This window comes from Paenibacillus methanolicus (assembly GCF_008124765.1).
GTDB lineage: Bacteria > Bacillota > Bacilli > Paenibacillales > Paenibacillaceae > Paenibacillus_Z > Paenibacillus_Z methanolicus.
Genome location: NZ_VNHS01000008.1, coordinates 230,687 through 288,357 on the forward strand (window position 1 = coordinate 230,687; position 57,671 = coordinate 288,357).

The window sequence follows — 57,671 nt, forward strand, 5'->3', positions numbered from 1 at the left end:
CGCTTCCTAAAGCGCGCAAAAAACCGCCATTCCGACGTCGCCGGAAAGGCGGTCTTTCCTGAAGACTTACACGTGAGGCGGCTCCCACGTTTTTTTGTCCCAGCCGATCCGCTCGCGAAGCACGTTCAGCTGCCGGTCTAGCGTCACGGCCGTGCCGAACGGCATCTTGTTGTTGGTCCAGAAGCGAACGTCGCTCCATACGACCTCGTATCCTTCGGCGACGGGAGAGACGTTTACATGAATCCGGTCGGAGAATCCGAGGAATGTCCGCACGACGTCGGTTCCCAATGTCGCTCGCGCTTGCGGCGGCAAGCTGTCCTCCGGCGTCTTCGGCATGGCGGCCTCTTCGATGATCATGCCGTCCTTTACCTTCCCCAGACGAAACATATTCCCCGTCTCCGCCGTGAACTGCCAGACGCGTCCGGAGAGACTGGGCAGCAGCGAAATCGTTCCGGCGGACGGGTAGGCGCCGCGCACGATGCGCATCGTCCGGCCGTGCGCCGTTAGCCTCCATATAATATAAATCGCGGTCAGCCCATATGTGACGGCAAATAACGGCGCTGGCGCCATGTTCAGAAACAACCAAGCGATCGCGGATACCGAATGCAGCGCGAATAAATACGGATCAAATAAGCAAAGCGCATCTAGATGCCACCATTTCCGCGAGAACGGACGCAAGCACTGTACCCCGTAGCCATTTAATAAATCTAATGTAATATGAAAACAAACGGCGGCAAACGTCCAGAGCACGAGCGTGAACAGAAAAGGCCACTGATTGAAAATCGCGGCCGACCCGCAGCCGATTAACCACGCCCATACGATTGGTGCCGGCAGCGAATGCGTCAATCCGCGATGGGTTCGAATGTAGGCCGCCTTTCCTTTCAAGCGCATGAACGAATCGAAATCCGGCGCGTGGCTGCCGATCATCGTGGCCGTCACCAGAGCAGGCAGCAGCTCCGGATTCGCGGCGACGTTCGGATCCACCGCGGCTAACCCAGCCAGCGTCAAACCGAATAATAAATGGCTCCCGGTATCCATTCTCTCGTCCTCCCGTTCAAAATGAGGTCTTCAGCATCACCAGTGTATCGCCCGATCATCAGCCAAACGTTTCCGTCATATGAGGAAATTGTAACGGCGCATATTCCCTTGTCCGTCCGCGCAAGCTAGTTCGGGTTGAGCTCTTCAAAGGCACGACTACTCGAATTGATGCAGGGGGCATACACGATGGCCAAACCGGATAACCGCGCCGACAATGTCGCGCATCTGCAGCAGCATGTTCAGAATACAGAGCAAAATTTGCACGAGGCCGAGCAATACTTGGACGAGCATGCGGACGAAATTTCCGCTACCGAGCTGAACGACATCCAAGTCAAAAACGAACATCGCAAAGAGAGCCTTCAAAAGTTCCAGTCCGAAATTCAAGACGAAGCGAACCAATAAACCGAATCGTTCCGCAAAAGAAAGACAACCCCCCAGGCGCACGTGCTTGGGGGGTTGTCTTTATAGACGATAGTTCGCATAGACTGCCCATAAGGATGGTCAGTCGCCTACTACTGTCGCGCGATATGAATGTCCATATAGTCCTCGGCCGCCACGGAATCGGGAATGAGGCCTTTGGCGGCTTCGACCAGCTCGCGCAGCGCCTCCGTATCCAGGCGAGAGCTGAAGTGCGTGAGGGCGAGCTTCTTCGCTCCCGCGCGAGAAGCGATCGTCGCCGCCTGAAGCACCGTGGAATGTCCGTAAGCCGCCGCCTTCTCTTCCATGCCCGCCGCGAACGTTGCCTCATGAACGAGCAAGTCGGCATCTCTCGCGAGACTGACCGCCTCCTCGCACGGCCGGGTATCGCCAAGGATCGTGACGATGCGACCTTTCTGCGGAGGACCTACGACATCCGCCGACCGAATCCACGCGCCGTCTTCCAGCTGAACGTCCAATCCCCGCTTCAGTTTGCCGTAATCCGGCCCAGGCTTCAGACCGAGTTCGGCTAACGCCGCAAGATCAAGCGCGCCCGGCGTTTCCTTCTCTTCGATCCGGTACCCGAAGCATGGGATCCGGTGCTCGAGCGGACCCGCCGTCACCTTGAAACGCTCGTTGTCCACGACGACGCCCGGCTCGATCTCGTTCACGGACAACTCGTATTCGAGATGCGTGCCGCTAATTTGGAACACCGCGTTCAAATAAGCCTGCAATCCTGGAGGCCCATAGATCTGAAGCGGCACCGCGCCTTCAAAATACGAACGGCTGCTCAGCAGACCCGGCAACCCGTATAGATGGTCGCCGTGCAAATGGGTGATGAATATTTTCTCCAGCCGATTCAGCTTATACTTCGTGCCAAGCATCCGGTGCTGCGTCCCCTCGCCGGCGTCGAACAGCCAGAACGCATGCAGCGGCTCCGGCAGCATAAGCGCGGCCGACGTCACGTTGCGCGCCTTGGTGGGCCGGCCGGCGCTTGTTCCGAAAAATGTCAGTTGCAAGGCGAAACCTCCTCTCTTTGCTAAAATGTTGATTTCTCTTATGTATAGCAATACCCTCCAAGTGGCGGAATGTATTCCGTCGCTTGAAGGGTATGATAGCGCGGTCGATTGCCGGTTTCTGCGCTAACGCAGCCGTCTGCCTCGGCAATCGGGCCGCCCGCGATCAAGTTTTGTCGATGTTGAAATATTTCGCTTCGGGATGCGCGAACACCATCGCCGATACGGACGCTTCCGGCTCCATCATGAAGCCTTCCGTCAGCTCCACGCCGATATCCTGCGGCTTCATCAGATCGAACAGCAGCTCCTGATCCTCGAGATTCGGGCACGCCGGGTAGCCGAACGACACCCGGATGCCTTGATAACGGGCGCCGTGACGCTGCTTCATCGTCATTTCCGGCGGATCCGGGAAGCCCCACGTATCGCGCATCATATGATGAACCTGCTCGGCCAACCCTTCGGCCACTTCAAGCGCGACCGACTGCAGCGCATGGGAACGAAGATAATCGCCCTTGTCCTTCCATTCGTTCGCCAGGTCGCGCACGCCTTGACCCGCCGTTACGACGAGGAAACCGACGTAATCCATGACTCCGCTCTCGACCGGCTTCAGGAAGTCCGCCAGACACAGATACGGATCCACCTGCTGACGCGGGAACGTGAAGCGTTTGATTTCGCTGGCCGGGTTCTCCGGGTCGTAAATAATGATATCGTTGCCCGACGACTGCGCAGGGAAGAACCGATACATCCCATGCGCTTGAATAATGCCGTTCGCCACGCCTTCTTGCAAGATCCCATCCACCGTTTCCTTCAGGTTGACGGCTTTCTCGTTGCCTTCCTTCAGGAGCTGGTCCACGCTACCCTTCAAGCCCAAATGGTGGCCGAGCAGCATCTGCATATTCACGTACGGCACGATTCGCGTAAGCGGCACATTGCGCAATACGTGACGATTCAAATCCGGCGGAATATATACCGGCGCATCCTGCGAAATGTTGGAGCGAACGGCGCGGCTCAACTCCGGAAGCGGTTTGCGTTCTTCTTCGAAGGCATGTCCGGATGCTTTGAGCTCCGCTAATTCGGCTTCGTATGTTTTGCGATGCTCAGGATCAACGAGCTTGTTCGCGATATCGAGCCCGTCCATCGCGTCTTTGGCGTATAGCACGAGACCGTCGTATTCCGGGCTGATGCGGGTCTTCGTAAACTTGCGAGTCAGCGCGGCGCCTCCGACAAGGATCGGCGCGTCAATGCCGGCGTTGCGCATATCCTGCGCCGTGACGACCATCTGCTGCGCGGATTTGACGAGCAGACCCGACAGACCGATCGCATCCGCTTTTTCTCTGCGATAAGCTTCGATAATTTGTTCCGGCGGCACTTTAATGCCCAAGTTAATGATTTGATAGCCGTTGTTCGACAATATAATTTCGACGAGATTTTTGCCGATATCATGGACGTCGCCTTTGACCGTCGCCAAAATAATCTTGCCTTTGACCGACGATTCGTCCTTTTCCATGAACTGCTCCAGATGCGCGACCGAAGCTTTCATGACCTCCGCGCTCTGCAGTACCTCCGCTACGATCAGCTCGTTGTTGTTGAACAACCGGCCGACCTCTTCCATGCCTTTCATCAAAGGGCCGTTAATCACTTCGAGCGCGGTATACTTCTTGAGCGCTTCATCCAAATCCGGGATCAAACCTTCCTTCGTGCCTTCCACGACGTATGATCCAAGCCGCTCTTCCAGCGTCAAATTCGACACTTTCTCTTTCTTCTCGACCTTCTTGTCGCGGAATGCGGCCACGAACGCGGCAAGCGTATCGTCGTTCGTGTTATAGATCAGTTCCTCCGCCAGCTTACGTTCATGTTCCGGAATAGAAGCATACCGCTCCAGCTTCTCCGTATTGACGATGGCGTAATCAAGCCCCGCCTTCGTACAGTGGTACAAATAGACGGAGTTCAGCACTTCGCGGCCCGCATCCGGCAGGCCGAACGAGATGTTGCTGAGGCCGAGGATCGTCTTCGCCTTCGGATACTTCTCTTTGATCATCCGTATGCCTTCGATCGTCTCGACGGCGGAGCCGATATACTGCGGATCGCCCGAGCCGACCGGGAACATGTTAGGGTCGAAAATGATGTCTTCCGGCGCCATGCCGTACTTGCCGGTAAGCAGCTCATAAGAGCGCGTGGCGACTTCCATCTTCGCTTCGCGCGAAACCGCTTGGCCGCGCTCGTCGATCAAGATGCACACGACGGCTGCGCCGTACTGATGAATAAGCGGCAGAATCTTCTCGAACTTCGATTCGCCGTCTTCCAAGTTGATGGAATTGATGACGGCTTTGCCTTGCGAATATTTAAGCCCCAGCTCGATGATATGATCGTACGTGGAATCGAGCATGAGCGGCACTTTGATTTTCTTGACGACCTGCGGCAGGAACTCATGGACGGCATAGGCTTCGTCGATATCCGTATCCTGCAAGTTGATGTCGATAATATGGGCGCCGCCCTTCACCTGCGCTCTCGCGATCTCGGAAGCCTCGTCGAACTTGCCTTCCTTAATTAGACGCTTGAATTTGCGGGATCCGGATATGTTCGTGCGCTCGCCGATCATGATCGGCCGGTTCTCGTCTTCGATGAACACCGTTTCGATGCCCGATACCGCCGGCGGGTGATCCCCCAGCTTGGTACGAGGAGGATATTTCGCGAGCGTCTCCGCCATCGCCCGGATGTGATCCGGCGTCGTGCCGCAGCAGCCGCCCGCGATATTCAGCCAGCCCTGTTCGGCAAAATCCGCGATTTTGCGCGCGAGCGATGCCGGCGATTCATGATACTGTCCGTTCTCGTCCGGCAAGCCCGCGTTCGGATAACAGCTGATCGCCGTACGCGCGATTTCCGACAAGGAACGTATATGGTCGCGCATGAATTCCGGTCCGGTCGCGCAGTTGAGTCCCATCGAGATCGGGTTCAAATGCTCAAGCGAAATATAGAACGAGTCGATCGTCTGTCCGGCTAACGTCGTGCCCATCGGCTCGATCGTCCCTGAGATCATAATCGGCAGCGTGATGCCTGTCGTCTCGAACGCTCTGCGGATGCCGATGCTGCCTGCCTTGACGTTGAGCGTATCCTGCGACGTCTCCAGCAGCAACGCGTCCACGCCGCCGTCGATAAGCGCCACGGCTTGTTCCCAATAGCTTTCGACCAGCTCGTCGAACGTTACGCCGCCCGTCACGGACAACGTCTTCGTCGTCGGTCCCATGGCGCCCGCGACGTACCGCGGATGGTCGCTCGTCGAGAATTTGTCCGCCGCTTTGCGCGCGATCGAAGCCGCGGCCAGGTTGATTTCCCTGGCCTTCTCGGGAATATCGTATTCGGCCAGCACGACGCTGGCCGCTCCGAACGTATTCGTCTCGAGAATGTCCGCGCCGGCTTCCAAGTACGCCTCGTGGATGTCCTGAATGACATCCGGACGCGTAAGCACGAGCATCTCGTTACAGCCTTCCAGCTCTTCGCCGCCAAAATCCGCGTCGCTCAGATCGCGCTGTTGAATCATCGTGCCCATTGCACCGTCGAGGATCAAGATGCGACGGCCCATCATCTCTTGAATGGTCGGTTTCGTCATCGGTGAACTTCTTCCTTCCCGCCTTCAACTATGGAACCCCAAAATCATTAACCCTTAGTCTACCAGAATCGACATCGAGTGAAAAGGTTCTAATGTCGACAGGGGGGGCGTTTTATACTATAATTATTCTTATCGGAAATAAAGTCCAACGAAACGAGGGATTGGGAATGGCTGAAATTCGTATCCGCAACACAAACGAACGCATTCAAGGCGAGGAGAACGTCCGCGCATTTCTTGAGAATCAAGAGGTTCTGTACGAACATTGGAACACCGACAAATTGCCGGAAGAGCTTCGCGAGAAGTTCATCCTGAGCGACGAAGAGAAAGCTCAAATCCTCTCCGTATACGACGAAGACATCCGCGATCTGGCCGGCCGCCGCGGCTACCGCACGTGGGACATCATCGCTCTCTCGGATGCGACGCCTAACCTGGACGAACTGCTGAAGAAGTTCGAATCGGTCCACACCCATACGGAAGACGAAGTTCGCGCGATTACGGCGGGCAAAGGCATTTTCATCATTAAAGGAACCGACGATGTCGGCTACTTCGACGTCGAGCTCGAAGCCGGCGACGTGATCTCGGTACCGGAGCATAAAGCGCATTTCTTCACGCTGATGGAGAATCGTCAAATCGTCGCCGTTCGCCTCTTCATCGAGACGGAAGGCTGGATTGCGCACCCGTACGCCGATCCTTCGTTCCAGAAATAATCCCTATATAATAACAACCCCCGCTCTCCTAGGAGAACGGGGGTTGTTTTGCGCTTGCGCATGCATCGCTTGGAACGTGTGCCGTTTAAGCCAGAAGCGGCAGCAGCTCTTCGAGATGCTTGATTTCGTGGGTAGGAATGATTTCGTCCGTCCGGACCGCCCCATGACGGTTGATCCATACGGAAGTCATGCCGATCGTGTTCGCGCCAAGAATATCGGTCGTCAGCTTGTCCCCGACCATGATGCCTTCTTCGGGCCCGACGCCCAGACGCTCCAGCGCATGCTTGAAGATGGAAGCGGCCGGTTTGCCTTCGCCGAACGCACCCGAAATCACGATATGGTCGAAGTACGGCGCCAGCTCCGGCACGCCGTCGAGCTTCTCTTGCTGCAAATCGGGCGATCCGTTCGTCAGCAGCAGCAGCTTGTATTTGCCCTTCAGCTGCTCGAGCAACGAGAATGTTTCTTCATAGACATACGGCCGCTTGCGGCGCTCCGCCGGGAATTGCTCCGCCAGCTCCGCGCCTAATTCTGAATTGTCGACGCCGAGCGCCTTCAGGCCGCGAGTCCACGATTCCCGACGGTAGAGGGGCGCGAGTTGCTGCAGCTTGCGGAACTCCTCCTGTTCGCCGGCCAAGAAATTCGCCCACAGACCTTCAAACGGGTTGATGCCGATCATTTTCGTGAACGGGAACGTTTCGTACGAAGCATACAACTCTCGCGCCGCTTCCCGCACGGCAGCTTCCAACTCCTTGGCATTCAGACCTGTCCGGGCCGCGCCCGCTTCACAGGTGGCGTCGAACGCTTCCTGCACGCTGCGCTCGTCCCATAACAGGGTATCGTCCAAATCAAACAGTACGGCTTTCTTCGACATGCTTCACTGCACTCCAGTCTAATTTTTCTCGTTGAACGGTATATTATGAACGGCCGCGAACGCGCGAAGCCGTTCTGCCATCTCATCCGTCGGATATCGGTTGATCATGCGGCTAAATACCCAATTCGCGCCTTTTTGCTGCTCGATGACGACCGAACCTTTCTGGACGCTGATCGCCTTGATGGCAACCGTGTACAGATTGCGGTCTCCGCCGAATCGGCGCGTGCGGACGTAGTCTTTGCCAACCGACAAGTAAGGGCGGCGAAGAATGAAGATGACGGCCATCAGCACGTAGAGGCCGATCGTCACCCAGTACATGGCTCCCGCGTCTTTGTAATAATCCGACGTGAACGTCGTAATGACGTACATGCCGATGAAAAGCACGAGGAATGCCGGCATGACAAAACTGCGGCCTTTGAACGTATCCACTTTTTCTTCCGACTTTTGCACATGAAGCGGCGTTTGGCCGTTTTTCTTGCGCTGCTTGTTCAGCTGGGTCTGGTTTTTGCGAACTTTGCGTTCCCAGGATCTAGATGACAAATGGGGAGCCTCCTAATATACATGTAGATAGAAATCGGGGATCGCGCTCGGCGTGAACCCCCAAGCCTTGTACGGTCTATCCCTGATTCGGTTTCATGCGGTTAACCGCTCAGGTCCTAACTTTCCGTTAAAACGGCCTTGCGAATTTCTCGATGAATCGATTCGGATATTCCGAAGGCAGCTTGCTCGCTTCGTCTAAGCGGTCGTACAGCTCCCGCGGAAGCGTCCAGCCGACTGCGCCCATATTGTCCTCGAACTGCCCCAGCGTGCTCGCCCCGAAGATCGGAGAGGTGATCCCTTGTCGATTCAGCAGCCAAGCAAGGGAAATTTGAGCAGGCGATTTTTCCAGCTCTCCGGCGATGCGCAGAACTTCATCCAGGATCGCGAAGTTTCGGCCCGAATTTCGGAGCGCCCACGAGCTCTCTCCGACCTTGGACGTCAGCCTGCCGGCGGTCGGCTCCTCCCGGTTATATCGGCCTGTTAGGAAACCGCCTCCAAGTGGAGCCCATGGGATGATGCCGATGTTCTCCTCGCGGCAGAGCGACATCATCTCGCGATCCATCTCCCGGCTCACCAAGCTATACTGCGGCTGAATGGAAATGAAGCGAACGTACCGGTTCATATCGCTAATGGCCAGCGACTTCATCAGCTGCCAAGCGAAAAAATTCGAACATCCGATATAACGGACTTTGCCGGCGGTCACGAGATCGTCCAACGCGCGCAGCGTCTCTTCGATCGGCGTCGCGTGATCCCATACATGAACTTGATAGAGATCAATGTAGTCCGTCTTCAGTCGCTTCAGGCTGGCTTCGACGCCGTCCATGATATGTTTGCGGGAGATTCCGGCGCCGTTCGGATGGTCCGCGGTCTGCATACGGACTTTGGTGGCCAGCACGACTTCGGAGCGGCATCCTTGGATCGCTTTGCCTACGATCTCCTCGGAACGGCCGGAGACGTATACGTCCGCCGTATCGAGGAAATTGCCGCCCTTCTCCAAAAAACGATGGATCATTTCCACGGAGTCCTGTTCGCTCGTCGTATTACCGAAGGTCATCGTGCCCAGGCACAGCTTCGACACCGCAAGGCCGCTTCTTCCTAGCAAACGGTATTCCATATCGACATTCCTCCTCGTAATCGATCCGTCAGCCGAGGGTACGTTGTCTTAATGTTTGATGTCGTCTTCCTCGTCCTCGACAAACTTGATATTATCCAGTTGCCCTCGAAAGTTCCGTTTGAAGTTGTCCAAATATTGTTTGCGCAGTTCGGCGCGTTCCGCTGTCTCTTCTTCCGTCAAGCCTACGGTCTTATGCTTGCGCGACAGCTCGTTTATGCGTGCGATGATTTTCTCCAACGTGGTACGCCTCTCTTTCCGTAACGCTCATGCTAGTCAACATTCCACTCTTTACTTTGACACTTTTGTTCCTCGATTGTCAAGGCAACAACAAAAAACGGCGAACCTAGTGGTCCGCCGGAATTATTAAACTCTGACCCGCGTGCAGGCCGCTCTCTCGAAGCCCATTGCGCTGTTTGATCGAATAGATGACTTCTCGAATATCTTCGCCGCTGTCCTTGGCTTCGCTTGCGATCGCCCACAGCGTATCGCCGCTGCCTACCACGATGACTTGTTCGGATGCCGTCGGCGCTTCGGGAACGACCGTAGTCGCATTGCCCTTCATGATCATGAAGCCGATGAAAAGGATGAAAAAGAACGCAACGACTGTCGTGAATTTCGCGATATGGCCGGCTCTCATCTTATAGCCGCGTTTGTTCGTTGCCTTGCGTCTTGCCATTCCTTGTTTCCGTTCCGTGTATGTATAAGTAGAGACCGTGTTAACCATATTCGATTCCCCCAAACGTTTGTTCTGTTCTCGATGAACACAGAATAACACGAACACTCGTTTGGAGTCAACGACTTTCGGAACATTTGTTCGCACTAAAATGCGAACTTGTGTTTCTCGAACTTATGTTTGTACGAACTCCGGTTCTGTGTTATAATTTGACACAAATGAACTTATGGAGTGATCTCGTTTGTCGAAACTTTCCAACCGCCAGCAGGCGATACTCGAATTCATCAAGACCGAGGTTCGGGAGAAGGGCTACCCGCCTTCCGTCCGTGAAATCGGCGAAGCGGTCGGACTAGCCTCCAGTTCGACGGTTCACGGCCATTTGGACCGGCTAGAGAAGAAGGGCTTGATCCGCCGCGACCCGACGAAACCCCGCGCCATTGAAATATTGGACACCGACATGGAGAGCATCCCGTTCCCGCTCGCGATCGCCAAAGTACCGGTGGTCGGTAAAGTCACGGCCGGCCTGCCGATTACGGCGACCGAGAATATCGAAGACTACTTCCCCCTGCCTGCTGACCGCGTCGGAGACGACAACGTATTCATTCTGAACGTTATGGGCGAGAGCATGATCGAGGCAGGCATTCATGATGGCGATTATGTAATCGTCCGCCAGCAGCAGACCGCGAACAATGGCGAGATCGTCGTCGCAATGACCGAAGACGACGAAGCAACCGTGAAGACGTTTTATAAGGAACGCGACCACATCCGTCTTCAACCCGAGAACTCCACGATGGAGCCGATCCGGCTGCGCAACGTGACGATTCTCGGCAAAGTAATTGGACTCTTCCGCGATATCCATTAATCGAACAGGCAGACCTAACGACGATTAACGTCAGCGGGTCTGCCTTTTGCTTTTCCTTTTGGCCAATTCAGGCTTTCGCACGCGAACGTTCGTCCAATCGATTCGAACAACGGCTACATAGCATAACGTATCCCAGTTCGATCGAGGTGATGAAGTTGTTGACGAAACTGAAACAACCCGGTTTGATCATCGGTATTCTTGGCGCGGCTAAACTACTGCTCGACAGTGCCGGCATTCAAATTCCGGACGAGACGATCAACGATCTTGCAAACGGTATCAGCGCCGTGCTTGTCGTTATTTCCATTTTCGTCGATCACGGGAAGTCTTAAGTTCCGCCTTCTTTATTTTAGCCGGCCACGTGCCAGCGAGCTGGAAGCCGCCTCGTGCGCGCTTCTTTTTTGTATGCTCGCCTCTTTGTCACGTTCGCATGTCGTTCGCAGCCATAACATAGAAAACCCCTGAAGCCTGTGGCTTCAAGGGTTCTCCGACATAACAAGTCGCGCCTCCGTTACCTCACGTTAAGCGATTTCGTAATTTTCGCTTTGGACTTTAGTTCTCCAAGCAATTGAGGGGAAAGTTCCGCAACCTTCTGACGTACGAGCTGTTCCCGAATTTCAGCCTTTTTCTCTTCAAGGGTCGCTGCCTTCGCATCCTTATGGCCCGTTAATTTAATAATGTGATAACCAAACTCCGTCTTAATCGGTCCGCCTAGCTCGCCGACCTTCAGCGAGAACGCCGCTTTCTCAAACTCGGCAACCATGACCCCCCTGCCGAAGAAACCAAGATCACCGCCGGCATTCTTACTACCTGTGTCAATTGATTTTTCCTTTGCCAGCTTCGCAAAATCAGCGCCTTCCTTCAGCTGCTTCATGATTCCATCCGCTTCTGCTTGCGTTGGCACCAATATATGCGATGCCTTCACTTCCTCAGCCTGATCGAACGTCGCTCTGTTGTCTTCAAAGTATTGTTTGACTTCTTCATCGGTCACTTTTGCGCGCAGCTCCACTAGCTTGCGAATGCGAATTTGCATCGGCAATTGTTTCTTCAAATCTTCGAGCGTCATGTTCGATTGCTGCAGTGCAGCCTGAAATTCCGAATCAGACGAGAACTGCTTCTTGATCTGGGCGATTTCCCCTTCCACATCTTTGTCGCTGATGACGATTCCTTTCTTTTTCGCCTCCTGCTGAACCAACTCTTCTTGGATCAAGTTGTCCAACATTTGCGAACCGCCAACCGCGACCATCGCCGCGTACAGCTGATTTTTGGTAATGGGAACGCCGTTCACTGAACCGACCACGCCATTGCCATCATTCCCTAACGGAGATGTATCGGATTTGCTCGTAATTAGTACTGATTTCGTAGAACCATTGTAATTGACTTCTGCACCGAGCATCTCGGCGGCGGAGCGGAGAGGAACGTAAGTAACGCCCTTAATAGATACGGGTTCTACAGTTGATTGCTTGCCATTTACGATTAAGGTCATTTTCGTGGCCGCATATGCACCTGCACCTGCCGCAAGCATCATGCCCGCGACGACCAACGTCGTTATGCCTACTCTACGAAAAAGGATATTGCCCATACGTTTGCTCACCTCATAAACCTCCCGCTGGAATCATTACCGAAGACTCATAATGGATTTCATTGTCGATTCTTATGAAATACTTATATATGTATCATTTAAAAATCATAAAAAAAATACTCCCTTCAAATTGCAAAACGGCGCAAATCAAAGGGAGTATATTAGTTGTTTAGCTCGTACACCGGGTTCCCGCATATATGGGACTTTATGAGATGCCTCCAAGCAAACAACCTGAAAGCATCTCAAATTAAAATTTTCCCCTATCTTAATACAGCGTCAGATACTGATCGCGCTCCCATTGGTGAACCTGGGTGCGATACATATCCCACTCGATTTCTTTGAGCTCGTAGAAGTGAGCGAGCGCATGGTCGCCGAGCGCGTCGCAGATGACTTCGCTGCGCAGCAGCTCGTCGAGCGCTTCCTTCAGATCCGACGGCAAGCTCGGAATACCTTCGTCGATGCGCTCTTCTTCGGTCATCACGTATACGTTGCGGTCTACCGGCGCCGGAAGCGGCATTTTATTCTTGATGCCGTCCAAACCTGCCTTCAGCATGACAGCGAGTGCTAGGTAAGGGTTAGCCGCAGGGTCCGGATTCCGCACTTCGATACGGGTCGACAGACCGCGGGAAGCCGGGATGCGGATCATCGGGCTGCGGTTGCTTGCGGACCATGCCACGTAACAAGGCGCTTCGTAACCCGGTACAAGACGCTTGTACGAGTTGATCGTCGGGTTCGTGATCGCCGCGAATGCGCGCGCATGGCGCAGAATGCCAGCCATGTAATAACGGGCCGTCTGGCTAAGACCGAGCTTATCGGATTCGTCGTAGAACGCGTTCTCTTCGCCGCGGAACAGCGATTGATGCGCGTGCATGCCGGAGCCGTTCACGCCGAACAGCGGTTTCGGCATGAACGAGGCATGCAGGCCGTGCTGGCGGGCAACCGTCTTGACGACGAGTTTGAAGGTTTGAATTTGGTCTGCGGCCAGAATGGCATCCGCATATTTGAAGTCGATCTCATGTTGGCCCGGCGCAACTTCGTGATGGGATGCTTCGATCTCGAAGCCCATCTCTTCCAGCGTCAGCACGATTTCGCGGCGGCAATTCTCGCCGAGGTCGGTCGGCGCCAAGTCGAAGTAACCGCCTTGGTCGTTCAGTTCCGTCGTCGGCTCGCCCTTCTCGTCCGTCTTGAACAGGAAGAACTCCGGTTCCGGACCGACATTCATCGCCGTGAAGCCCATCGCTTCCGCTTCTTTCAGAGCACGCTTCAAAATGCCGCGCGGGTCGCCGGCGAACGGCGTGCCGTCCGGCATGTACACGTCACAGATGAGGCGTGCGACGCGGTTCTCCGTTACCCAAGGGAAGACAACCCACGTGTCCAGGTCCGGATAGAGATACATGTCGGATTCTTCGATACGAACATAACCTTCAATGGAAGAACCGTCGAACATCATTTTATTATCTAACGCTTTCTGCAGCTGGCTGACCGGAATTTCCACGTTCTTGATCGTGCCGAGCAGGTCGGTAAATTGAAGACGGATAAAACGAACGTTTTGTTCTTTCGAAATACGGATGATGTCCTCTCTCGTGTAGCTCACAGAATCATCTCCTTAATGGATTAGTGTTGGATCGCTGCGTTATTTCTTGTTGTAAAAACGGGACAGCTGGCCTTGGATCAGCGATGCTTTGCCTGGCCGTTTCTCAAGCAGCTGCTGCTTGAGCAGACGGTGAAGCTGCGCGTCCGACAGCTCGCGACGCTTCACTTCCGACTGGTCGGTGACGACGGTTGCTTCCTCGGATTCCTTGGAGACCGGATTCATCACTTGCTTAATACCGGCAATATTGACGCCTTTCTCGATTAATGATTTGATCTCAAGCAGTCTTTCGACGTCATTGAATGAGAATAGCCGTTGATTGCCGGATGTACGTGCAGGAACGATCAGCTCGTGCTGTTCATAATAACGTATTTGCCGCGCGGTCAAGTCCGTAAGCTTCATGACGATCCCGATCGGAAACAACGCCATATTTCTGCGAATATCATCACCCATGTCGCATCAACCTTCCAGTTCTGAATATATACCCCTATTGTAACTCCTCTACCAAAAAAGTGTCAAGTTGTGTGAGGTTTAATTACAATTAACTTTCGCTCCGCGAGAGTGTAGAGGGCATTCAGAACGCCGTATTTGACATGGGCATACGTTAAACCGCCTTGCATGTAAGCAATATAAGGCTCTCGGATCGGCGCGTCGGCCGATAATTCCAAGCTGCCGCCCTGCATGAACGTACCTGCCGCCATGATGACAGGATGTTCGTAACCGGGCATGTCCCATGGCTCGGGGACGACGTGCGAATCCACGGCCGCGGCCTTCTGGATTCCTTGCACGAACGCGATCAACTGCTCCGGCCGTTCGAATCGAACCGCCTGAATCAAATCGGTGCGAGGCGCTTCCGGACGAGGACTGCTGTCGAACCCTAGACGTTCGAAAATCGCGGCCGCCAAAACGCTTCCCTTCAAGGCTTGTCCCACCGTGTGCGGGGCCATGAACAGCCCTTGATACATCGAGCGGAGCGTGCCGAGCGTTGCGCCGACTTCGCCGCCGATCCCCGGCGCCGTCAGCCGGTAGGCCGTCAGTTCGACCGCTTCCTTCGTGCCTGCCACGTAACCGCCGGTCGGGGCCAATCCGCCGCCCGGGTTTTTGATCAGCGATCCTGCCATGAGGTCAACGCCGACTTGCGTCGGTTCCAACTCTTCCGTGAACTCCCCATAGCAGTTGTCGACGAAGATGCGAACGTCAGGTTTCATTCCTTTAATGCGACGCACCATGTCCGCAATGTCCGCTACGGTAAAGGATGAACGCCAGTCGTATCCGCGGGATCGCTGAATGCCGATGACTTTCGTCCGGTCCGTCAGCTTTGCCGCCACGCCATCCCAATCGATTCCCCCGTCATTCAGAAGCGCTACCTCGCCATAACCGATGCCGAAATCCTGAAGCGAGCCTTTACCATCGCCGGGCTTGCCGATGACCTTATGCAAGGTGTCGTAGGGTCTTCCCGTTATGTAAAGCAGCTCGTCGCCTGGCCGCAGCAGCCCGAACAACGCGCAACTAATCGTGTGCGTACCCGAGACGAAATGGGGTCGGACGAGCGCCGCTTCCGCTCCGAACACATTGGCGTAGACCAAGTCCAGCACTTCCCGGCCCGAATCGTTGTAGCCATAACCTGTTGACCCGTTAAAATGAAAATCGCTAACTTTATGCCGCTGAAAAGCACGAATTACCTTCCATTGATTGCGTTCCGCGGTCCGATCGAGCGATCGGAATACCGAGCTCAGTCGCTCTTCCGCTTCTTCCGCCCAGCCGAGCAGCGTCTCCCACTGCTCCTGCCGGGGTTGTTCGTGTCTTGCGTAGTCATTCACAACCGTTGTCTCTCCTTATGTCTCCAATGCGAAATACGTGCGCGAAATTACTATCTTACGCTTGTTCGACGAATTCGTCCAGCTTGTGACCATGCTGTTCGTAATCCTGCTTATTCAGCGCCACCGTAAGCCGAAGAATTTCACCGTTCACCTCTAGCTCGATTACATCACCGGAACGATGGGCTAGAGCCACCAGATCCCCCCGCTCGGCCGGAAATAAGAACGTTCGCGTCGCCCCCGTCACCTTGCTCTGGACAAGATCGAGCAACCTGCCGCGATCTTCGGCATTATACGCATTCATCGCGACGGCATCCCCGCTGCTCGCAGGCAGCAGCTCGGAGCCGTCCGTCACGCACAGGTCGATTTTGTTGTACACCGTAATATGCGGCTTGCCGGAAGCCCCGAGCTCGTTCAAAATCCGGTCGACAACCGCCATTTGCTCATCCCGCATCGGCGAAGAGCTATCGACAACGTGCAGCACTAGATCGGCTTCGTTCACTTCTTCGAGCGTCGCGCGAAACGCCGCGATCAAATCCGTCGGCAGGTTCTGGATAAATCCGACCGTATCGGTCAGGACGATTTCCTTACCGCTTGGCAGCGTCAGGTTCCGTGAAGTCGGGTCGAGCGTTGCGAACAATTGATTCTCGACGTAGACGTCGGCATTCGTCAGCTCGCGCAGCAGCGTGGATTTGCCCGCGTTCGTGTAGCCGACCAGCGCGACCTGGATGACGCCCGACTTCTTACGCCGCTCCCGGTGAAGCGTCCGGTGGCGCACCACCTCTTCGAGTTGCCCCTTCAGATCGGAGATCCGATCCCGGATATGCCGGCGATCGGTCTCGAGCTTGGATTCGCCCGGACCTCTCGTGCCGATCCCGCCGCCAAGACGCGACAGGTTCTTGCCATGTCCCGACAAGCGAGGCAGCAAATAGCTCAGCTGGGCCAGCTCGACCTGGATGATGCCTTCGCGCGTCTTCGCGCGCTGCGCGAATATATCCAAAATCAATTGCGTGCGGTCGATAATCTTCAGATCGAGCGCTTCTTCGAGGTTACGCACCTGCGCCCCCGAGAGCTCCTGATCGAAGATGACCGTCGTCGCGCCGAGTTCCTCGGCTGCCGCCCGTACTTCTTCGACTTTGCCTTTGCCGATAAACCATTTGGAATCCGGCGTCTCTTTGTTCTGCGTGAGCGACGTCAGCACTTCCACGCCTGCCGTCTCCGCCAAATTGACAAGCTCCTGCAGAGAGTGTTCCGGGTCGCCCGATGCGCGTTTGACTTCATTGGTCACCAGGCTCACTAGTATGGCGCGGTCCTGCATCTCGTGCTCGGTTTCGTAGGTGGTTGGTCGCATCCTCTCTTACGCAGCTCCTCTCGATTTTAACTCTTCGCATCCCATCGAAGATCTTCCGGCCGGATCGCCATCAGCTCCTGCTTGCCGGGCGAAGCGCTCGGATATTGCGTCAGCAGCCGAACAGCCTGATGCCGGAAGCCCTTCTCGATAATATTACGCACATAACGCGCATTGCTAAACGAATACAGCGACGCCGTCTTCTCCGCCATCAAATGCTGACGCAGCTTGAAGAGCGCTTGAGGCATCAACGTATACTCGCGATCCTTGGCCATGAGCTCGGCAATCTGAATGAGTTGATCGATGCTGTAATCCGGAAATTCGATCTGAATCGGAAAGCGAGACGGAAGACCGGGGTTTGTCATCAAGAATTGCTCGATCTCGAGCGGATAGCCTGCCAGAATCAGCACGAACTGGTTGCGATTATCCTCCATCGCTTTCACCAACGTGTCAATCGCTTCCTTGCCGAAATCTTTCTCTCCGCCTCTTGCCAGGCTGTAAGCCTCGTCGACGAACAGCACGCCGCCGAGCGCCTTCCGGACGAGGTCTCTTGTCTTCTGGGCGGTATGTCCGATATATTCGCCCACCAAATCAGCCCGCTCCACCTCGATCAGATGGCCTTTGGACAGCACGCCCATTTTGTTGAACAGCTTGGCGACGATGCGGGCAATGGTCGTTTTGCCGGTCCCCGGATTGCCCTTGAAAATCATATGATAGACATGCGATCCGCTCGCAAGCCCCGCTTCCGTCCGCATTCGGCTCACTTGCAGCAGCGCGTAGATCTCATAAATAAGCAGCTTGACGTTATCCAACCCCACCATGGCTTCCAGTTCCTTGCTAATGTCCAAATACGGATCGCCAGGCGTTTGCGGCTTGACCGCCACCGGCGGCTCAGGCTCCAGCGTGGGGGCAGCGCCGGTCGATACGTAAGGCTCGTGACTGCGAAGCACGACATTAATCTGCCTGGAAGGCCTTGCGCCTCCCGTTTGCCCGGCTGAACCGGCTCGTTCGTTCATTGCCCGATCACCTATCCTTCGTATCCTGTTTCGTCCGGCGTCTTCGAAGCTGATTAATGATGGTGCCTCATGAGAGTCTAGCTCACGTACGCCGCACTACCCATTGTATTCTTGCAGAATGGGGCATATTAACAGATTCGGGATAAGCAATCGAGCGCATGTGTTAGAAGCTGCCCGGCCAGCGAACGCCCATGCGCATAAACAGTTCGTCGAGCTTCCATTTGGTGTAAGCCAGCACCTCGCGGGACTGGTTGTACGTCGCCGACAACTTCACGGATTTGGTCCCGGCCGTAACCGTGTTCTTATAGCCTAAGTACTCGGCGATATCGGCAGAGCGGGAAGCGTGGTAATCGTGCGTGACGATAATCAGACTGTCCCAGCCATGCTTTGCGGCGATTGGCTGACTGAAGCGTAAGTTCTCGTACGTGCTGCGCGCATCGTTCTCAAGGACGATCCGCTCCGTCGGCACGCCCTTGGCGACCAAATAATCGCGCATTCCCTCCGCCTCGGTCAGCTTGGATCCATTGTGATCCAATCCGCCGGACACGATAAAATGTTGAACATTGCCCTGCTTAAATAACGTATGGGCATAATCCAGCCGTTCTTGCAGTCCCGGGCTAGGCTTGTCCTTCCAGAGCGCGGCCCCCAGCACGATCGCGGCGTCGGCCTTCGGAAGCGGTTTCGGCAGTGAATAGCCGTTGATTGTCCACAATAGATATCCGAACCAGAAGGCCAGCAGCGCGCATCCGGTAAAGGCGACGCGGAGAAGCAGCGCAAAAACGCGAAACCGCCTTTTTTTGCGCTGCTGCTTCTTACGCGGCTTAACGGCCGGCGCCGTCATGATTCGCTCACCTCGCCGTTCTGAACGACAAGCGTCTTGCGGTGCTTCAAGCTTAACGTGAAATAACGGAATCGACCGCTCTTGATCGCCGACAACAGACGTCCGGCCGTCTTGCGCGCGAGCGCCGCGTCCTTGTTCGTCACGGTGCCGTGCCGCACGGCATCCTCCAGTTCGTCCTCGTCGAGAAGAAACACTTCGCCGCTAGGCAGTACGACGACGTCTAAATACAGATCGTCGAACCAGGGAACTTGCTGATCCGTGAGCCCTTGGGTTTTGCAAATATCGATATACCATTGTACGACCCGGTTCTTGTCATCGAACATCGTCGTGACCACGAAATGCTCGCCCTTGGGGAAATGCTGCATCCATAAGTAACCCCGGTCAGCCAGGCAAAGCCGTCGACCATTGTATTCTTTCCAAAGCGGTTCGCGCAATTCGTGAATGCGATACAACGTCACAAGTCCTCTAAACTCGTCGCCATCCATCGTCAGACACGTATAGCTTCTGCGCAGGATGCGTCGCCAGTTGGCTCGGTCTGAAAATTTTCTCTTCATACGGAACGACCTTTCCGTCAGGATCGCGATCAACCCTTCGTTATCGTGTAGCGTGTTACTAGTATATTCCGTTTCGTTAAAAAAAGCTTACCATAATCTAACGTCCATCTCCAGCCAGCGCCTAAAATAAACCTGGCCTGCCTCGTCCCGCGGGTTTACTTGTCAAGACGCAAAAAAAGGGAGCGAGGTTCGCTCCCTTACGCGGCTATTTCACTTCGATCGTCAGCCCGTCGATCGTCACTTCTTCCGTCGGCTGGCTAGGCTCGCCTTGCATGTTGGCTTCCACCGGCGTCTTGGAGATCGCGGTCACGACGTCCATGCCTTCGGTTACTTTGCCGAAGATCGTGTAGTTCGGTTGCATGTTCAGTCCGGCTGCATCCGCCCCCGTGCAAATGAAGAACTGGCTCCCGCCGGTATTCGGACCCGCGTTGGCCATCGCGACGATGCCCTCTTCATATTGGTGTCCGTTATCCAACTCGTCCGGGATATCATAGCCCGGTCCGCCGGTGCCGTTCCCGAGCGGATCGCCCGTTTGAATCATGAACGTCTCGATGATCCGGTGGAACTTGATGCCGTCATAGAACTTCTCGTTCGCCAAGAAAACGAAGCTGTTGACCGTCTGCGGAGCGTCCTTCGCGAATAGCTCCACCGTGAAATCCCCTTTGTTCGTCTTGAAATGGGCTAGATAAGTCTTGGACGTGTCGATGGACATCTCGGGCATTTTGTCCCACGACTTCGCCTGAGACGTCGTGTCGGCGCTATCCGCCACGTTGTCTTCCGCAGCCGTATTCTCGCCGCCATTGGCGGCATTGCCGGCATTGCTTTCGGTTTGGGCCGCTCCTCCGCCCGTCGCGGCGTTCCCGCCGTTGTTCTCCTCGACCTCTTGCTTCGCGCCGCAGCCAGCCGTCGCGGCGATAAGCGCAGCGGAGAGTAATAAAGTCATAAACAGCCGTTTGCGTTGCATCGTTTAACCTCCGTTATTTATGGTTGTGTCGGTACAACCGTCGGTTCGCCGGGCAATGTCGGCACGTTGCCGGCTTGCGTGTCCGTCGGCGGCTTCGTCGTGTTCGTGCCGTTCGCCCCGTCGATCGGAGCGGTCGCGCCGGTGTTGTTCGGCGTCGTTCCGTTGCCCTCGCTGCCGTTCGCATCGCCCTGGGTACCGTTCGTACCCGTGCCGGCGTTGCCGTCCTGCGGCGGCTCGCCGTTCGTTCCGCCGCCGTTCTGGCCGCCTCCCGGATCGGTCGACGGATCGTTCGTACCCGTACCGTCGTTCGCGCCAGTCCCGTCGTTCGTACCCGTTCCGTCATTTACGCCAGGTTCGCCGCCAAGGCCATCGTCCGTGCCGCCTTCGGTTCCGTCGCCTTCCGTGCCATTCGTATTCTCGCCCGTGCCGTTGCCTTGCGTACCCGAATCGTCCGGATTCTCGGGCTCGATCTGCTCTACCGGCTCGATCGGCTCCAATTCCTCCTCGGGAATGGCGATCGTAAGATGAGCGGAAGCTCCGCTCTCGACGTCGGTCTTCGGGTTATACGCCGTTACGTAATACTCGAATGTTAATCCCGGCGCGATGCTCATATCGTTCACTTCCGTGCCGTCCAGCGCGTCCATGAGCCGCTTGAACTCCGTCTCGGACGCTTCCTTGCGATAGACGCGGTATGTCATGCCCTCGCCGTCGACCGGCGTCCACGACATGCGGATCATTTTGTTCTCGGCGTCGTACGCCGCTTTGAAATCGCCGACTACATTGACCGGCTGCTTCTCTTCCTCGACGTCCTTCGGCTTGTTGAAGCCGTTGACCGGCATGCCCTTCATCGCCGCCTTCATGACTTTGCCGAACATGGCGGCCGCCTGGGAGCTGCTTTTCTTGAGCAAATGTTCCTTGTCCGTCTTATCATAGCCCATCCATACCGCCGCCGTCCATTCTGCCGTGTAGCCGGTGAACCAAGCGTCGCGGTTGTAGCTCGACTTATAGTTCGGGATGCCGTGCTGCGTCGTTCCCGTCTTGCCGGCGACAGGGCGGTCGATGCGAGCCTGAGTGCCCGTTCCGCCTTTCTCAAGCACGGCTTGCATAATCTCGGTCATGTACCATGCAGACTGTTCGGACATGATGCGTTTGGCCTTCGGCGCTTCGTACGTATAAACTTCCGCGCCCGTCTTATCGACAATGCGGACGAGCGCGTGCGCATCGACCGACATGCCGCCGTTCGCGAACACGCTATACGCGGTCGCCATCTGAAGCGGCGTTACGCCATGCGTCAATCCTCCGAGCGCGATCGCCAAGTTGCGGTCCTGCGCTTCGTCGAGCTCGAAGCCGAGCTTCTTCGCGAATTCCAGGCCGGTCTTCACGCCGATTTCGTTCAGCAGCCATACCGCGGAAGCGTTGCGCGATTCCTTGATCGACTGCGAGATCGGGATGGCGCCGATATATTTGTTCTTGTTCGAATCGGTCGGGCAATAGTCGCCGTAACACTTCTTCTCGTCCATGACCGTCGACCATGGGAACCAATCGCCCGTGGCGAGCGCGGGGCCGTATACCGTGATCGGCTTGAAGCCGGAACCCGGCTGGCGTTGCACGACCGCGCGGTTCCACCCTTTGCGCACGTAATCGCGTCCGCCGACAAGTCCTTGAATATTGCCGTTCGAATGGTCGAGAATGACCATCGCGCCCTGTGCAAGCTGCTCGTCTACGCTCTTCTCGAAGTTGTCCGCATCGGCGAATTCTTTCTCCATGACGGATTGCGCTTTCGGGTTAAGCGTGGTGTAGATGCTATAGCCGCCCATGTATAGCTGCTCTTCGGTGATCTCGGGCACGCGCTCGGCGGCTTCTTCGATCGCATAGTCGACGAACGCCCAATATTTGTCCGCGTTCGCGTTATCGTCCTTGCTAGCCGGCGGCTCGTACGCAAGCGCCTTGGCTTTCGTTTCCTCTGCCTGCGCGGCGGTAATATATTTCTGGTCGGTCATCAGCTGCAGCACGACCGCCATCCGCTCGCGCGACCGCTCCGGATTCCGGATCGGGTTGTAGGCGCTCGGCGCTTTCGGCAAACCGGCAAGCGTCGCGATTTGCCACAACTCCAGATCTTTCAATTCTCTATCGAAGTAGACCTTCGCGGCCGCTTTGACGCCGTAGGCGCGGTTGCCGAAGAAGATCCGGTTCAGGTACATCGTCAAAATCTCGTCTTTCGTCTTCTTGTGCTCCAGCGCCACGGCGATCGACGCTTCCGTCGCTTTGCGGAAGAACGTCTTGTCGTGCGTCAGGAACAAATTCTTCGCCAGCTGCTGCGTAATCGTACTGCCGCCTTCGACGGCGCTGCGGGCGATGACGTCCTTCACGACCGCGCGGCCGATCGACCACAGGTCGACGCCGTTATGCTCCTCGAACCGGCGATCCTCCGTCGCGATGAACGCATCCTTCATCAGCTGGGGAATTTCGTCGTACTCCGCGATCTCGCGGTTCACGCTCGCCAGCTTGGCAATTTGGTCGCCGTTGATATCGTAGACGATAGACGCTTCCTCCATATCCATCTTGTCCCAGTTCGCGGCCAGAATTCTTTCGCCGTTCAGTACGATCAGCAAGTATCCGATAATCCCGCAGATGACGGCCAGCGCCCCCGTAAAGAAAAGCCAAATCATCAGTTTCTTGCCGTTCATTTTTTTCTTGCCCTTCTTCTCCGAGCCTTTCTTCGCCGTTCTTCTTACGCGCGGTCCATCAGCCATGAGCCGACTCCCCTCCTGCTTGACGAGCGTGTGCCCTCGTCTCTATTTATACCCAGTAGTAGTAAACGGCAACGGCGGCGCTTGAAACGGGGCCGCTCCTCAAACAGAAAAGAACAACCCTGCACGTGGCGGGTTGCTCTCTCGTGCCGTTATCCAATTAAACGCATCATGCCAACAAAAAGTTTCATGCGAGGGAAGCTATTGCCTTACGCTTCGCTGCTAGGTTCTTGCTGCATGAGCGACACGTTGCGCTGCGGGGTAAACGTCGAAATGGCATGCTTGTACACCATTTGCTGACGGCCGTCCGTATCGATGACGATCGTAAAGTTGTCGAAAGCGCGGATGACGCCGCGAATCTGGAAGCCGTTCGTTAAATAGACCGTCACCGGGATGCTGTCTTTGCGAAGTTGATTAAGAAAAGTATCCTGAATGTTGATTGATTTGTTCATGAACGTTACCCCCATTGTCAAAAAGATTGGTCAGAAAAAAATTCAAGCTTCATCCTAAACTTTCCTGCTATTATAGCATGAATCGCCTCTAAATTCTCCTGAATATTTTCGCTCGCTTCCACCCAGTCGATATCCTGCATATGGCGGAACCACGAAAGCTGCCGTTTGGCAAACCGCCGGGTATCGCGCTTCAGCAGCTCGACGGCCGCTTCCAGCGTCATCTCCCCGTTCAGGTAGGCCACGATCTCCTTGTAGCCCAGACCGTGCATGGCAACGGAATCTTGCGGCACGCCGCGGTCAAGCAGCCCGCGTACTTCCTCCACCAGTCCCTCCGCGATCATCGCGTCCACGCGTTGGTTGATCCGCGCGTACAACAACGCGCGATCCGTCGTCAGGCCGATGATACATAGTTCGTAAGGCGACGTGCGCTTCTGTCCTTCCAGCTTGTCGGACAGCTTGCGTCCGGTGAGGTGGAACACTTCCAGCGCGCGGATGACGCGTCTGACGTCGTTCGGATGCAGACGCCGAGCCGTCTCCGGATCCACCTCCGCGAGTTTATCGTGCAGCGCTTCCGCGCCGTATGTATCGGCATACTGCTGCCGCTCCTGACGGAACGCCTCGTCGGAGCCGCTCTCCGGGAAATCGTAGCCGTACGCGACCGACTCGACGTATAAGCCCGTCCCGCCGACAATGAATGGCAGCTTGCCTCTCGATCCGATATCCCGAATCAATTCGCCGCATCGCGTCTGGAATTCGGCGACCGAAAACGGATGGTCCGGCTCGCAAATGTCGATCAGATGATGCGCGACGCCTTCCATTTCATCCGGTTTGATCTTGGCCGTCCCGATATCCATACCCTTGTACACTTGCATCGAATCACCGGAAATAATCTCGGCATTCCAATGCTTGGCGAGTTCGATGCTCGTCTTCGTTTTGCCTACGGCCGTCGGTCCGATCAACACGAGCAGCTTTGGTTTAAGGTCTTGCGTTCCTTCCATGCTCATGTCGGCTTGATCACTCCATAGGCGATTTTGTTCACGTGCGCGCAGTCGAAACCGAGCCGCTCGAATTCGCCGCTGCCCGCATGCTCCTTCATGACGACGGATTTGCGGGCTACTCTGACCGCCTGCCGGATCGTTTCCTCGTCCAAGGCATCGCGATTGGCCAGCGACCGCAGCGGCGCCAGCGCGGAGGATTCGTGAACGGGTTGGCGGAACATCGGATCGAAATAGACGATGTCCACGCTCTTGTCGGGCAGCTGCTCCAAAAAGGCTCGGTGGTTGCCCGCCCGCATCTCGATTCTGCGCATCGCCGCGTTCACGTCTTCGTGGGCCGTGACGTACGTCTTCAGCCCTTCGCGCACGACCGCGCACAGCACCGGCTCGCTCTCGATGGCGATCACCTTGCCGGCCGATCCCGACGCATACGCGAACACGAGCGCGTCCGAACCGAGTCCGGCCGTGCAATCCACGATCGTATCCCCGTGCTCGCAGCCGCTAATGTCGACGAGCGGGTCCCGCTCGCCTTTGCGCAGCCTTTTTACTCTAACATAAGCCATGCTCGGATGGAAATAAAGCGGTTGATCCGCGTTATCATAATAGCGCAGCCCCTGCGGGTCCACGACGAGCAGGTTTTCGTCTCCGTGTTTTTTTCGAAGCCCGGTCAGCGTTTCTTGCCGTCTGGGCACGAAACAGCCGCCGAGCTCTTCGCTCAGACGCTGCGCAGCCTTCACTAATTCGGGCGATGGCTTCTGAGGTGTCGTAACGATCATGACATCACCCGCTTGAACATTTTTTCCAATTGATAAGTCGTCATATGCACCACGATCGGTCTGCCGTGCGGGCAGGTGTAGGGCTGCTTGCAGGACGCCAGACGGCGTAACAAGCCTTCTCCCTCTTCGCGCGTCAGCCGGTCGTTCGCTTTGATCGACGCCTTGCAAGAGCACATAATGGCGGACTTCTCCCGCAGCTTCCCGATGTCGACGGCGCCTTTCTCGGACAGCAGCCAGTCGGTCATCTCTTCGATGACCTGCTGCTCTTCTCCGCGCGGCAGCCACTCGGGGTGGCTCCGGACGAGGAACGTATTGGCGCCGAACGGCTCGAGCTCCACGCCGGCCTCCAGCAGGAGAGGCATCCGGCTTGCCAGCGCGGTCGCCTCCGTCGAAGTGAACTCCAACGTCATCGGCACGATCAGCTGCTGGCTAGCTTGCTGCGGACGTGCGAATTTCTCCAAATAATACTCGTAGTTAATTCGCTCGTGCGCCGCGTGTTGATCGATCAGGAACAGTCCTTCTTCGTTCTGGGCGATGATATACGTGCCGTGCAGCTGGCCGATCCAATACAATTCGGGAAAATCAACCTTCGGTTCGCCATGCGGCTCTTCGGACGGCATTTCGGCCGAAGCTTTGGATGGGATCAGCGTCGGTGAAGCGGCCTTATCTTCGCCAAGGTCAATTTCAGCCATCGGCTGCGAAACCTCTGACTCCGACAAACCGTTTTCGACCGTGGCATCTCTTGGAGGGCTGGCGTCCTCAAGTGAAGGGCCGGACGGCGCAAAATCGGCGTCCCAGTCTTCCAGCCCCTCCACGGGGCGCTCCACGGAAGTCGGCGAATTCATAGGCGATGCGTGTTTAACCTCGACGTAGGCGTCGGAAGGCGCTGGCGCGGAGGCTCCGCTTGCCGCCGTCTCTCGAACCGCGAAGGAAGTATCGGAAGGCGGCGCATACAATCGCTCGGCGGCACCTTTGGGCACGGCCGGCTTGGCCGACGGATAGGAAGCTCCCATGCCGTCCGCGCGGTCGGAAGCGATACGCGGATTGCCGATTGCAAACCGTTGTTCCGAACGCTCTGCTCCTCCGAACAAGTTCGTGACGAGCGCGCCGGACGGAGCAGTCGGCGCCGTGCTTTGGTCGCCTGCGTTGAACCGCTCCATCCATCCTTCCGGCTTGCGGATGTCCGCTCCGACTGGCTCCGGTTGATGGAACGAGATACGTTCCTGCACGAACTGCGGCTTGGAGCGCTCGGCCGGGGCCGGCCCCGGGATGTGGCGCTGCTTGCCGAGCGCCTTCGCGACGCATTCCTCGACGAACTGACGAAGCTCCGCTTCTTTGCTGAACCGAACTTCCATTTTGGACGGATGGACGTTCACGTCGAGCAGACTCGGGTGCATCCCGAGCTCGAGAACGATCATCGGGAAGCGGTTAATCGGCAGAAGCGTGTGATACGCCTGTAAAATCGCTTGATTGATGATATAGCTCTTGATGTATCGCCCATTCACGACGATCGTAATGCCGTTCCGGTTCGCCCTTGTCTGCTCGGGCTTCGAGATATAGCCGCTCAGCGTGTAGTCGGGATGGTCGCCGGAGACGATCAGCATCGCCTTCGCGGCGGTCGTCCCGTAAACGGCGGCGAACGCCTGAAGCCGGTCGCCGGTGCCGAGCGTGCGAAGCAAAACGTTGCCGTTATGCTTCAGCGTGAACGCGATGCCCGGGTGGGCTAATGCAAGCCGGTTGACGTAATCCGCGATATGGCCGATTTCCGTCTGAATCGATTTCATGTATTTCAGCCTGGCCGGCGTGTTATAGAACAAATCCCGGATGGCGATATCCGTACCCTGCGGCGTGTTCGCGTCCTCGACATTGCGCACGGAGCCGCCCTCGATGAGAAGCCTCTTGCCGAGACCCGATGCATCGACGGCGGAGACGCACTCCACCTTGGCGACGGCCGCGATACTCGGCAGCGCCTCGCCCCGGAATCCGAGACTCGCGATCCGGAACAAATCTTTGCTGGTGGACAGCTTGCTCGTCGCGTGACGGAAGAAGGCTTTCTCGATATCGTCCGCTTCGATGCCGCTGCCGTTGTCCGTGACCCGCACGAGCGTCAGACCGCCCTCTTCGATGACGATATCGATCGTCGTGCTGCCGGCGTCGACCGCATTCTCGACAAGTTCCTTGACGACCGAAGAAGGACGCTCGACGACTTCGCCCGCCGCGATCTGGTTGGCCAGCTGTTCATCCAATACGTTGATTTTCCCCATTCTAGCAGCTCCTCCTCTCGGCGTTTCGCCTGACGTTTACTTGTCGCTATGCAGCTTCAGCTTCATCTCGTTCAGCCACTGCATCGCCTGCATCGGCGTCATGTTGAACAGATCCAGCTTGCGCAGCTGTTCGGCCAGCTGTTCCGCCTTCGGACTCGCTTTGCGCGTTCTTGCCGGCTCGGGAGCAGGCTCGTCGAAAATCGACAGTTGGACGAGCGCCGCCGTCGCGGCGGACGTCTCGTCGGTGACGGCATCGAATTCGGCAGCTGGCATCGCCGCGGCTGGCGCGGCGCTTGGCTGCTCGTAGCTGGCCGCGGATTCCGCGACGGCGCCAATGGTTGACGATGGTCTGAATTCGGTAATAAGTCCGGGGCTATCCATCCTTCTAGTTGGAGCCTCTGCCGCCGCCGCTACAAGCGTCGGCGCGGATTCCATCGACGCATCATGATGTGTCGGCTGCTCCAGCGATTCGAGCAGCGTATAGGCGCGCGAGATGATGCTCTCCGGCAAGCCGGCCAGCTGCGCGCAATAGATGCCGTAGCTGCTGTCCGCGGCGCCGGGCACGAGCTTCCGCAGGAACGTCACGCCGCCCGCGTTCTCCTGGACGGCCATGCAGGCATTCGCGAGACGAGGCAGCGACTCTTCCAAGTGCGCGAGCTCGTGAAAATGGGTCGAAACGAGCGCTTTGCACTTCACCTCGGTATGCACGAATTCGATCACCGCCTGCGCGATGGCCATCCCTTCGGCCGTCGACGTGCCGCGGCCCAGCTCGTCGATAATGACAAGACTCCGCGCGGTCGCTTTCTCCGTCATCGTCTGGATATCCTTCATCTCGACCATGAACGTGCTCTGTCCGCCAATAAGATCGTCCGCCGCGCCGATCCGGGTGAAGATCCGGTCGATCAACGGCACGAGCGCCTTCTTAGCCGGCACGAAGCAGCCGATCTGCGCCATGATGCAGATGAGGGCGACTTGACGCATGTAAGTGCTCTTGCCCGCCATGTTCGGTCCCGTGATGAGCAGCATCGCGAAGGCTTCATCCGTCAGCGCGGTGCCGTTCGCGATGAACGGTACGCCTTCCATGACCGCCTCCACGACGGGATGACGGCCGTCCTCCACGACCAAGTCGTACGCCTCCGTCACGACCGGTCGAACGAACCGCTGCTCGCTGCTGACCGTCGCCATCGATTGGTAGACGTCGATCTCGGCGACCATCTCCGCCAAGCGCTGAAGCCGATGCATATGGCTTGCCATATGGTCCCGAAGCTCGACGAACCGGGCATATTCGAGATCGACCATCTTCTCTTCGGCTTCGAGAATGAGACGTTCCTTCTCCTTCAGCTCCGGCGTAACGTAGCGCTCGGCGTTGGCAAGGGTCTGCTTGCGCTCGTAGCGGCCTTCCGGCAGCATCGAGATGTTCGCCTTGGATACTTCCAAGAAATAGCCGAACACTTTGTTATAGCCGATCTTCAGCGACTTGATGCCGGTCGCCTCGCGCTCGCGCCGCTCCAGGTCGGCCAGCCACTTCTTGCCGCTGACGCTGGCGTCGCGCAGTTGATCGAGGTAATCGTCGTACCCGGCGCGGATAAGTCCGCCCTCCCGTACCGAAACCGGCGGCTCGTCCACGATGACGGTCGCGATCATGTCGGCCAAATCGCCGCAATCGTCCACGTCCTCGACTAATCCGCGCAGCGTCTCGGAACCGGAGCCCTCGCAGATCGCGCGCAGCGCCGGCACATGCTGGAGCGACGTCTTCAGCGCGTTCAAATCGCGACCGTTGGCGCTGCCGAACGCGACACGCCCGACGAGCCGCTCCAAATCGTAAATCTCCGACAGCTCCCGCCGCAAGTCGTCGCGCAAGATAAGGTCGCGGTGCAGCTTGTCCACCGCCTCGAGACGGGCGTCGATGCCGGACTTGGACAAGAGCGGCTTGTCGATCCAGCGTCGGAGAAGCCGCGCCCCCATGGACGTGCGCGTCTTGTCGAGCAGCCAGAGCAGCGTCCCTTTCTTGCTGCGATCCCGAACCGTCTCGGTCAGCTCGAGGTTGCGGCGCGTGAACGGATCCAAAATCATGAACTGGTTCGGTTCGTAAACGCGAATGCGGCGAACGTGGCCAAGCGAGCGTTTCTGCGTCTCCGTCAAATAGCCGGTCAGCAGGTTAATCGCCCTGTATCTCGGTTCGGTTAACGCCTCCAACTGTTCGCGTTCGAACTGCGATTCCAGCGCCGCCCGTTCCATTGTTAGGCGAGGCGTGAAGAGCACCGGACGGCTCCAGCCGGCCGCGACCGGCTGCAGGGCGGCCAACACCTCTTCGTCGCCGATAATTTCCGCCGGATGATATACATTTAGTTCATCTGTCAGAACGTCCAGCATAACCGGCACGCTCGTGACATACAGCTCGCCCGTCGTTAAATCGCAAGCCGCCAGGCCGTAACCGCCGCCGGCGATCGAGACGCCGACGATAAAATTGTTCGCCTTGTCCGCCAACGATTTGGTCTCCATGACCGTGCCCGGGGTGACGGTGCGAATAATCTCGCGGCGCACGACGCCTTTGGCTGCCGACGGATCCTCGACCTGCTCGCAAATCGCGACTTTGTAGCCTTTCTCGATCAGCCGCGCGATGTACCCTTCCGCGGAATGATAGGGGATGCCGCACATCGGAATGCGTTCGTCCCCGCCGCCTTCGCGGCCGGTGAGCGTGATCTCCAGCTCGCGCGACGCAAGGATCGCGTCATCGAAAAACATTTCGTAGAAATCGCCTAAACGGAAAAATAGAAACGCGTCTTTCGCGCCTTCTTTAATGGATAAGTACTGCTGTATCATCGGGGTATAAGCCGCCATGCGCGCCCCTCCTGCATCGATTTCGTTCTCTCGTGTCGGTAAACACCAGAACTCCATTATAGCAGATCGGTCCTATGGTTCACACCCCGCAGGCGTCTGACCGAAGGGTTAGCAATATCCGCCAAAACGCCGGATTGACCGCGTTCCCCTGACGGCAACGCCCATGCCGAGCGGAAATCGAGCGTTTCGTCCCAGATCTCGCTCCGTCGCAGCGAATCTATGAACGGCTCAATGCCAGTCGCCAGTTTCGCGTACGAGGGGACAGCCCGCATACTTGAAATCAACGGCTCCAGACACTCTCGCAGCGTAACTCGATCCCCACGATAATACGCAGCCGCATATCGTTCCTCCGACGCCGGGCAATAGCGGAGTTGATCCGTCTCCAATGCGCATAACAAAGCAAGAGACAGCGCTGCTTCGCATGCGGACGGAGAGACGAGCCAGCTGGGCAGCGTCCGGTACTCGAATCCGCCATGCGGCTGCTGCCGGCAATCGCCCAAGAGACCGAATTTCGGCCTTCTGGCTCGGCCCGACTCCGCTTCGGCCATAGCGAGCGGAATCGCCACGTAACTGTCCAGCTGCCGAAGCAGCCGGTTCGTGAGCGGCACGCCGCTCAAATGGATATGACCGCCTAAGGCAAACCCGGTTACCGGCATCGCGCCCGCTACCCAACGCAAGGTTGTATCCTCAATACGCGTCTGTGCAATCGATAACAGTCCTCTGATACGGGAGACGACTTCCGCCGGCGAAGCAGCCGGCGCCGGCCTCAGTTCCGCTACGGGACGCGCGATTTTACCGCCGATGACCACCGCGTCCGTCCCCGCGCCATGACCGCTGCCCAAATATCGATCCGCGGGAACCACTTTTCCTTTGCCGTTCACGAGCAGAAACTCGGGATCCGCTCCGATTAGAACCGGCGCGCGGCGTCTTGGGCTTGTTGATTCCGCCATTCGGCGCGCGAGATTATCCGCGGCATCCAGCCACTTCGCCTCGTCCCGGTTCTGGCCGCCGCTAGGCGCTTCCCCAGGGAGAAGCACCGACTGCACGGCGCACTTCTTGCTCCCGTCCAGCGACAGTTCCACGATGCCGGCATCCAAGCCTAAAGCGTAAATCGTCCGTATCGCCGTTGAAGACGCCTTGCGGTAAGCCGCCTGCTGCGGATGGAGCGGTTCCGTATCCATCCGCGCATTCGTCAGCAGGCGATTGCCGCTACCGAACGCCGTCGCATGCTTTTTCTCCCCATTACGCCCCTGCAATGTCGAATGATCCCGCACCCAACAGGCATCCAACACTTGATCTTGGAACACGCGCACGCGAATAAAGCGCACGACCCTCCAGTCGCCGCTCGCTGCCTCTGCATGCCGAACGACGCCAGCGCTCAAGCTAACGCCGATGCGATGCAGCCGATCGCGGATATCCTCCCGATTTAAGGCCGCGAACCGCTTCGCGCCGCCGTTCAACACGAGCGGAGCGCTTGCTTGCGCAAAGGCACCCGGAGGTGCCGCATCGCCGATGACAAGCACCACGTCGCTTGCTTCCGGCCCTCCTCCAACTTGGCGTTCCTCCCGGGTTCGCCAGCGATGCCCATCCCACAGCCATCCGATTCCCGACACGACCTCTCCCTCCCTCCGCATGAATGAAACGCCTCGCAAGACGGGCATCCTGATTTTATGAAAAAAAAAGAGGGCTCTCGCCCTCGAAAATCAATTCGCTATCGCATACGATAGCGTATACGAACCGTAAGCTCCAACTTACAGTTCGTCGTCCAGCAGTTCCGGGTCCAAATCCTCGAAATCGCCGTCATCGCCGAAGTCGATATCCTTACCATCGTCGTATGCGCTCGGGAAGACCGCGACGACGACTTTCGTTTCGGCGATCAACTCGACCGCGAATTCGCGCTCCACGCGGATGACGACGCCCGTGCCGCTGCCCGAAATGTTCGCTTCGATGCAGTTCGGCTCTTGCGTGGCTTCAGCCGCTACTTCTTCCGTGGATGCCCGGTGCTTCGGGTCCAGGTACGAGAGCGGCACGTTCTCCACGTAGGAGAGCGTCTCTTTCGCGACGTCGGTTTGCGAGTTTTTGTTGTAAGAATACCAGATGTTAACATCGTAAGTACCGATTACTTCGATCCCGTCCCCGGAACGCACCGCTTCGTACTGGTGGTTGATGATCCAGGCGCCCAAAATGCTCGTGGGATGATGAGGCGGCGTAACGGTGTGAGTTACTGTGGAAAACTTACGACCTTTGCCGCAGACAGCTTTCGTTAATATCTCTCTACGCTGAAGCTGTTTATCTGCAATAGACATTGAGTTAACCTCCTCCATACAATCATTCAATTAAAGTGTATGCAGGACATAGGCGTTTGTTGATAAAACTACGGCTCGCGACGGCGTTTTTTTAGTTTGCCGATCGCGAACCGCGCGCCATCCCCACGAAATCCGACCTCCGCCTTCGTTAGAAACACCTTGATTCGGGCAATTTCGGCCGATAACCGGCTGCCTATTTATAGTAGGAATCTTCTCGCTCACCCTTCCCTACAAATATACGATTGAACCTATTCATGTAGTACTCGGCGCCGTCATTTTTTGCTCGCGATGCGAGAAAGGCTGCGCCGGACAATTCCGGGCGCAGCCTTCTGTTAGTATCCGCGAATTGCGTCGGCCGCACCGACTCGTACCCTACCGCTCCTCGCTCGGTTCACGCGACTCATTCCGCCTTCTGCCCCGTCCTCCGCTTCTTCCACCTCTTGGCGATATGCAAATAACGGTGCAGTTCGTGCGTCAATTCCAAAATCGCGGCCCGGATTTCGAACTCGTCCCGGCTGGCCGGAAGCGCCATCTGCTTGAATCGGGTACCGAGCTCGTTCAGATGCCGCTCCACGACGCCTTCGTAGACGTCCGACTTCACCTCGTCCGCCAGCAGATCGAACAGCTCCGCGGCCAATTCGCCCTGCGGCAGCTTCTCGTAGACGAGCGACACGCGCACCAGCATGTGGGAGATCGACTCCATCTGCAGACGCCGCATCTCGAAATACGTGCGCCAGTACCGAAGCTCGTCCGCGTCTTGGCCCGGCACCCGGTTCTCCAGCGCCAGCTCCGCACGCCTTATCCCTTCCTCGACCGCGTCCCCCGCTTCGATTAATTCGACGCCGTCCCAGACGTGGGCCGGATCGCGCAGTGTCCGGGCCATCTGGCCGAATATGCCGCTGAACAGCGATTCCGTCCGATGCCGAAGCGTCGCGAGATTCCGATCTTCCCGCGGCATATATAGCATGTTCACCACGGTCGCCCAGCCCAAGCCGACGAGCAGAAGCAGCACTTCGTTGACGATGAGCGCGGCCGTCACTTCCGACTTGGCATAGACGTGAAAGACGATGACCGCGCTCGTCGTGATGCCGTCCTTCAACGCAAGCCGCGACATAACGGGGAAGGCAATCAGAATGAAGAGCGAGATGACCCAAATATGAAAGCCGAACGCCGCGAATAGCACCGAGGCGAAAAACAGCCCCAGCGCCGAAGCGACAAAACGGACGAAAGCGCTCTGAAGCCCTCTCTTCCGCGTCACCTCGACGCCAAGTATCGCGAGCAAGCCCGCCGACAACGCAGGGTCGAGCCCGATCGTGCTTGCGGTATAGATCGCCGCCAGCGCGGCCAACGCCGTCTTGATCACCCGTATTCCCATAGTTCCTCCGCTGCCCATGCGCCCGCGTCATGCGGGCTTTTCTACCATCCTACCGCTCGCGTCCGCCTCGCGTCAACCAATGCTCGAGCGCCGCGACCAGACGATACATGACGGTAGCGACGACCGCGATGACGAGTAGGCTAGAGAGCACGATCGTGAAGTTGAACACTTGGAACCCGTAGATGATGAGATAACCAAGGCCCGATTTGCTCGTGAGGAATTCGCCGACGATGACGCCAACCCACGCCAGACCGACGTTCACCTTCAACTGCGAGACGATAACCGCGAACGAATCCGGCAGTACGACGTAGCGGAACACTTGCCATTTGGAGCCGCCGAACAAACGGACGACCTTGATATATCCGGGCGTCACATCGCGGAACCGGTTGTAGATGACGATCGTCGTAATGATGACGGTGACCGACAGCGTCGTCATGACGATCGCCAGCATGCCGGGACCGAAGCCGACGATGAAGAGCGGACCGAGCGCTACCTTCGGCATGCTGTTCAAGACGACGAGATACGGATCGGCCACGCGCGAGATGAACGAGAACCACCATAATAGAGCGGCAATCGCCGTGCCAAGCAGCGTCCCGAGCAGGAAGCCCACGATCGTTTCCAACACCGTAATGCCGGTATGAGGCAGCAGCGAACCGTCCATTAGCGAACGCCACAGCTGATCGAACAGCTTGGTCGGATAGCTGAACAGCAGCACGTCGATCCACTTGTTGCGTCCGGCGAGCTCCCACGCGCCGAAGAATAGCACGAGCAGCAGCGCTTGCGTGATTCGCACGGCCAGGGTCGTCTTGCGCGCGCGGGCGAGATGCGACCGGTGCAGACCGTCTACCCACTCTCTTTCCTGTTCACGCGCCGAAGAACCCGCGGCATGCACGTTCACCTTCGGATCTGATGGCATGTTCATGACCCTTCACCTCCCGCTTGCTCACCGCGCTCGAGCGCCTCCCACAACGCATCGAACACGCGCTGGAACTCCGGCAGCTTGCGTGCCTGCGTAGGCGGCAGCGAGCGAACAGCTTCAGGGATATCGAAGACGGCGTGAATCCGGCCCGGATTCGGGGCGAGCACGATTACACGGTCGCTCATCGCGGCCGCCTCGGCCAAGTCATGCGTGACGAGGACCGCCGTCTTTCCCCTGGCCGCCAACGTCTCGTGCACCAGATCCTCCAGCTGCAGCTTGATATGCATATCCAGCGCCGAGAAAGGCTCGTCGAGCAGCAGCACATCCGGCTCTGTCGCAAGCGTACGGGCAAGCGCAACCCGCTGCCGCATGCCGCCAGACAGTTCATACGGCATTTTGGTCTCCGTCCCTGCGAGTCCCAGCTCGGCAAGCAGCGTACGCACCGATTCAAGAGCAGCGGCGTTCCGACCTCCTCCGATCATCAATCCGATCGCCGCATTCTCCAATATCGTTCGCCACGGGAACAAGTAATCTTGCTGCAGCATATACCCGATTTTGGACGAGGGACGTACGACCCGCTCGCCTCCGGCAAGGACGACTCCCTTCGTCGGAGTAAGCAGTCCGGCGAGGAGACTGAGGACGGTCGTCTTGCCGCAGCCGCTCGGTCCGACGAGACTGACGAACTCGCCCCGTCCGATCGCCATGCTTAAGTTTTCGACGGCCATGCTCGCGCCCTGATCGCCTACGTAGACATGCGTGACATTTTGCAGCTCCAGCAGCGTTTCCATCAGTCGCATCTCCTTTCCGTTCCAAATATAGCCAGCGGTTACTTCATCGCGTTCTCGGCGAACGAATTATCCACCAGGTCTTTGTGCGCCGGCTTCTCTTGCAGCTCGCCGGCTGATGTCATCACATCGACGAGATTGTTCCATTCCGCTTCATCGACGATTGGATCGGTTGCGTAAGAACCTTGACTCTTATAACGTTCAATGACCGAAATGGCGATCTCGCGGTCCGTGTCTTTGAAGAACGGAAGCACGGCGTCGGCGATCTCTTCCGGGCTATGCGCGTCCACCCACTGCTGGGCTTTGTACACGGCGCTCGCGAACTTTTGCACGGTATCCTTGTTTTTCTTGATGAAGCTGCTCTTCGTCATAAAGACGGTATATGGCAGCTTCCCGCTCTCCACGCCGAATGACGCCACGACATGGCCTTTGCCTTCTTTCTCGAAAATAGACGCTTGCGGTTCGAACAGCTGCACGAACTTGCCCGTACCGGATGCGAACGCTGCAGGAATATTCGCAAAATCCACGTTTTGGATCAACGTCAGATCCTTCTGCGGATCAATCCCCTTCTTCTTCAGCGTGAATTCGCCCGCCATCTGCGGCATGCCGCCTTTGCGCTGACCGAGAAAGTCCTGCCCTTTCAGGCTGTTCCAATCAAAGCTGCCGGACCCGGCTTCACGGGCCACGAGGAACGTGCCGTCCGTCTGCGTCAATTGGGCAAAATTGATGACCGGGTCATCCGAGCCCTGCTGGTGCACGTAGATGGACGTCTCCGAGCCGACGAGCGCCACGTCGATGTTGCCGGCCAGCAGCGCGGTCATCGTTTTGTCCCCGCCCGCGGTCGTCGTCAATTCCACTTCCAGGCCTTCTTCTTTGAAAAAGTTCTTCGCGAGCGCGACGTACTCCGGCGCGTAAAATAGCGAGCGCGTCACTTCGCCGATCGTCACTTTGACCGTGGATTCGTTGCTTCCGCCGCCGCAGCCGGCGAGCAGCCCCGACATAAGGGCAAGCGCCAGCAGCAGCGCGCCCATTCTCTTCTTGCTCATATGCATAACCTCTGCTTTCCGCTAGATAGATGTACTGTAGCCTATGCGCAGCGGTGGTCGGCGGTTACTGTAATGACGGAGGAACACGGGACTAAAGTCCGAATTTCAACAAAAAAGGAACGCCTCCCGTAATGGAAGCGTTCCTTGATTAACTTCTTATGTTACCTATCCTCGGCGAAAAGCAAGCGAAGCATTAATACCGCCAAAGCCGTAAGAATTGGACACCGCCGCCGCGGCGCGCGCATCGCGGCCGGCTCTGGCGATCAAGTCTACCGGCGAGAGCGGATCCGGTTCCTCGAGATTCGATGTCGGGGGCAGCCAGCCCGTCTGCAGCGAAAGGCACGTAATCGCCGCCTCGATTGCCCCGGAGGCGCCGAGCGGGTGTCCATACAACCCTTTCGTCCCGCTGACGGCAACCGGACGGTCGCCGAAGACGGTCCGAATTACCTTCGATTCGGTGACGTCGTTCAGCGGGGTCGACGAACCGTGGGCGTTGATATAGCCGACTTCGTCCTCGCCCATATCCGCGTCGCGCAGCGCCTGACGGAGCGCCCGAGCAGCCTGGGAGCCGCACGGCAGCGGCGCGCTCATATGGTGAGCGTCATTGCTGATGCCGAAGCCGGCGAGCTCGGCGATAATCGTGGCACCGCGCGCCCGCGCATGGGATTCCTCTTCGATGAGGAGGACGGCCGAGCCCTCGCCCATGACGAATCCGTCGCGATTCTTATCGAATGGACGGCTTGCCTGCTCGGGCGCTTCGTTGCGGGTCGACATCGCCCGCAGCATATCGAAGGCGCCGAAGGCCAACGGCGCGAGGGGCGCTTCGGAGCCGCCGGCCAGAATGAAATCCGCTTCGCCGCGCCGGATGGCCGCGAGCGCCCGGCCGATGGCCACCGCGCCCGATGCGCAGGACATCGCGTTCGTCTCGTTCAAGCCGTTGAAGCCGAACGCCATGGCCATATTGCACGAAGCCGCTCCGCCGAACACCGAGAAGCCGAGCGTCGGCGATACGGAACGATAGCCGCCGGTCAAGAATTGTCCGCATTGCTCCTCCGCGTAGGCGATGCCGCCGAGCGCGCTTCCCATGAGGATGCCGGCCCGCTCGGCATCCGCCTCCTCCGGCTTAATGCCGGCATGCGCCAACGCCATGCTTCCCGCGGCTACGGCCAGCTGCGAATATCGGTCCATCCGATGCGCGCGTTTCTTGTCCATATATTGCAAGGGATCAAACCGCTCGACTTGCGCGGCGATCCGGCTTCGTAACCCGCCCGATTCGAACCGGTCGATCCGCTTCACCGCGCTCTGGCCCCGCTTCAAGCCCGCCCACAGTTCGTCCGCCCCGATCCCGATCGGCGTCACGCAGCCGATACCGGTCACGACCGCTCTCCGATTAGCCATTGACCGCCGCCTCCAATCGCGATTCGGCCGCCAGCTTCAATCCGGCGAGCGTCTGATCGGCGATATGATGGACGAAGACGTGTCCAATGAACCCGCCCGCCATTCGGCGGCCGATCGGCGGCTGCTTCCATTCGTGAACGATCGTCACGCGCGTATCGTCCGGTCCAACCTGCGCCAGCCGCCACTCGACCTCCATCCCTTTCGTAACGCCGCGAATATGCCGGTATCGAATGCGAGCCTCTTCCCGGTCGATCTCCATCGTGCTGATCCACCAGACCGGCCAGTTCATACGCTCGAACTCGCGGTAGGCGGCCATCTCCACGACGCCGCTTGTCTCCAGATCGCCTTCCAGCACGCGTACCTTGCGATAGTGCGCGAGCCGTTCCGGCCACAGGTCGATTCGTCTTGCGATCTCGAACACGGTCTCGATCGGACCGTTAATTCCCACCTCGTTCAGCGTCCGCATGGGCTAGCCGCTCCTTTCATTCTCCAACCTCGTGTTCTAACCCGATATCCCCAATTGAAGCCGCGATGCGATCGCGCATCCGGCGGTTCCACCTCAGCCCGCCGAGCGCCCCGCGGAATAATAGCGGATGGCGGGTTCCGTATTCGATCATCCGCTGCAGCCGGCCGCTTGCGGCGAATTCGTCGCGCAGCCGCAAGCTGTACTGCTGCAGCGGCCAGTCAAGACCGGACCGCAGGGCAGCGAGCGCATGCGGCGCCGCCAGCTCGGCCGAACGGAGCGCTTTGTAGATCCCTTGTCCGGTCAATGGGTCGTAATAGCCCGCCGCATCGCCGATGAGCATGACGCCCGCCGCGGCGGCCGCATTCGGGCGGTCGAACGGCCCGCAAGCTAACACCTCGTCAACCGGCTTAACATGAAGAAGCCGGTTCGACAGGTAAGGCAGCCGGCTCGCCGTTTCCTTGACGAACGCTTCGGTTCTGCCGGCCGCATGCTTCGCGTGCTCGCCCATGACGCCAATGGTCATATTCGCGAGCCCGCCGCCGACCGGCACCAATCCGACGACGATTTCTTTCTGCAAATGCAGCTCGATCCGATCGCCTATTTCATCGAACGCTTCCGTATGGAACGTGAACGATGCTTTTCTTAGACGTCCCGCACGGGATAATCCCGCAGCTCGGGCGATGCGCGAACGCAAGCCGTCTGCGCCGATGACCAGCGGCGCGCGCAGCTCGCGCGGCCGGCCCGATGCGAGCCGGTATGTCACGCCGGCGACTCTTCCCGCCTCGCGGATCAGTCCGTCCACGCGCGCGTCCTCCATCAGCTCCGCGCCCGCGCGCACGGCCTCCGAGGCAAGCCACTGATCCAGCTGCTCCCGGGGACAAGACATGCCAAGGCGTGCCCCCGGGAAATCCGCCTCCAGCAGCGAACGCCCGTAGTGCAGCCGCCAGCCCCGAATGCGTACGCTATCGCCGTGGAAAAACGCCGCGGGCGGCAAGCCCAATCGCGCAAGCGCCTGCACCGCGCCCGGATTGACCGACTCTCCGCATGGCTTGCGCCTCGGATGCCGCTGCGCTTCGAGCAACGCGACGCGCAGCCCTTGCGCGGCGAGCATGATCGCCGCCGCGCTTCCGGCAGGTCCGGCGCCGACGATCGCGACATCGGCGCTATCCATGACCGATCAGCGCCAAGCGGAATGGAAAATGCCTTTTGACGGTTCCATTGACGTTCGCGCGCGCAATCAATTCAGCCGCTTCCCCGGCCGTGAACGACCTCCTGACCGATAACGGGCCGTCATGCCGGGTAACCGGGCTGCGCCAGACGAACTTGGCCAGCAGCTTGGCGGCCGCGTAAGCGGCGGGGTGACGCTCCAAATCCGTCACCACCCAGCCGAACCGGCACACCCTCGACAGCTCTTGCAGCACGAGCACCGCTTCCTCTTCTTCGAAATGATGGAGCGCCAGATTACAGAAGCCGACATCGAATGCGCCATCCGGGTAGGGGAGCTCGCGCCCGTCGGCTTGTTCGATTCTGATCGCTTCCGCGTGAGCGGTCCGTTCGGCAGCCAGCTTCAGTATGCGCGGATGGATGTCGACGCCGGTGATCGCGATCGGTATCGCATGCCGGCGGGACCAAGCCGCGAGCGCCAGCGACACGTCGGCCAGACCGGTTGCCACGTCCAGCACGCGGACGGCCCGATCCCGAGGCGCCTTCCGCAACAGCTCCCGCATATGGCGGAACAACGCCGGATTGCCGCCCAAATAACGATTCACATGCCATACTTCCTTCAAGCTTCTAGCCAGCTCCTCGTCGCCGACGGCCGTAACGTCGTCGAGCAGCTCCTTGTCCGTCAACCGTTCCAGTTCGCTTCCCCACCCTCGCCTTTTGTACTCCTTCGTAGTGTTCGAGATATTTGCATGATTTATCCAGCCTGATTGGAAAAAAATCTCAAACAAAAAAGACGGCTTCGGAACCCATGTCCCAAAACCGTCTTGTTTTCTTAAAGCAACCCCAAAGCGCGTTACTCTACAGTTTGTAAATATCCTTATACTTTCGCTCCAAATAGCGCACGAGATAATCCGGATCAAGCGGCTTGCCGGTGATCGCCGTGATCAACTCCGACGGCGTGCGCAGCTTGCCGTATTGGTATACCTTGTCGGTCAACCAGTCTTTGATCGGGTGCAGCTCGCCTTTCTCGACGAGCTCCCATACGTTCGGCAATTCCTTCTCGAGCGTCTCCGTCATCTGTGCCGCGTACATATTGCCGAGCGAGTAAGACGGGAAGTAACCGAACGCGCCGCCGGACCAATGCACGTCTTGAAGCACGCCTTCGCCGTCGTTCTCCGGCGTAATGCCGAGATACTCCTTGTACTTCGCGTTCCACAGCGCCGGCAGCTCGGCGGCCGTTACGCCTTCGTTGAAGATCTGCTTCTCGATTTCGTACCGGATAATAATGTGCAGGTTATACGTTAATTCGTCGGCTTCAATCCGAATCAGGGATGGCTGCACGACGTTCGTCGCCCGGTAGAACTCCTCGACCGGCACGTCGAGCTGGCCCGGGAATAACTTCTGTAAATCGCCGAAATAACGGTTCCAGAACGGACGACTCCGTCCGATGACATTCTCCCAGAAACGGGACTGCGATTCGTGAATGCCCATGGACGTGCCGGTGCTGAGCGTCGTGCCGTCCAGCTCCTTGCTGATGTTCTGCTCGTACAGCGCATGGCCGCATTCATGGATCGTGCCGAACAGCGCGCTCGTTACGTCGTCGTCGAGATAGCGGGTCGTAATCCGCACGTCGCCCGTGCTCAGTCCCGTCGCGAACGGATGCACGCTTTCGTCGAGGCGGCCGGCTTGGAAATCGAAGCCGATCTGATCGAGAATGAACGTACTGAACTTCTTCTGAGCTTCCTTAGCGTATGTTTGCTTCAATAGGCTCGTATCCGGCTGGTGCGGGGAAGCGGCGATGGCGCTGGCAAGCGGCACCAGCTTCTCGCGCAAGCCGCCGAACACCCGGTCGAGCTCTTCGGTCGTAATCCCCGGCTCATACATATCGAGCAGCGTATCGTATCGGGTCGCTTTCGCCCCCCACAGATCGATAAACTTGTTTGTATATGTAATAATTTTGTCCAAATAAGGTTGGAAGGACGCATAGTCGCCGGACGCCTTCGCTTCTTCCCAGAACGACTCCGCTTCGGAGGTCAGAATGACGTATTCTTCATGCAGCTTCGGCGGAATTTTGACGCTGCGGTCGAAGTCCTTGCGCGTCTCGGTCACGAGCTTGCGGTTGATTTCGTTCAGCGATGCCAGCGTTTCCGGCTTCTCCAGCTCGGTCAGCCACTCGCCGAGGTCGGCTCCGGTTTGAAGGGCGAACACTTGCGACGACAGCACGCCGATGGCTTTGGAACGGGATTCGACGCCCTTGCGCGGCGCTCCTGTCCGCATATCCCAGTACAGAACGCCAAGCGCTTCCTCGTAGCTTTTGATCTGTCTGATGCGCTCAAGGAACTTCTCTAAGGTTTTTTCCACAATTGCGCTCATGAGCATGCCGCCTTTCGGTATGTAATGAATTCTAACGCGTTACTACTTGATACTACAATTTGCAAATCGTATAATCAACTTTAATTGGTTCGGCTCTTGCTAAATATAGAGATGGAGAGGAGCATACCTATGCATTTTACGTTTACGCCGACAGCGATCGACCGTCTTGCGCCTGAAGTCGTAGGGACAGGCATACAGCTCCGGCTGCTATACGACACGGAAGGCTGCGGCTGCGTCATGAACGGCGTGCCGACGCTTCAGCTGATCGATACGCCCTTCTTCGGGGACGCGCAAGGCACCGGCGACCCGTATCCGGTATGGTACGAGCCCAATTACGAGGTGTTCTTCGAACCTCGGCTGAAGATTGATTACAATCCGTCTCGCAACGCCTTCGTCCTGAAGAGCGACAACCAGACGTACACGACCAATCTCCGGCTGCTGAAATCGTAGTCGCGGCGAATCCGATCAACGAATCAAACGAATACGCGGGAGGGGCAAGATGAGCAGACTGGAACAGATTTTGGCGCATAACGGCGCCTTCGTGGACAACCAGAATTATGAGGAATACCGTACGACCAAATTTCCGGACAAAAAGCTGGCCGTCGTTACCTGCATGGACGCGCGATTGACCGAACTGCTGCCCAAGGCGCTTAACCTGCGCAACGGCGACGCGAAGATCATTAAGAACGCGGGCGCGATCGTGACGCAGCCTTTCGGCAACATTATGCGTAGTATTCTCGTGGCCGTGTACGAGCTCGGCGCGGAAGAAGTACTGATCATCGGCCATTACGAGTGCGGCATGACGGGCTTGAATCCGGAGTCGGTCCTCGGCAAAGTGAAGGACGTCGGCATTCATGACGACGTCATCGATACGCTGGTGCATTCCGGTATCAACCTGAAACGTTGGCTGACCGGCTTCGACAACGTGAAGGAAAGCGTCGAGAACAGCGTCAGCATCGTCCGCAACCACCCGCTGCTGCCTCCGAACACGCCGGTTCACGGTCTCATCATCCATCCCGAGACGGGCAAATTGGATTTGATCGTCAACGGCTACGACAAGCACTAATTCTTATACGACTCGAATGTACGAAAAAGAGCTTTCTCCCCCTGCCGGTCGTGGCAAGCGGGAGAAAGCTCCTTTTCGTATTCGAACTTCTTATCTTCCGTCTTTCGCCTTCAATGCGGCTTCCCGCGCGGCTAGAACGTCGCTGCGATCGCGCAGGCGATGACGCTCGGTCAACGATTCGTCGCCGGTGCTCGGCGCTCCCCAGATCAAACCGTCCTCGCGCGTCATTCGAAGGCATTCCCCGGACAGCCACTCATCGACGATCGGCAATTGGACGTCGAGGAAGGCGGCGCCAGCCGAGGCGGCGGCGCGTCGCTCGTTCAGAAGCGCGATCGAGCGCTCGCCGTCCAGCCCTAGCTCCTTCAGCGTTTCGGCCTTTAACCGATTCGAGGCCTGCATGAACATCTTGACCGCGCCCGAGAGATTGCCTCTACGGTGATGATAACAGCCGACCGCTAGCTGAATCAGCCCGACCCATGTATCAGCGAACGGATCGCCCGGATGCTCCTTCCAGTGCTCCTCCAGCAGCTCATGGCACTCGAAATAATCGCGCGTTGCATGGAATTCCACCAGATAACGGACATACGCCCGCGGATACCTCGTCTCCTTATCGCTCTCGATCATCTCCATCCTCCCTGTCGCCTCGTTTATATGAAAGAGAAAACTCGTTTTGGAATGAAAGTTGAAACCTTTGATTATATTAGACGTAATTGTATGGAAAGGCAATACAATCAAAAAAGGGTCTACTCAGGAGGAGAACGACAGATGAAGAAAAGTATGCTGCTTATTATGGCTTTCACGCTCATCTTCGCCGTATTTGCGGGATCGGCAAGCGCGAAACCGAGAGGCGGGTCATTCAAATCGCCGAAGCAAAGCTACACGCAGACGCCAAAGAAAACCGATAATGTTCAACAAAGCACATCCGGCACGAAAAACACCGCTTCGACGGCCGCCACGACCAAGCGCGGATTTTCGAGCGGCGGCAGCTTCATGAAAGGATTGATGATCGGCGGGCTCGCGGGCATGCTGTTCGGCAGCATGTTTATGAATATGGGCTTCATGGGCGATTTCTTGGGTCTTCTCGTCAACTTGTTCGCCATCTACCTGCTGTTCGTCGCGATTCGCGGCATCGTCCGTTACTTCCGAAACCGCCGCAAGCCGCATCATCCGAATGATCAATACCGGGGTTACTAAAACATGCGGATTTCGATGGACGAAATCATCAACGCGGTCTGCTTGAACACCGCCGACCGCAAAGGCGTTCCCCCAAGCGAGGTCGAAGTACAGCTCGCATGGGATGAGAACCTAGGATTCACCGCCGAAGTATGGGTGCAAGGCAGAAGCCAGTATTTGGTGGAAGCCAACCTGCTGGAGGCGATCGAACAGTATATGTTCAGAGAGTACAACAGGCGCGTGTTCCGTTCGCAAATCACGCTCGATGTCGAGGACGAGATTTGGGCGGACATTGCCGATCACTAAGTTGTATAAGCAAGCCGGAGCCCAAAGGGTTCCGGCTTTTTTATGCTTCGTGCGCTTGCCATTTATCGGAATCTGTCGAATTCGCGCAACATCCACCTCGTTTCTACGTCTAATAGAAAGCTAGACATCCTACAACGAGGTGAGATAAATCCGATGATGAAAAAATGGAGCATGCTTCTGGCCGGCATGATCGCCGCTCAAAGCGTAATGACTGCAGGCGTATCCGCCGCAACCGCATCTACGGATTTAACGAGCAAATACCGCGTCTATCAAAACGACAAGGCGCTCCAAGAATTCAAAACCGAAACCCAAGCGATCGCCTATGCGAAAAGCTTCTCCTATAGCCATATCGAAAAAATTACCGACCGCGTCTGGGTATGGGACAACTTCCCGCGCTACAAAGTGTACGAGAACGGCGTCTCGACGGCGGCGCGCGAATTCAAGACGCTCGATCAGGCCAAGGCGTTCGCGAAAAAGCTAAAGTTTGCCCAAATTCGAGATTTGCAGCAGCCGGGCTGGGTATCCTATACGTATCCGAAATATCAGCTTTATCAAGGCGACAAAACGTCGGCGGCCTGGAGCTTCGCCACGCTGGCGGAAGCCAAGGCGGCGGCAAAATATTATGCGAATGCCCACGTCATCGATTTGTCGGCGAACCAATGGGTATGGGACAACTTGACCGCCGCGCAAAAAACGGCCAAGCGCGCATCGACGCCGGTCTATATCGTTACGGTTGCGGGCGAAGCGGCCAACGATGCACCGTACGGGTTCTTGGCCGATGCCATCCGTGCCTCGGCCGGCATCTCGGGCAGCGCCGTCCTGAATACGTCGACCGGCAAGATCGTCCATCAGAACGCGGCGCCGTATATCGTCAACCAGAACGGACGTGCCGTTCGATCTTTCTTCAATCTGGAGAGCGCAATTGCCTATGCGAAAGCGCTGAACGGCGCGACGATTATGAAAGACGGCTTAGAATGGTGGACGAACGCGCCTTATTTGAAAGTCGTCAAAGGCGACGAAGTGTTGAAACAATTTTTCACCCGCCAATCCGCTGTCGCTTACGCTTCTCAAGTGAAGAACGCGGTCGTCCTGACGGCCGAAGGCAGAGCGCTCTGGAATAACGCAAGTAAATTGAAGGTGCTCGGATGGAACGGGACCTCAAGTACGAAGACCGTACTGGCGCAGGTCGCGAATACGCAGGGTTTGGACACGACCTCTCCGACTTGGTTCGTGCTAACGAACGCGGACGGCACGATGATGGACAACTCGGATTCGGCCGTGATCTCGTCGCTTCAAGGGTCGGGCATTAAGGTCGAGCCGCTCGTGCACAATCAATTCGATAAAAATCTGACGCGCGAGTTTCTGAAAGACCCGGCGGCGCAAACGAAATTCATCGCCTCGCTCGTGTCGCGGCTAGATACGCTGGGACTCCAAGGCATGAATTTGGATTTCGAGGGCATGTACGGCGGTGATCGCGCGCTCTATACCGAATTCGTCCGCAATCTCGCCAAGGCGCTGCATGCGAAAAGAATGACCCTCTCCATCGACCTGCCGCGCGGCGACGTCAAATGGAATGCGCAGACCGCCTACGATATCGCGGCCATCGGCCAAATCGTCGATACGGTCATGATCATGGCCTACGATGAGCACTGGAGCGGCAGCGACGAACCCGGTTCCGTCGGCGGGATGGGCTGGATCGAAGAAGGCATCGAGCAATATTTGGCGTATGGGGTACCGCGCGATAAGATAATGCTCGGCATTCCGTTCTACGTTCGCGAATGGCGGATCGACGCTTCGGGCAACATAGTGGACAATAAGGCGATCTACATGAAGGAAGTGCCGCGCATCATCCAAGAGAACGGCGCAACCGGCACGTATGACGCCGAATCCGGTCAAATGAAATATACGTACGCGAAGGATGGCTACACGCACGTATTCTGGGCGGAGACGGAAGCGACCGTCAAGGCTCGCGTCGACCTTGCGCGCAAATACGATCTCGCCGGCGTTGCCGCATGGCGACTTGGTTACGAAAGCGCCGACCTCTGGTCGATGCTGCTGCAGTACAAATAATTAGCCCTTATTCATTGTTAAAAGCAATCGAACCTGCATGGCAACTCGCCATGCAGGTTCTTTTTATGTGCAGCCTATTCGGTTGGGTTCTCCTTCTGCAGTTCCTCCAAATATGCGTCCAACCGATCGAACCGATCTTCCCACAGCCGCCGAAACGATTGGATCCAGATCTGCATGTCTTGAAGAGGCTCCGGCCTCAAGTTGTAAATCCGCTGATTAGCCTGCGGGCGCACGTCCACGATGCGCGCCTCGTTCAATACTTTAAGATGCTTGGATGCCTGCGGTTGTCGGATTCCCAGCTGATCGGCGATTTCCCCCACCGTCAGCGGGCCGTCTCGAAGCAGTTCAACCATCTGAAGCCGGTTGGGTTCGGCAAGCGCGCTCAAAGTTGCAACATCCATCTCTTCCCCCTCCGATTCTTTCGTAATATACGTTCCATATGAAGAATATACCGATGCGGGAATATTGTTGTCAAGGAACGAGCCTCATTCCGCCTGAAACAACCGGAATCGTAACGGTACCTGCACGCGCTCGTTACCATCAATATCGGCGGCGCTAGCTTCGGCAGATGTTTCTTGGATATCGTGCGAGGATCCGCTCCTAATTCGTCTAGCGAAGGAGGTGCTTGATCGATGTTTATTAACGGGGCTACTTCTCAAAACGCCAGTTATGCGCGATCCATTGCCGTCGCGCTTCCTGCCGGCACGCACAGCCATTCGGTAATCTGGGCTTCATCGTACCAGTCGGTGCCGAAAACGAGGTGCTCAGCGTGCAGCTCTATGCGAACGCCACGATTCAAGTGACGCAACCGGATGTGATTGGCAATATTTATGACGATTGTCCGTGGCACGCAGCTAACGGATCCGGTCGTGTATTCCAGCACGGCGGTCTATTTAGCGGAAGGGACGACCTCGTTCTTCCAACAAATCAGCGCGAAAGCCGCAGACTATGATGTGGATCTGTCGGCCAATCGTATCTTGGTCTACACGGCGTTTATTTCCACCGATTCGGCCTGCCTTCGGGTCGTGTCGGAAAGCTTCAATGCGTCTGCGTACCGCACAATCGTATAATACCGAATTACACTGCGGTTGACTAACAATACTACGCGAGGCGAATGCAGCCGCCCGCTCTCCCCTGTCCGCCCTGTACCCTTGCAGGCACAGGCGTATAATATGCGAATAACGCCCTTGGCAAAGGGCGTTCCCGCATCAAACGCAAGCTATCCTTCTATAGGCCATTCGCCGACGAACTCGGGTTCATCATACTTGTAGTAGCGATCTAGTATGGTCTCTCGATCATCTATGAACAGCTGATCCGCAATCTCGGCCACGAGACGCGGCACGGCAAACTTCATGCCCGATAGCGCCGAAGCCGATATTCCGCAGCTGACCAGCGCCGAATATGTGAACGAGAAAAGACCGTGCAGCTTCTTCTCTCCTTCCGCGTCGCGCCCTTGGAACGCAAAGCCTCTAGACAAGTACGGGTGCGCGTCTAGGAGCGGGTTCGCGATGCCTTCCGGCGCCTCGTAGCGATCCCCCCATCTGGCGATATGGCGTTCGACGAGCGCCAATTCCGGCCTGAGCGCCGGATCGGTAATAAGCCCGGTGCTGATGATCAAAAAATCGAAGGCGTACTCGCCCTGCGACGACGTCACGACCGCGCCTTGTTCGGCTGCCCGAACGTTCAGCCATGGCGCACCCAAATGGAGATGGAAGCCCGGCGAAGCGGCCGCTCGCTCGAACGTATCGTTCGTCGGGGGTTGATTATGCTTGAAGAAATGCGCGATGACGCGATATTTGTCGGCATCGCCCAGCGCCGCGAATCGTTCGATCATACCTGAACCTTCCATTTGACGGATCGGATTGATGCGGGGCAGCTCGCTTCGCCGAACGAAGACATGCGCCTCCGCGACGCCTTCGTGCAGCGCGAAATTCGCGTTGTCGAAAGCAGAGGCGCCGCCGCCCAGGACGGCGACCTTCTTCCCTCTCAGCTCTTCGAAATCGATCCGCTGCGACGTATGGGCGTATAGATTCGCCGGCAGATTGCGGGCTATCAGCGATGGCACATGCCACTCTCCGCCGCCTTGAATGCCCGTCGCCAGAACGACTTTGCGCGCCAACAGCTCCTTCGCCGGCGCGCCGGCCCCTTCGATATGCAACCGATGGACCCCTTCGCCCGCCGAATCGACAAGTGTTAGCTTAACTTCGTTTAAGACCGGCAGCTCGAGTACGCGTCTGTACCAGCGGAGATAGTTCATCCATTCGCCGCGCGGGATTTTGCCGAGCGTTTCCCATCCTTCCGCGCCATGACGCGCTTCCCACCAAGAGCGGAAGGTAAGCGACGGAATGCCGAGATCTACGGAAGTCAGATGCTTTGGGGTTCGAAGCGTCATCATGCGCGCATAAGTTTCCCACGGTCCTTCCAAACCTTCGGTGTTCTCGTCGATAATCAGAATGTTGGAAATCCGCTCGCGAAGGAGCCCAAAGCCGATCGACAGCCCGCTCTGACCGCCGCCTACGACCACCACATCATAAACATGACCTGCTGGATGGCGCTTCGGTTGAAGCCAATCGAGTCCGCCGTAAGCCAAATAGGACAAGTCCGCCTTTACGCGCGCTTGCAATGCCTCAAGACTCATCGTATCCCCCGCCTTTCTGCAATGAACCCGCTATATTTCATGTCATATATAAGTACATCTTATGTGATTTATATCGTCATCTTACCTCTTTCCACGCGGCTATTTGAAGGGTAGAGTGGATTTATTGTAAGGAGCACTAAAACGAACCAGCGGTTCTTGTTCAAAATAACAAGACTTCGGACAGGGCGTCCTCTTGCCATGCGGTCATAAAAAAAACCAGACCTTGTAAGGTCTGGTTCATGCGCCCTATTGTTCTTGCTGAGCGCTGCGTCCAGGAGCGGATTGCTGCTCGAACGCTTCTGCCGCTTCCTCGGCGGAGAACTCCGTATCGTTCTCGCCCGGTACCGGGAATTGGTTCAATTTCGTCGATTGAACCTCGCCTTTGTTCAATTCGTTTTGCGAGTTTGCCATGCGCGTACACCTCCTTCTTTCAGCACAACGGTCATTAGTGTATCCGACTCATGGAATATTATGTATGAGGAAGAAAATCCTATGTTCAGCCGTTAACCGGACAAGGCATGTCAACTTTTTCGAGGAAAATAAAGGAAAGCCCAATAAAACGTCGAATGATAACTAAGACCAACGAAAGGGGGAGCTGCCGACTACATGCGATCAAGGTCGATCTATGCGTCGGAATCGACGAATCGAAAATTCGCCGGGACCTCAAGGATGGCTTCTAAGGTGCGGAGGCTTGCCTGTTTACAGATGATTCCGATTGCCTTACACTCATGGAGGAATGCCGTCAAAGCGGCGTTTCGCTCGGCGTCCGCCCACCTTTCCAAAATGACGATACTTATTTCACTCAAAGTACGGTTGCCCGGAGAGGAAGAAGCGGAGCGGGGAAACCGCTCAACTGGACTAACGCTTCTCGACTTCATCTAAGCCTACTTACATACTCTTTCATCGATCCAACGCCTGGATGTTCTTCATGGCAAGTCAACAATCGCAAGGACGGTAGACCAATTATGACGAGGAGGCACGGCTTATGGCTACGTTAGCGGACATTAATAACGAGATCGAGCAGCTTCGATTGATTCTCAATACGGTGTCGTCGGAATCGCCTCTTACCGCATCCGTCGTGGTTGAGATCAGCCAGAAGCTCGATTTGCTCATTATGCTGCATTATGAGCTGTCGCAGCAGCTGCGCTGCGCCTTGTAGGATAGACGAAACGGTCGTTCATACGCACAAAAATGCAGCTCCCCGGATATCCGAGGAGCTGCTTCTTTTGATTGACGATGCCTATACGATTAATGCGCGACGGTGTTGTACGTCATGATCCAGATCGAGCCAAGCACGATCGTCAGGACAATCAACAAGCCGAGCAAGAGCGACATGAGGTTATAACGCGGTTTGTTCTCTTCGCGCAGATGCATGAAGAACAAGAGCTGTACCAGGAATTGCAGCACCGCGGTCACGAGCAGCACGACGTTGGCCGCCGTGCCTTCCACGTAGTCGTTCAAGACCAGGACGAGCGGGATTATCGTCAGAATAATCGAAAGTACGAAACCGATGACGTAAGATTTCAGCGAACCGTGTCCGCCGTGCGCATCATGGCCATGCGCGCCGCCTTGATGTTGTGCCATCTTACATCACCCCCATCATATAGACGATCGTGAAGACGAAAATCCACACGACGTCCAAAAAGTGCCAATACAAGCTAATTACGTTGACTTTACGCTGCGTAACCGGCGTAATCCCTCGGCGCGATAGCTGAATCATCAAGCCGATCATCCAGAATAAACCGAGCGATACGTGCAAGCCGTGCGTGCCGACCAGCGTAAAAAATCCGGAGAGGAACGCGCTTGTGCTGATCGTCGCGCCTTCGTGTACCATTTTGATAAACTCGGTAACTTCAAGCGCCACGAACGAGGCACCGAGCAGTACCGTAACGCCCAGCCACATAATAAGCCCTTTGACATTCTTCTTATGCATCGCCAGCACGGCGAGACCGCTCGTAAAGCTGCTCGTAAGCAGGATGAACGTCGAGGCGATGATGCCCGGCATCTCGAACAGCTCGTGCGCCGTCGGCCCGCCGTTGGTGTTGCCTTTCAAGACGATATACGTCGCAAACAGCGTTGCGAAGAGAATACAGTCGGTCATGAGGAATAGCCAGAAGCCGAACGTCTTCATCGACTCATGTTCGTGCTCGTGGTGTTCGTCATGGCCATGTCCGCCGCCGGCATGGCTGCCGTGCGCCGTATCGGTGTGAGCGGCCATGAATGGCCGCGTTTTAAACTTACGTGTCAACACTTAGTTCGCCCCCCTTAAAGCGGCCTCGGTGCGTTTGATCTCATCAACCGGAATGTAGTAGTCCGTGTCGTACGAGAACGAACGCGCCAGCAAGCAGATGAAGACGCCGATCATGCCCGGGATGGCGAAGATCAACCAATCGAAGACGAAACCGAAGCCCGCAACGAACCAGCACACGGACATGATGAACGGAATCGCCGAGTTTTTCGGCATATGAATCGGTTCGAGCGGTTGCGGCTTCTTCGTCGACGGCAAGCCGTTTGCCTTGCGCTGTTTGTCTTCCCACCAGTCGTCCTGATTCTGCACTTGCGGCAATGTCGCGAAGTTATAGAGCGGCGCAGGGGATGGAATCGACCATTCAAGCGTACGGCCGTTCCATGGGTCGCCCGTCGTATCGCGTTCCATGAATTTAATGCTGTGCGCAATCTGCCAAACCTGGAACAAGAACCCGATCCCCATCAGGAAACCGCCGATCGTGGAGACGAGGTTAAGCGGTCCCCAGCCCATGTCCCAGCTGTATTCGCTGACGCGGCGCGTCATGCCGTCGAGACCCAGGAAATATTGCGGCATAAAGCAGACGTAGAAACCGATGTTCCACAGCCAGAATGCCCATTTGCCTAGCTTCTCGTTCAGCTTGAAGCCGAACATCTTCGGCCACCAGTAATACAAGCCTGCAAAATATCCGAACGCGACGCCGCCGATCAACACTTGGTGGAAGTGCGCGATTAGGAAGTAACTATTGTGGAACTGGAAGTCGGCCGGCGCGACGGATAGCAATACCCCCGTCATACCGCCGATGACGAAACACGGAATGAACGCGATCGTCCACATCATCGGCGTGGAGAACGTGATACGGCCACGGAACATCGTGAACAGCCAGTTGAAAACTTTGACCCCGGTCGGGATCGCGATGAGCATCGTCGTTATCGCGAAGAACGCATTCACGTCCGCGCCCGAGCCCATCGTGAAGAAGTGGTGAAGCCACGTGAAGAAGGACAGCACGCTGATGATCATCATGGCGAACACCATCGATTTGTAGCCGAACAACTTCTTCTTCGAGAAGGTGGCGACGATCTCCGAGTAGATCCCGAACGCCGGAAGAACGACGATGTACACCTCGGGGTGACCCCACATCCAAATCAAGTTGACGTACATCATCGGGTTGCCCCCGCCGTCGAGCGTGAAGAAGTGTGCGCCGAGGTATCGGTCAAGGAACAGGAGCGCCAATGTGACGGTCAGAATCGGGAAAGCGAAAATGATCGTGACGCAGCTGGACAAGACAGACCAGCTGAACATCGGCATTTGCATCAATTTCATGCCCGGCGCGCGCATCTTGAGAATGGTAACGATGAAGTTAATCCCCGTCGCCAAGGAGCCGATACCCGAAATCTGAATGCCCCATATATAGAAGTCCTGCCCGACGCCCGGACTATGCGACAGCTCCGAGAGCGGCGCATACGATAGCCATCCGGCATCCGGCGAACCGCCGATGACGAACGACATGTTGAACAGCATGGCGCCAAAGAAGAACATCCAGAAGCTTAAGGAGTTTAGGAACGGATAGGCCACGTCCCTCGCGCCGATCTGAAGCGGCACGACGATGTTGAATAAGCCGAACATAAGCGGCATCGCCATGAAAAGGATCATAATAACGCCGTGCGTCGTGAAAATTTGGTTGTAATGCTCCGGTTCCAGGAAGTGGACATCCGGAAGCGCGATCTGCGTCCGCATGAGCAGCGCGTCGACGCCGCCGCGGAAGAGCATGAGAATCGATGCGATAATGTACATAATCCCGATTCGCTTATGGTCGACGGTCGTCAACCATTCGCGCCACAGCCAGCCCCACTTTTTGAAGTAGGTCAGCACCGTAATGATCGAGATGAGCGCGAGCGCGATACTCACGTCGGCGCCATAGATGAGCGGGTCGCCCGTGACGAAGAAGTCCCCGGCGAACTCTTTGATTTTCTCTAACATGCGGTCTCTCCTCTCTTTCCGTTATTCGTGATCCGCATGATGCTCATGATCCATGTCCATTTCGGCGTCCATGTCCATGTTCATTTCTTGATCATCGGCAGTAGATTTCGCTTCGTCGGTGCTTGCTTTCGAATACTCCGCGCTTTCGGTCGACTCGCCACCATGATGATGGCCGCCCGATCCCGGCACCGCGTATTTGTTCACGATCGAATTGAAGAGTCCTTGCGGATAGCCGGAGAACGACTGGATTTCGGCCGTGCCTTGCTCGGCCAGCTTGCCGTAGCCGTCCATCGTAAGCTCCGTTCCCGTGCCTTTCACTTCCTGCACCCAAGCCGCGAATTCTTCTTCGGACGTGGCTGTCGCGTCGAAACGCATTTTGCCGAAATCTTTGCCCGTGAAGTTTGCGCCGGCCCCATAATAGACGCCTGGCTCATCCGCTTGCAGGAACAATGTCATGGCCATGCCGGACATCGTGTAAATCTGTCCGCCGAGCTGCGGAATCCAGAAGGAGTTCATCGGCGCGTCGCTCGTGAGCTTGAATTCAATCGGCCGGTCTTCCGGGAACTTCAAGTAATTGACCGTGGCGATATTTTGCTCGGGATACGTGAACAGCCATTTCCAGTCGAGCGACGTCACTTCGATGACGAGCGGTTCCTTCTCGGACTCGAGCGGTTTCGAAGGCTCGAGATGATACGTGTAGCGTACCGTCACGACGGCGAGAATGACGATAATGACAATCGGAATGCCCCACCATATCGTCTCTAGTTTCGTGCTATGCTCCCATTTCGGCTTATACGCCGCTTTGTTGCCCGGTTTGTCCCGGTAACGCCATACGATGACGGCGGTCAAAATCAGGACAGGCACGATAATGATTGCGCATAGCAGCGTTGAAATCCAGATCAAATCCCGCTGCGAATCGCCTACCGGACCCTTGGGATCAAGCACCATGGGGTTACAGCCCGACAGCAGAACCATCGTCAGCGTCAGCATGAAGGCTGCGGTGATTCGTTTCATAACGCTGCGCTTCTTCACTTCCTCATCTCCTTACGGCCGTTCATTGTGGACGAACTTTGTGAAATTTGTTTCATGCCATAACCATAACAGAAGTCTTCTCACTTTTCCTTATCGTTAACAAATGCGTCAACGAAAATTAGATTTTCTGTAATATTTCTTTCACCATTTCGACGATATTTACTAATAACCGCCCTAAACGCAAAAGAACCTCCCGGTTGTCCCGGGAGGCTCATGCGCAAGCGAATCGCTTGTCAATATGCAATTTCCGTCTGTTAAATGCGCTGTTGGCCGTCGGAGCCGTGCTTGCGGTTCTCTACCATATTGATAGCGGTACCGATCGTATAGATAAATACGCTGCCGACCAAAAAGCCGATCCCGACCATGAGCGTCAAGTTCTTGTCGCTGAAGTGGCTCAGGTTCCAAATACACATCACAACGCCGATTGCTAAACACAACCAGGCCATTATATTCATCGTCGAGAAAATCCGTTTCACGTCGCGTACTTCTTTGTTCATGATGGTCACTCCCGTTCGGTAAAGTAAACGCTTCCTATGGATCTATTATACCTCATTTTCGCGATTTGTGTTCAAATACTTTTCACATTTTGATCGAAAAACGGACAAATTTTTCGGAAGCGCGGGCTTGAAAAGCCAAGATAGTGATCTTTACCCACTTTATCGGAACAATTATCATTCTAGAGATCTCCCTCCCCCCACCCCCTCCGCCGAGGGGGCTCCAAGGGCGCTGCCCTCTGGACACCCGGTTTCGTGCGCATGCGAGTGTTGGTGGTTGGCGGGTAGTTTCGAGCGAGGCGCGCTTTTGTCCTTGCGGACAAAGCTAACGTCGTTGATTCGTTTCTGCTCACCTTCGATGAGGAGCTCGACAGATTTTCATTTTCCTATGGCAAAGCTCATGGCTACCGCCATCTGGACATCTGGTTTTCTCTTTGTTGTAATGGCCTGACCTTAGGACGAGTCGAGCATCTGGCGTTGATGCGCTTTGGCCATTGGCCAAAGCTTACTTGTATGAAACGCAAATTCGACTCCCTTCATTAATTGTTATTCCTGCACTCCGCTTCTCACTTCTTCGTGGATACCGTTATCCCTCATCCCTCCCCTTAACCGCTGCGCCCGGTTATCTTCGCCTTGTCTCCGTTCATATACTTTCGAATGTGAGTGGAAATCCAATCCAGTGTTTGGACGGATGAGGAGGATATGATGAACGAACGCATAGAAGCTTGTATCGCTTCGCTGGTGAGCCGACTGCTTGCCGAACAGCACGAAGATGGCGCATGGCGCTACCGATTTGTCGAGAGCGGCATAATGACCGACTGCCACTTCGTGGTCATGATCAGTCTGCTGGGGATTGCCGGCCGCGAAGAGGAAGTACGTAAGCTTGCAGACCGGATTCGCGGGAGACAAAATCCAGACGGTGCGTGGCGGGTCTATCCCGATGAGGCGGACGGCAACATCTCCGCTACGATAGAAGGCGTGTTGGCGCTGCTCCATGCCGGCGATTCGCCGGAGTCGCAGCATATGAAGCTGGCGCTGAATGCCATCGATCGGATGGGCGGCGCCAAACGGGTGAGCAGCTTAATGACCAAATTTCTGCTCGCGCTGGCCGGATACAAATCGTGGCCGGCCTTCTTTCCGATTCCGCTTGCGCTGCTGCTTCCCAAGAGCGCCCCGCTTCACTTCTTCCACTTCTCCGGCTATGCCCGCGTGCACATGGCGCCCATGCTTGTGCTCGGTGAACGCAAGCCGCGTTTTCATAATCCTAATGTGCCTAAATTGGCGGAGCTCGAAGGCAGCCGCTGGCTGTTCGCCACTACATCCTCGAACGCAACTTCGGAAGCGAGCTGGTCGGACCACCTCTCCCGAGGTCCTCTCGATACGCTGCAGGAATGGGCGTTGGCGTGGATCAACGCGCCCAGAATGCTCAAGCAGCGCGCGGTAGACACCGCCGAGACGTACATGCGGGACCGAATCGAATCCGATGGCACGCTTTACAGCTATGCCATCTCGACGATCCTGATGGTGTTCGCATTCATTTCGCTTGGCTACGACAAAAACGATCCCGTAATTCAGCGAGCAGTCGACGGACTGACCCGTTTATTCGTACCGGACGGTGACGGACATCATCTGCAGACCACGACATCCGCCGTATGGGACACCGCCCTCATCAGCCATGCGCTGCAGACTGCCGGTCTTGACGGGGTCCAAGATGCAATCGCGAAAGCCGGACGCTACTTGCTCGGCCGTCAGCACGACAAAGCCGGCGATTGGGCACTCGAGGCGGAGCACGCGGAACCGGGGGGATGGGGATTTTCGGAGATCAATACGATTAATCCCGACGTGGACGACACGACGGCAGCCCTCCGCGCGATCGAACCGCTGCGCGGTATCCTGCCCGAAGCGGGCGACGCCTCGGATCGCGGGCTGAATTGGCTGCTCGGCATGCAAAATAGCGATGGCGGCTGGGGCGCGTTCGAACGCAATAATCATCATCCGGTCATCCAATGGATACCGCTCGAAGGCGTCGAAGCCGCCGCGACCGATCCCTCCTGCGCCGATCTGACCGGACGGGCGCTCGACTATCTCGGGAACACGGCCGGCCTATCGAATCGCCATCCCTTCCTGCAACGCGCGGTTCAGTGGCTCGTTCACGATCAGCAGAACGACGGTTCCTGGTACGGTCGCTGGGGCGTCTGCTAC

At 56.8% G+C, this 57,671-nt stretch carries 55 protein-coding genes (1 of these 55 cut by a window edge); 12 read left to right on the plus strand and 43 right to left on the minus strand.

The genetic code is table 11. The features are described from left to right. Positions 1-66: 66 nt before the first annotated feature. Entirely contained in the window at positions 67-1,038 is a 972-nt protein-coding gene (locus tag BCM02_RS21365) for a metal-dependent hydrolase (RefSeq protein ID WP_148931165.1), read from the minus strand. Positions 1,039-1,224: 186 nt separating this feature from the next. Here BCM02_RS21365 and tlp point away from each other — a divergent pair, with 186 nt between their 5' ends. Next, on the plus strand, positions 1,225-1,440 hold the full coding sequence (tlp, locus tag BCM02_RS21370) for a small acid-soluble spore protein Tlp (RefSeq protein ID WP_148931166.1): 216 nt from the start codon (positions 1,225-1,227) through the stop codon (positions 1,438-1,440). 110 nt (positions 1,441-1,550) lie between these two features. Here the strand turns inward: tlp and rnz are convergent, their stop codons facing one another. Then, the gene (gene rnz, locus BCM02_RS21375; protein WP_148931167.1) at positions 1,551-2,474 is read right to left on the minus strand and encodes a ribonuclease Z; all 924 of its coding nucleotides are present in this window, start codon (positions 2,472-2,474) and stop codon (positions 1,551-1,553) included. A gap of 163 nt (positions 2,475-2,637) precedes the next feature. After that, positions 2,638-6,078 (minus strand): methionine synthase, encoded by a 3,441-nt coding sequence (gene metH, locus BCM02_RS21380; RefSeq protein WP_148931168.1) that lies wholly within the window; start codon positions 6,076-6,078, stop codon positions 2,638-2,640. Positions 6,079-6,245: 167 nt separating this feature from the next. Here metH and BCM02_RS21385 point away from each other — a divergent pair, with 167 nt between their 5' ends. Continuing rightward, complete coding sequence (locus tag BCM02_RS21385; protein WP_148931169.1) at positions 6,246-6,785, plus strand: 1,2-dihydroxy-3-keto-5-methylthiopentene dioxygenase; 540 nt, start codon at positions 6,246-6,248, stop codon at positions 6,783-6,785. An 85-nt stretch (positions 6,786-6,870) separates the two neighbouring features. Here the strand turns inward: BCM02_RS21385 and BCM02_RS21390 are convergent, their stop codons facing one another. The 5 genes from BCM02_RS21390 to BCM02_RS21410 form a co-directional block, all read right to left on the minus strand. Beyond that, positions 6,871-7,656, minus strand: a complete 786-nt coding sequence (locus BCM02_RS21390; protein ID WP_148931170.1) for an HAD family hydrolase — start codon at positions 7,654-7,656, stop codon at positions 6,871-6,873. Positions 7,657-7,674: 18 nt separating this feature from the next. After that, the gene (locus BCM02_RS21395; protein WP_148931171.1) at positions 7,675-8,196 is read right to left on the minus strand and encodes an MFS transporter; all 522 of its coding nucleotides are present in this window, start codon (positions 8,194-8,196) and stop codon (positions 7,675-7,677) included. A gap of 127 nt (positions 8,197-8,323) precedes the next feature. Then, complete coding sequence (locus BCM02_RS21400; protein WP_148931172.1) at positions 8,324-9,310, minus strand: aldo/keto reductase; 987 nt, start codon at positions 9,308-9,310, stop codon at positions 8,324-8,326. Between the two features lie 48 nt (positions 9,311-9,358). Next, a complete protein-coding gene (locus BCM02_RS21405) occupies positions 9,359-9,547 on the minus strand; it encodes a DUF896 domain-containing protein (protein ID WP_148931173.1) in 189 nt (62 codons plus the stop codon). A gap of 106 nt (positions 9,548-9,653) precedes the next feature. Next, positions 9,654-9,986 carry a LysM peptidoglycan-binding domain-containing protein gene (locus BCM02_RS21410; protein WP_222871027.1) on the minus strand — a complete coding sequence of 111 codons (333 nt, stop codon included), beginning with the start codon at positions 9,984-9,986 and terminating at the stop codon, positions 9,654-9,656. Between the two features lie 238 nt (positions 9,987-10,224). Here BCM02_RS21410 and lexA point away from each other — a divergent pair, with 238 nt between their 5' ends. Further along, the gene (lexA, locus tag BCM02_RS21415; protein WP_148931174.1) at positions 10,225-10,845 is read left to right on the plus strand and encodes a transcriptional repressor LexA; all 621 of its coding nucleotides are present in this window, start codon (positions 10,225-10,227) and stop codon (positions 10,843-10,845) included. Positions 10,846-11,003: 158 nt separating this feature from the next. Beyond that, positions 11,004-11,174 (plus strand): hypothetical protein, encoded by a 171-nt coding sequence (locus tag BCM02_RS35380; RefSeq protein ID WP_187434343.1) that lies wholly within the window; start codon positions 11,004-11,006, stop codon positions 11,172-11,174. Positions 11,175-11,353: 179 nt separating this feature from the next. On the opposite strand, the gene BCM02_RS21420 is transcribed toward BCM02_RS35380, so the two are convergent. The 26 genes from BCM02_RS21420 to BCM02_RS21545 all read right to left on the minus strand — a co-directional run bounded on the left by BCM02_RS21420 (position 11,354) and on the right by BCM02_RS21545 (position 42,465). Beyond that, positions 11,354-12,436 carry a peptidylprolyl isomerase gene (locus BCM02_RS21420; protein ID WP_148931175.1) on the minus strand — a complete coding sequence of 361 codons (1,083 nt, stop codon included), beginning with the start codon at positions 12,434-12,436 and terminating at the stop codon, positions 11,354-11,356. Positions 12,437-12,689: 253 nt separating this feature from the next. Beyond that, the gene (gene glnA / locus BCM02_RS21425) at positions 12,690-14,018 is read right to left on the minus strand and encodes a type I glutamate--ammonia ligase (RefSeq protein ID WP_148931176.1); all 1,329 of its coding nucleotides are present in this window, start codon (positions 14,016-14,018) and stop codon (positions 12,690-12,692) included. Between the two features lie 39 nt (positions 14,019-14,057). Beyond that, a complete protein-coding gene (locus BCM02_RS21430) occupies positions 14,058-14,468 on the minus strand; it encodes a MerR family transcriptional regulator (protein ID WP_148931177.1) in 411 nt (136 codons plus the stop codon). 62 nt (positions 14,469-14,530) lie between these two features. Then, positions 14,531-15,835: a methionine gamma-lyase family protein gene (locus BCM02_RS21435; protein WP_148931178.1), complete on the minus strand. Its 1,305-nt coding sequence runs from the start codon at positions 15,833-15,835 to the stop codon at positions 14,531-14,533. Between the two features lie 55 nt (positions 15,836-15,890). Continuing rightward, on the minus strand, positions 15,891-17,183 hold the full coding sequence (gene hflX / locus BCM02_RS21440; protein ID WP_148931179.1) for a GTPase HflX: 1,293 nt from the start codon (positions 17,181-17,183) through the stop codon (positions 15,891-15,893). A 26-nt stretch (positions 17,184-17,209) separates the two neighbouring features. Continuing rightward, positions 17,210-18,196 carry an AAA family ATPase gene (locus BCM02_RS21445; protein WP_148931180.1) on the minus strand — a complete coding sequence of 329 codons (987 nt, stop codon included), beginning with the start codon at positions 18,194-18,196 and terminating at the stop codon, positions 17,210-17,212. A gap of 163 nt (positions 18,197-18,359) precedes the next feature. After that, entirely contained in the window at positions 18,360-19,037 is a 678-nt protein-coding gene (locus tag BCM02_RS21450) for a YdcF family protein (protein ID WP_148931181.1), read from the minus strand. Continuing rightward, positions 19,034-19,591 carry a ribonuclease FAU-1 family protein gene (locus BCM02_RS21455; protein WP_148931182.1) on the minus strand — a complete coding sequence of 186 codons (558 nt, stop codon included), beginning with the start codon at positions 19,589-19,591 and terminating at the stop codon, positions 19,034-19,036. Before BCM02_RS21455 ends, BCM02_RS21450 begins: the two co-directional genes overlap by 4 nt. A 205-nt stretch (positions 19,592-19,796) precedes the next feature. Next, positions 19,797-20,555 carry a peptidylprolyl isomerase gene (locus BCM02_RS21460; RefSeq protein ID WP_148931183.1) on the minus strand — a complete coding sequence of 253 codons (759 nt, stop codon included), beginning with the start codon at positions 20,553-20,555 and terminating at the stop codon, positions 19,797-19,799. A gap of 17 nt (positions 20,556-20,572) precedes the next feature. Next, positions 20,573-23,308: a PBP1A family penicillin-binding protein gene (locus BCM02_RS21465; protein ID WP_148931184.1), complete on the minus strand. Its 2,736-nt coding sequence runs from the start codon at positions 23,306-23,308 to the stop codon at positions 20,573-20,575. A gap of 206 nt (positions 23,309-23,514) precedes the next feature. Continuing rightward, positions 23,515-23,757 (minus strand): RNA chaperone Hfq, encoded by a 243-nt coding sequence (gene hfq / locus BCM02_RS21470; RefSeq protein ID WP_148931185.1) that lies wholly within the window; start codon positions 23,755-23,757, stop codon positions 23,515-23,517. Positions 23,758-23,774: 17 nt separating this feature from the next. After that, positions 23,775-24,761 (minus strand): tRNA (adenosine(37)-N6)-dimethylallyltransferase MiaA, encoded by a 987-nt coding sequence (gene miaA / locus BCM02_RS21475; protein WP_246183495.1) that lies wholly within the window; start codon positions 24,759-24,761, stop codon positions 23,775-23,777. Then, positions 24,758-25,528: a class I SAM-dependent methyltransferase gene (locus BCM02_RS21480; protein WP_148931186.1), complete on the minus strand. Its 771-nt coding sequence runs from the start codon at positions 25,526-25,528 to the stop codon at positions 24,758-24,760. Before BCM02_RS21480 ends, miaA begins: the two co-directional genes overlap by 4 nt. Then, positions 25,525-27,792 carry a DNA mismatch repair endonuclease MutL gene (gene mutL, locus BCM02_RS21485; RefSeq protein ID WP_148931187.1) on the minus strand — a complete coding sequence of 756 codons (2,268 nt, stop codon included), beginning with the start codon at positions 27,790-27,792 and terminating at the stop codon, positions 25,525-25,527. The genes BCM02_RS21480 and mutL overlap by 4 nt, the downstream gene beginning before the upstream one ends. A gap of 36 nt (positions 27,793-27,828) precedes the next feature. Continuing rightward, positions 27,829-30,633: a DNA mismatch repair protein MutS gene (mutS, locus tag BCM02_RS21490; protein WP_148931188.1), complete on the minus strand. Its 2,805-nt coding sequence runs from the start codon at positions 30,631-30,633 to the stop codon at positions 27,829-27,831. A 56-nt stretch (positions 30,634-30,689) separates the two neighbouring features. Then, complete coding sequence (locus BCM02_RS21495) at positions 30,690-32,246, minus strand: putative amidoligase domain-containing protein (protein WP_187434344.1); 1,557 nt, start codon at positions 32,244-32,246, stop codon at positions 30,690-30,692. 138 nt (positions 32,247-32,384) lie between these two features. Further along, a complete protein-coding gene (locus tag BCM02_RS21500) occupies positions 32,385-32,939 on the minus strand; it encodes an outer spore coat protein CotE (RefSeq protein ID WP_148931190.1) in 555 nt (184 codons plus the stop codon). Between the two features lie 400 nt (positions 32,940-33,339). Continuing rightward, positions 33,340-34,314 (minus strand): aromatic acid exporter family protein, encoded by a 975-nt coding sequence (locus BCM02_RS21505; protein ID WP_148931191.1) that lies wholly within the window; start codon positions 34,312-34,314, stop codon positions 33,340-33,342. A 49-nt stretch (positions 34,315-34,363) separates the two neighbouring features. Continuing rightward, a complete protein-coding gene (locus tag BCM02_RS21510) occupies positions 34,364-35,236 on the minus strand; it encodes an ABC transporter permease (protein ID WP_148931192.1) in 873 nt (290 codons plus the stop codon). Continuing rightward, on the minus strand, positions 35,233-36,021 hold the full coding sequence (locus BCM02_RS21515; RefSeq protein ID WP_148931193.1) for an ABC transporter ATP-binding protein: 789 nt from the start codon (positions 36,019-36,021) through the stop codon (positions 35,233-35,235). Before BCM02_RS21515 ends, BCM02_RS21510 begins: the two co-directional genes overlap by 4 nt. A gap of 38 nt (positions 36,022-36,059) precedes the next feature. After that, positions 36,060-37,064, minus strand: coding sequence for an ABC transporter substrate-binding protein (locus tag BCM02_RS21520; RefSeq protein WP_148931194.1), 1,005 nt, complete (start codon positions 37,062-37,064; stop codon positions 36,060-36,062). A gap of 165 nt (positions 37,065-37,229) precedes the next feature. Continuing rightward, entirely contained in the window at positions 37,230-38,462 is a 1,233-nt protein-coding gene (locus tag BCM02_RS21525; RefSeq protein ID WP_148931195.1) for a beta-ketoacyl-[acyl-carrier-protein] synthase family protein, read from the minus strand. Next, positions 38,455-38,928 carry a type II toxin-antitoxin system RatA family toxin gene (locus BCM02_RS21530; protein WP_148931196.1) on the minus strand — a complete coding sequence of 158 codons (474 nt, stop codon included), beginning with the start codon at positions 38,926-38,928 and terminating at the stop codon, positions 38,455-38,457. Before BCM02_RS21530 ends, BCM02_RS21525 begins: the two co-directional genes overlap by 8 nt. A 16-nt stretch (positions 38,929-38,944) precedes the next feature. After that, positions 38,945-40,099: an NAD(P)/FAD-dependent oxidoreductase gene (locus BCM02_RS21535; RefSeq protein WP_148931197.1), complete on the minus strand. Its 1,155-nt coding sequence runs from the start codon at positions 40,097-40,099 to the stop codon at positions 38,945-38,947. Continuing rightward, on the minus strand, positions 40,092-40,778 hold the full coding sequence (locus BCM02_RS21540; protein ID WP_148931198.1) for a methyltransferase domain-containing protein: 687 nt from the start codon (positions 40,776-40,778) through the stop codon (positions 40,092-40,094). Before BCM02_RS21540 ends, BCM02_RS21535 begins: the two co-directional genes overlap by 8 nt. Before the next feature lie 172 nt (positions 40,779-40,950). Then, positions 40,951-42,465, minus strand: a complete 1,515-nt coding sequence (locus BCM02_RS21545; protein WP_148931199.1) for a carboxypeptidase M32 — start codon at positions 42,463-42,465, stop codon at positions 40,951-40,953. Between the two features lie 129 nt (positions 42,466-42,594). Between BCM02_RS21545 and BCM02_RS21550 the strand changes: the two genes are divergently transcribed. Next, positions 42,595-42,915 carry an iron-sulfur cluster biosynthesis family protein gene (locus BCM02_RS21550; RefSeq protein ID WP_148931200.1) on the plus strand — a complete coding sequence of 107 codons (321 nt, stop codon included), beginning with the start codon at positions 42,595-42,597 and terminating at the stop codon, positions 42,913-42,915. A 49-nt stretch (positions 42,916-42,964) separates the two neighbouring features. Continuing rightward, positions 42,965-43,531 carry a beta-class carbonic anhydrase gene (locus BCM02_RS21555; protein WP_148931201.1) on the plus strand — a complete coding sequence of 189 codons (567 nt, stop codon included), beginning with the start codon at positions 42,965-42,967 and terminating at the stop codon, positions 43,529-43,531. A 90-nt stretch (positions 43,532-43,621) separates the two neighbouring features. Here the strand turns inward: BCM02_RS21555 and BCM02_RS21560 are convergent, their stop codons facing one another. Continuing rightward, positions 43,622-44,155 carry a DUF309 domain-containing protein gene (locus BCM02_RS21560; protein WP_148931202.1) on the minus strand — a complete coding sequence of 178 codons (534 nt, stop codon included), beginning with the start codon at positions 44,153-44,155 and terminating at the stop codon, positions 43,622-43,624. Positions 44,156-44,296: 141 nt separating this feature from the next. On the opposite strand from BCM02_RS21560, the gene BCM02_RS21565 reads away from it, so the two are divergent. The 3 genes from BCM02_RS21565 (at position 44,297) to BCM02_RS21575 (ending at position 47,080) form a co-directional block, all read left to right on the plus strand. After that, positions 44,297-44,725, plus strand: coding sequence for a hypothetical protein (locus BCM02_RS21565; protein ID WP_148931203.1), 429 nt, complete (start codon positions 44,297-44,299; stop codon positions 44,723-44,725). 3 nt (positions 44,726-44,728) lie between these two features. Beyond that, on the plus strand, positions 44,729-45,010 hold the full coding sequence (locus tag BCM02_RS21570; protein ID WP_148931204.1) for a YxcD family protein: 282 nt from the start codon (positions 44,729-44,731) through the stop codon (positions 45,008-45,010). Positions 45,011-45,163: 153 nt separating this feature from the next. After that, entirely contained in the window at positions 45,164-47,080 is a 1,917-nt protein-coding gene (locus BCM02_RS21575; protein WP_148931205.1) for a glycosyl hydrolase family 18 protein, read from the plus strand. 74 nt (positions 47,081-47,154) lie between these two features. Here BCM02_RS21575 and BCM02_RS21580 read toward each other — a convergent pair whose 3' ends face one another. After that, on the minus strand, positions 47,155-47,481 hold the full coding sequence (locus BCM02_RS21580; protein WP_148931206.1) for an ArsR/SmtB family transcription factor: 327 nt from the start codon (positions 47,479-47,481) through the stop codon (positions 47,155-47,157). A 429-nt stretch (positions 47,482-47,910) separates the two neighbouring features. Here BCM02_RS21580 and BCM02_RS21585 point away from each other — a divergent pair, with 429 nt between their 5' ends. Continuing rightward, positions 47,911-48,150 carry a hypothetical protein gene (locus tag BCM02_RS21585; RefSeq protein ID WP_148931207.1) on the plus strand — a complete coding sequence of 80 codons (240 nt, stop codon included), beginning with the start codon at positions 47,911-47,913 and terminating at the stop codon, positions 48,148-48,150. A 149-nt stretch (positions 48,151-48,299) separates the two neighbouring features. On the opposite strand, the gene BCM02_RS21590 is transcribed toward BCM02_RS21585, so the two are convergent. Further along, positions 48,300-49,718 (minus strand): FAD/NAD(P)-binding protein, encoded by a 1,419-nt coding sequence (locus BCM02_RS21590; RefSeq protein ID WP_148931208.1) that lies wholly within the window; start codon positions 49,716-49,718, stop codon positions 48,300-48,302. 246 nt (positions 49,719-49,964) lie between these two features. Next, the gene (locus BCM02_RS35385; RefSeq protein WP_187434345.1) at positions 49,965-50,129 is read right to left on the minus strand and encodes a hypothetical protein; all 165 of its coding nucleotides are present in this window, start codon (positions 50,127-50,129) and stop codon (positions 49,965-49,967) included. Positions 50,130-50,703: 574 nt separating this feature from the next. Here BCM02_RS35385 and BCM02_RS21595 point away from each other — a divergent pair. After that, positions 50,704-50,877 (plus strand): aspartyl-phosphate phosphatase Spo0E family protein, encoded by a 174-nt coding sequence (locus BCM02_RS21595; protein WP_148931209.1) that lies wholly within the window; start codon positions 50,704-50,706, stop codon positions 50,875-50,877. An 89-nt stretch (positions 50,878-50,966) separates the two neighbouring features. On the opposite strand, the gene cyoD is transcribed toward BCM02_RS21595, so the two are convergent. The 5 genes from cyoD to BCM02_RS21620 form a co-directional block, all read right to left on the minus strand. Then, positions 50,967-51,302: a cytochrome o ubiquinol oxidase subunit IV gene (gene cyoD / locus BCM02_RS21600; protein WP_148931210.1), complete on the minus strand. Its 336-nt coding sequence runs from the start codon at positions 51,300-51,302 to the stop codon at positions 50,967-50,969. Position 51,303: 1 nt separating this feature from the next. Beyond that, positions 51,304-51,936, minus strand: coding sequence for a cytochrome o ubiquinol oxidase subunit III (cyoC, locus tag BCM02_RS21605; protein ID WP_148931360.1), 633 nt, complete (start codon positions 51,934-51,936; stop codon positions 51,304-51,306). A gap of 33 nt (positions 51,937-51,969) precedes the next feature. Further along, positions 51,970-53,943, minus strand: coding sequence for a cbb3-type cytochrome c oxidase subunit I (locus BCM02_RS21610; protein ID WP_148931211.1), 1,974 nt, complete (start codon positions 53,941-53,943; stop codon positions 51,970-51,972). Between the two features lie 21 nt (positions 53,944-53,964). Continuing rightward, positions 53,965-54,957, minus strand: coding sequence for a ubiquinol oxidase subunit II (cyoA, locus tag BCM02_RS21615; RefSeq protein ID WP_187434354.1), 993 nt, complete (start codon positions 54,955-54,957; stop codon positions 53,965-53,967). Positions 54,958-55,229: 272 nt separating this feature from the next. Then, on the minus strand, positions 55,230-55,472 hold the full coding sequence (locus BCM02_RS21620; RefSeq protein WP_148931213.1) for a hypothetical protein: 243 nt from the start codon (positions 55,470-55,472) through the stop codon (positions 55,230-55,232). 702 nt (positions 55,473-56,174) lie between these two features. On the opposite strand from BCM02_RS21620, the gene BCM02_RS21625 reads away from it, so the two are divergent. After that, positions 56,175-57,671, plus strand: the 5' portion of a protein-coding gene (locus BCM02_RS21625) for a terpene cyclase/mutase family protein (protein ID WP_246183496.1). Its footprint extends 441 nt past the window's final position; 1,497 of the gene's 1,938 nt are visible here — the first part of the coding sequence; it begins with the start codon at positions 56,175-56,177; its stop codon lies beyond the right edge, outside the window.

Bases quoted from the DNA above. Each gene is read 5' to 3' on its own strand.
- BCM02_RS21365 (WP_148931165.1), bottom strand. From the start codon at position 1,038: ATGGATACCGGGAGCCATTTATTATTCGGTTTGACGCTGGCTGGGTTA.
- tlp (WP_148931166.1), top strand. From the start codon at position 1,225: ATGGCCAAACCGGATAACCGCGCCGACAATGTCGCGCATCTGCAGCAG.
- metH (WP_148931168.1), bottom strand. From the start codon at position 6,078: ATGACGAAACCGACCATTCAAGAGATGATGGGCCGTCGCATCTTGATC.
- BCM02_RS21385 (WP_148931169.1), top strand. From the start codon at position 6,246: ATGGCTGAAATTCGTATCCGCAACACAAACGAACGCATTCAAGGCGAG.
- BCM02_RS21390 (WP_148931170.1), bottom strand. From the start codon at position 7,656: ATGTCGAAGAAAGCCGTACTGTTTGATTTGGACGATACCCTGTTATGG.
- BCM02_RS21400 (WP_148931172.1), bottom strand. From the start codon at position 9,310: ATGGAATACCGTTTGCTAGGAAGAAGCGGCCTTGCGGTGTCGAAGCTG.
- BCM02_RS21410 (WP_222871027.1), bottom strand. From the start codon at position 9,986: ATGGCAAGACGCAAGGCAACGAACAAACGCGGCTATAAGATGAGAGCC.
- BCM02_RS21430 (WP_148931177.1), bottom strand. From the start codon at position 14,468: ATGGGTGATGATATTCGCAGAAATATGGCGTTGTTTCCGATCGGGATC.
- hflX (WP_148931179.1), bottom strand. From the start codon at position 17,183: ATGCGACCAACCACCTACGAAACCGAGCACGAGATGCAGGACCGCGCC.
- BCM02_RS21445 (WP_148931180.1), bottom strand. From the start codon at position 18,196: ATGAACGAACGAGCCGGTTCAGCCGGGCAAACGGGAGGCGCAAGGCCT.
- BCM02_RS21450 (WP_148931181.1), bottom strand. From the start codon at position 19,037: ATGACGGCGCCGGCCGTTAAGCCGCGTAAGAAGCAGCAGCGCAAAAAA.
- BCM02_RS21455 (WP_148931182.1), bottom strand. From the start codon at position 19,591: ATGAAGAGAAAATTTTCAGACCGAGCCAACTGGCGACGCATCCTGCGC.
- BCM02_RS21460 (WP_148931183.1), bottom strand. From the start codon at position 20,555: ATGCAACGCAAACGGCTGTTTATGACTTTATTACTCTCCGCTGCGCTT.
- BCM02_RS21465 (WP_148931184.1), bottom strand. From the start codon at position 23,308: ATGGCTGATGGACCGCGCGTAAGAAGAACGGCGAAGAAAGGCTCGGAG.
- hfq (WP_148931185.1), bottom strand. From the start codon at position 23,757: ATGAACAAATCAATCAACATTCAGGATACTTTTCTTAATCAACTTCGC.
- miaA (WP_246183495.1), bottom strand. From the start codon at position 24,761: ATGAGCATGGAAGGAACGCAAGACCTTAAACCAAAGCTGCTCGTGTTG.
- BCM02_RS21480 (WP_148931186.1), bottom strand. From the start codon at position 25,528: ATGATCGTTACGACACCTCAGAAGCCATCGCCCGAATTAGTGAAGGCT.
- mutL (WP_148931187.1), bottom strand. From the start codon at position 27,792: ATGGGGAAAATCAACGTATTGGATGAACAGCTGGCCAACCAGATCGCG.
- mutS (WP_148931188.1), bottom strand. From the start codon at position 30,633: ATGGCGGCTTATACCCCGATGATACAGCAGTACTTATCCATTAAAGAA.
- BCM02_RS21500 (WP_148931190.1), bottom strand. From the start codon at position 32,939: ATGTCTATTGCAGATAAACAGCTTCAGCGTAGAGAGATATTAACGAAA.
- BCM02_RS21505 (WP_148931191.1), bottom strand. From the start codon at position 34,314: ATGGGAATACGGGTGATCAAGACGGCGTTGGCCGCGCTGGCGGCGATC.
- BCM02_RS21510 (WP_148931192.1), bottom strand. From the start codon at position 35,236: ATGAACATGCCATCAGATCCGAAGGTGAACGTGCATGCCGCGGGTTCT.
- BCM02_RS21515 (WP_148931193.1), bottom strand. From the start codon at position 36,021: ATGGAAACGCTGCTGGAGCTGCAAAATGTCACGCATGTCTACGTAGGC.
- BCM02_RS21520 (WP_148931194.1), bottom strand. From the start codon at position 37,064: ATGAGCAAGAAGAGAATGGGCGCGCTGCTGCTGGCGCTTGCCCTTATG.
- BCM02_RS21525 (WP_148931195.1), bottom strand. From the start codon at position 38,462: ATGGCTAATCGGAGAGCGGTCGTGACCGGTATCGGCTGCGTGACGCCG.
- BCM02_RS21530 (WP_148931196.1), bottom strand. From the start codon at position 38,928: ATGCGGACGCTGAACGAGGTGGGAATTAACGGTCCGATCGAGACCGTG.
- BCM02_RS21535 (WP_148931197.1), bottom strand. From the start codon at position 40,099: ATGGATAGCGCCGATGTCGCGATCGTCGGCGCCGGACCTGCCGGAAGC.
- BCM02_RS21545 (WP_148931199.1), bottom strand. From the start codon at position 42,465: ATGAGCGCAATTGTGGAAAAAACCTTAGAGAAGTTCCTTGAGCGCATC.
- BCM02_RS21550 (WP_148931200.1), top strand. From the start codon at position 42,595: ATGCATTTTACGTTTACGCCGACAGCGATCGACCGTCTTGCGCCTGAA.
- BCM02_RS21555 (WP_148931201.1), top strand. From the start codon at position 42,965: ATGAGCAGACTGGAACAGATTTTGGCGCATAACGGCGCCTTCGTGGAC.
- BCM02_RS21560 (WP_148931202.1), bottom strand. From the start codon at position 44,155: ATGATCGAGAGCGATAAGGAGACGAGGTATCCGCGGGCGTATGTCCGT.
- BCM02_RS21565 (WP_148931203.1), top strand. From the start codon at position 44,297: ATGAAGAAAAGTATGCTGCTTATTATGGCTTTCACGCTCATCTTCGCC.
- BCM02_RS21570 (WP_148931204.1), top strand. From the start codon at position 44,729: ATGCGGATTTCGATGGACGAAATCATCAACGCGGTCTGCTTGAACACC.
- BCM02_RS21575 (WP_148931205.1), top strand. From the start codon at position 45,164: ATGATGAAAAAATGGAGCATGCTTCTGGCCGGCATGATCGCCGCTCAA.
- BCM02_RS21580 (WP_148931206.1), bottom strand. From the start codon at position 47,481: ATGGATGTTGCAACTTTGAGCGCGCTTGCCGAACCCAACCGGCTTCAG.
- BCM02_RS21585 (WP_148931207.1), top strand. From the start codon at position 47,911: ATGACGATTGTCCGTGGCACGCAGCTAACGGATCCGGTCGTGTATTCC.
- BCM02_RS21590 (WP_148931208.1), bottom strand. From the start codon at position 49,718: ATGAGTCTTGAGGCATTGCAAGCGCGCGTAAAGGCGGACTTGTCCTAT.
- BCM02_RS35385 (WP_187434345.1), bottom strand. From the start codon at position 50,129: ATGGCAAACTCGCAAAACGAATTGAACAAAGGCGAGGTTCAATCGACG.
- BCM02_RS21595 (WP_148931209.1), top strand. From the start codon at position 50,704: ATGGCTACGTTAGCGGACATTAATAACGAGATCGAGCAGCTTCGATTG.
- cyoD (WP_148931210.1), bottom strand. From the start codon at position 51,302: ATGGCACAACATCAAGGCGGCGCGCATGGCCATGATGCGCACGGCGGA.
- cyoC (WP_148931360.1), bottom strand. From the start codon at position 51,936: ATGGCCGCTCACACCGATACGGCGCACGGCAGCCATGCCGGCGGCGGA.
- BCM02_RS21610 (WP_148931211.1), bottom strand. From the start codon at position 53,943: ATGTTAGAGAAAATCAAAGAGTTCGCCGGGGACTTCTTCGTCACGGGC.
- cyoA (WP_187434354.1), bottom strand. From the start codon at position 54,957: ATGAAACGAATCACCGCAGCCTTCATGCTGACGCTGACGATGGTTCTG.
- BCM02_RS21620 (WP_148931213.1), bottom strand. From the start codon at position 55,472: ATGAACAAAGAAGTACGCGACGTGAAACGGATTTTCTCGACGATGAAT.